Genomic DNA, 56,910 nt, shown 5'->3' on the forward strand with positions numbered 1-56,910 from the left:
CGAGACGGCGCACGCACAGCAGGGCCCGTCAGTGCACGGCGCCCATGAGGGCCGAGATGCGCCGCGACATGACGAACATGACGACGCCGAAGGAGATTGCCAGGACGCCGCAGAGCACGAAGGTCTGCGTGGGGTCGTCGGCGGTCAGCCGGGCGATCTGGCCGCCCATGGTGGTGCCGACCGACGTGGCGAGGAACCACAGGGCGAGCATCTGCCCGATGGTGCCGGTCGGCGCGAGCTTGGTGGTCGCGGACAATCCGTTGGGTGAGAGCAGCAGCTCGGCCCAGGTCTGTACCAGGTAGACGATCAGCAACCAGGACACGCCTGCCTTCTGACCGGTCTCCAGGTAGTGCTGCATCGGGATGGCGAGCATCGCGAAGGAGAGTCCGATCCCGACCAGCGCGATCGCGAACTTCACCGAGGTCCGCGGGGCGCGGTCGCCCAGGCGGAGCCAGATCGCGGAGAAGACCGGCGCGAAGATCACGATGAGCAGGGGGTTGACCGACTGCAGCCACGACGCCGGAAGGTCCCAGCCGTACAAGGACGACTCGGTGAGGACCGAGGGCTGGTTGACCAGGATGGGCCGATAGGCATCGCCACCGACGGTGAGCTGGGTGACGTCGTTGGCGAACAGGGTGAGCGTGGAGCCCGCCTGCTCGAAGAGCATCCAGAAGACGGCGGCGCCCAGGAACACCCACACGAACGCGCGGACGTGACCGCGCTCGGCCTCGCTCAGGTCCTTGCGCCGGAACAGCTGCCGGAAGTAGACGATCGGCACGAGCAGGATGAAGATCGAGATGGCGTTGGTGACCGAGGTGATGCTGAAGCCGTCGCCGAGCACCGAGAGCAGGACGATCAGGCCGGAGACGACCAGCAGGACCACCCCGCCGACCTGCAGGGCCTGGTTCCGCTCGGCCGGCGAGGCGGGCGACTCGGGCTGCTCACCGACGCCCTGGAGGCGCCGGCGGCCGCCCACCACGTACTGGACGACTCCGAGAGCCATCCCGACTCCAGCAGCAGCGAAGCCGAGGTGCCAGTTGTACTGCTCGCCGAGGGTCCCGCACACGATCGGGGCGAGGAACGACCCGATGTTGATGCCCATGTAGAACAACGAGAACCCGGCGTCGCGGCGGGTGTCCTCCTCGGAGTAGAGCTTGCCCACCAGGCCCGAGATGTTGGGCTTCAACAGGCCGGTCCCCAGCGCGATCGCGACCAGGCCCACCCAGAACATCGCCTCGACCGGAACGGCCATCAGGAAGTGCCCGGCGGCGATCACCAAGCCACCCCAGAGCACCGAGCGCCGGAGTCCGAACACGCGGTCGGCGAGCCAGCCACCTGCGACGGGCGTCAGGTACACCAGGCCCGTGTAGGTGCCGTAGATGGCCGCCGCGGTCCCGTCGTCCAGATTCAGTCCGGGGTTGCTCGCCGGGCCGCCGTCGGGGCCGAGCACGGGGGCGGTGAGGTAGAGGACCAGGATCGCGCGCATCCCGTAGTACGAGAACCGCTCCCACATCTCGGTGAAGAACAGCGTCGACAGCCCACCCGGGTGTCCGAAGAACGTCTTCCCGCTTCCGGCGACAACCACGTCTGCTTCCACATCAGGATGCTCGCAGAGGCGTATCGGACTGTCGAGCATCCTCGCGCTCGGGCAGCAGGACCTGCACCCGTTCGTCAGGCGCACATCCCAGGACCCGATGCTCGTGTCGGTGCACCAGACGCTTCCGTTGGCCGGGGCCCAGGGTGTGCGGCCAACGGAAGCGACCCCGGAATTGCCCTGTGGACAAGGCGAACTCCGACACCAAGACTGTCGGTGCCGGTCCGTAGATTCGTCCCATGACGACCGGCACCCTCGACGCAGCAACGGCACTGGCTGCTGCTCGTCGTGCCCGCTCGGAGGCGGACACCGCCGAGGTCGAGGTCCTGGTCCAAGCCGTCGCCTGGGCCGGGGCGCACACCGTCTCCGATCCGGACTTTGCCGCGACTTGGGGTGACAGCCCGGTCCCGCTGGCCGGTGAGGGTGCGCCGTTGGTGTCGAACTTCTGCGTCACCGAGTTCTCCGCCGCGCTCGGGATGTCGGATCACTCCGGGCGCGCGCTGATCGCCGAGGCGATGGAGCTCGCCCACCGGCTGCCCCGGGTCTGGCACCGCATCACCACCGGCACCCTGAAGGTGTGGCGAGCGCGACTGATCGCCTCCAAGACCCTGCACCTGTCGATGGAGGCCGCCGCGTACGTCGATGCGCAGGTCGCCCGGTTCGCCCACCGGATCGGGGCGGCGGAGACCGACCGGCTGGTCGACGCAGCGATCGCGACGTTCATGCCCCAGACCGCCCGCGAGATCGCCGAACGTCGCGCTGATCAGCGCCACGTGACCGTGGACCACCACCAGGTCTCCTTCGAAGGCACCTCCCTGATCCACGGCGAGCTCGACCTGGTCGATGCCCTCGACCTCGACGCCCGCCTCTCCGCCGACGCGGCCCAGCTCAAGGAATGGGGCTCCGAAGCCTCCCTGGACGCCCGCCGCGCCGAAGCACTGGGGAACCTGGCCCGCGGCGAGATGGTGTTGCCCGGGGGTTTCGAGACAGGCGCTGCGCGCCTTCCTCAACCACCGGTGGGCGCGGAGCGCCTTCCTCAACCACCGGTGGCCCGCCGGCCGGTCACGCTCTACCTCCACCTCGACCCCCGCGACCCCTTCGGCCGCCTGGAGAACCGCGGACCCCACCTGATCTCCCAGGAACAGATCCAGGGCTGGCTGAAAGCTCCCGGCGCCCAGATCACCATCCGCCCGGTGATCGACCTCAACGACGAACTCGCGACCACGGCCTACCAGCCCTCCGACCGGCTCCGCGAACACGTGATCCTCCGAGACCGGACCTGCGTGTTCCCCTACTGCACCCGCAACGCGAGAGCGTGCGACCTCGACCACATCGAGCCCTACGACCCCGACGGCGGCAACGACCAGACCCGGACCTCGAACCTCGCCGCCCTCTGCCGCCACCACCACCGCCTCAAAACCCACGCCGGCTGGCACTACGAAGCCCAGAGACCCGGGACCTACCGCTGGCGATCACCAGCCGGCTACACCTACCTCCGCGACCAGACCGGCACCCGCCAGCTCACCCCACGACCCGTCGACCCACCCGGCAGCTGAACCGACTGACCGCTGTGACCAGTGACCGTCACTCGCACCGGGTGGCCGTTCAGCTGCGTCGGCGCGAGCCTGCACGGACCTGACGGCGGCTCAGAACAGCTCGAACACCGGTGTCGTCACGCCGACGCAGGCGGTGGACATGACCTACGGCAGCAGGTCCTGCACCCCGTTCGTCAGCCGCACGTTCCAGAACCCCGTGCTCGTGTCGGTGTACCAGACGCTGCCGTTGGCCGGGTCCCAGGCGGGCTGGGAGTAGGCGGCGGAGCCGCTGGAGGTGGGCTTGTTGAAGTAGCCGACCTCCTTCGGGTGCTCGACGTCCCGGATGTCGAAGAGACGCAGTCCGGAGAGGATCATCGAGCAGCCGGCGATGTCGGGGTTGTCCCGCGTCGGCATCCCGCAGTAGTGGCCGGCGTAGCCGCCGAGCGGGCTGGCTGCTCCGGGGTCGTTGCGCTGCTCTCCCGCGTGCTCGGCGGGCTGGTGCACCTGGAGGCGGATGTCGGAGACCTGGAACGGGTGCCGCGGGTCGTCGACGTTGATGATCCGGGCCGCCCCGACCGGGGAGTGCACGAGGTCGGTGAGGCCGGAGAGGGAGAAGATGTCCTGGAACTCGTCGACCTCGAGCAGGTACTGGTGGCCGTCGCGGGTGAAGGGCTCGGCGACCTGCGGGATCGAGGAGCCGTGCCAGGTCATGGTGGCGAGCACGGGGACCTGCGGGTTGGGCTTGCGGTCCTGGATCTGGCTGACGTCGAGGATCCGCAGCCCGCCGCCGGAGATGAGGTTCGGGCCGGGCTGACCGATGTGGGCGGCGTACAGGGTGCGGCCGTCGTCGGAGAGCCGCATGCCGTGGTACTGGACGTTCGGGATGACGGTGATCGTCTCCGGGAACCGCGGGTCGGTGAGGTCGACGGCCACCAGCGTGAAGATGGTGCTGGAGACGTAGAGCGTCTTGCCGTCGGGCGCGAACCCCGTCTCGTGCCCGAGGATCCCGGCGAGGCTGGTGGAGAGCAGCCTGGGCTTGCGGCAGTCGGTCCTCACGTCGTACACGTCGAGCGCGCCGGGCGCGGTCAGCGCGGTGCCGAGGGTGCCGACGAGCAGGCCGCGCTGCTGGTTGACCAGCAGCGATTCGTGCGGCGCGAGCATCGCGGGCGTGGTCAGGTTGGCGGTCCGCTTCGGGTGGGCCGGGTCGTTCATGTCGAGCACGACGACGCCGACGCCGGCGCCGGAGAGCAGGTTCGTGATCAGCGAGGTGGGCGGGACCAGCGCGGTGGAGTCGTAGAAGGCACAGGTGTTGCCCTGGGCGTCGGTGTACCGCAGGGTCTTGAAGCCGCCGCTGACGCCCTGGTGGGCGACCTCGGCGGTGTTGCAGAGGTAACCCTGCGCGGCACGGCCGGAGTCGAAGTCCGACTTCGGCACCCGGCCCTGGGTCGAGGTCTCCGGCAGCGCACCCGGACCGCAGTCCGCCTGCGGCACGGCCTGCCGGTCCGGTACGTCGTCCGCCCCGGCGATCCCGGTCAGGGACCACGCGGCGCCCAGCCCGAGGCAGAGCGCGACGACGACCAGCAGACGACGGAGGGCGGCCCGGCCCGAGCGGGCGGTGCGAACGACCATGCACGTTCAACGACGGCGCGGCGATCCCGCTACGGTCCGTCTCGTCTCGCCGCCTGGCTCCCGGGAACCTTCCGACCCCGGTCGGATGCCGCCCGGCCCCGAGGTGCCTAGGCTCGGCCCCATGATCCGTTCGGGCATCACCTGGGGTCTCGCACACGGCACGACCCGCTACTTCCTGACGTCCGCGGCGCGGCGCGGCGACCTGATCGCCCGGCTCGCGATCAGCCCGGAGCTGCGCGCGGACCCGTTCGCGGCGTACGAGGAGCTGCGCACGCGCGGACGGCTGGTGCACGGCCGCCTGGCCGCCGCCACGGTGGACCACGCGCTCGCGAACCAGGTGCTGCGCAGCGACGCCTTCACGGTCGCCGGCGGCCACGAGGAGCTCCCTCCCCCGCTGCGCCGGCTGTGGAACTGGGCCGTCGACGAGCGCGCGCTGGGCCCGGTCGACCCGCCGTCGATGCTGGCCGTGGACCCGCCGCAGCACGCCCGCTACCGCCGCCCGGTCGCCCGCGCCTTCACCGCACGGGCGGTCGACGGCATGGAGGCGAAGGTCCGGTCCGTCGCGGAGCGCCTCGCCGACCGGCTGGCCGCCCGGAGCGAGCCGGTGGACGTCGTCGAGGACTTCGCGGCCCAGCTCCCCCTGGCGGTCATCGCCGAGCTCCTCGGCGTCCCGGCCAACGAGCGCGACCGGTTGCTGCACTGGGGCAACCAGGCCGCGGTCAGCCTCGACCCGGGCCTCGGCTGGCGGGAGTACCGCACCTCGGAGACCGCGATCCGGCAGCTCCACGACTGGTTCGACGTCCACCTGGGCCGGCTGCGGCGCGACCCCGGCGAGGACCTGCTCAGCCACCTGGTGCAGGTCCAGGAGGCGGAAGGGCTGAGCGATCTCGAGGTCCGCGCCACCGGCCTGCTCCTGCTCGGCGCCGGGTTCGAGACCACGGTGAACCTGATCGGCAACGCGGTGGTCCTCCTGGACCGTTACCCCGACCAGCGCGCGCTGGTCCTCGCCGACCCGGGCCGGTGGGGCCGTGCGGTCGAGGAGGTCCTCCGGTACGACGCTCCGGTGCAGCTGACCCTCCGCCAGGCCAAGGAGGACACCACGGTCGACGGCGTCGACGTGCGCGCAGGGACGGCGGTCCTCACCTACCTCGGTGGCGCCAACCGGGACCCGGACGTGTTCGCCGACCCGCAGACGTTCGACGTCACCCGCAGCGACGCCGACCGGCACCTGTCGTTCTCGGCCGGCGTGCACTTCTGCGTGGGCGCGAGCCTGGCCCGGATGGAGGCTCGGATCGGCCTGGAGGTCCTCTACGACCGGTTCCCCGGCCTGCGGGTGGTCGGCACCCCGGAGCGACGCGCGACCCGGGTGCTGCGCGGCTACGAGTCGGTGCCCGTCAGTGCAGCAGCTTCTGCACGCCGTTGGTGAGCCGGACGACGTAGAAACCGGAGTTCGTGTCGGTGTACCAGACCGAGTTCCGGCGCACGTCCCACGCGGGCTGGGACATCGCGTAGCCGCCGATCGCGGGGATGAGCGCGAGCTTGTCGAGGGCCGTCTTCGGCTTGTTGAAGTAGCCGACCTCCTTCGGGTGCCTGACGTCGCGGATGTCGAAGAGGCGCAGGCCGGAGAGGATCATCGAGCAGCCGGCGATCTTCGGGTTGTTCCGGGTCGGCATCCCGCAGTAGTGCGCCGCGTAGCCCTGCGCCGGGAACCAGGCCATCGGGTCCTGGAGCTGGGCTCCCCCGCGCTGGTCGGGCTGGTGCACCTTGAGCCGGATGTCGCTGACCACGCGCGGGTGCCGCGGGTCGTCCACGTCGATGATCCGGGCCGCGCCGACCGGCGAGTGCACCACGTTGAGCAGGCCCTTGAAGCCGAACAGGTCCACGAACTCGTCGACCTCGAGGACGTACTGGTGCCCGTTGCGGGTGAACGGCTCGGCCACCTGCGGGATCGAGACGCCGTGCCAGGTCATCGTCGAGAGGACCTTCACCTTCGGGCTCGCCCGCCGTTCCTGGATCTGGCTGACGTCGAGGATCCGCAGGCCGCCCCCGGTGATGCCTCCAGGCGAGGGCTGGCCGACGTTGGCGACGTACATGGTGCGGCCGTCGGAGGAGAGCCGCAGGCCGTGGTAGACGACGCCGGTCTGGGCGAAGATCCGCTTCGGCCGGCGCGGGTTCGTCAGGTCGACCGCGGTCAGGGTGCCGAGGATGCCGGCGACGTAGTAGGTCTTCCCGTCCGGCGAGAAGCCGCTCTCGTGGCCGAGGATCCCCTCCAGCGAGGTGGAGAGCAGCTTCGGGTGCCGGCAGTCGTTCTTCACGTCGTACACGTCGAGGATGCCGGGGGCGGTGACCGCGGTGCCCATCACGCCGACGAGCAGGCCGCGCCGGGCGTTGACCAGCAGCGACTCGTGCGGGCTGAGCATCCCGACCGAGACCAGGTTGGCGGTCTTGCGGGGCTTGGCCGGGTTCGTCATGTCGAGCACGACGACGCCGAGCCCGTCCCCGGAGAGGATGTTCGAGACGACGTCGCGCGGGACGGTGAGGGTCGAGTCGTAGAAGGCGCAGGTGTGCCCCTGGGCGTCGGTGTAGCGCAGCGTCTTGAAACCGCCGGAGCTCCCCTGGTGCCCGACCTGGGCGGTGTTGCAGCGGTAGCCGCGGGCCGCGCGCCCGGAGGCGTAGTCCCGCGCCGGGACCCGGCCCTGCGTGGAGGTCTCGGGCAGCGACCCGGGGCCGCAGTGCGCCTTCGGCACCGGCGGCGCCACCGACGGGACGCTGGCGCCGGAGGTGCCGGAGACGGTCCAGGCCCCGACGCCGACGAGGACGGCGAGGAGGACGACGAGCAACCGACGAGCGGCGGCCGGGCGGGAGGGAGCCGGGCTGTTCACGACCATGGGCCGACCCTAGGGGAGAACGAACGCACCCGCCCGGCGTCTCGCCGGGCGGGTGCGTCGGTTTCGAGACGGGCCCTGACGGCCCTCCTCGACCAGCGTTGACGTCAGCCGCGGATCTTCTCCAGGCGGGCGACGGTCTCCTCGTACTCGGCGATGAGCTCGGCCATCACCTGGGCGACCGGCTTCACCTCGTTGGTGCGGCCGATGATCTGGCCGGCCGGCATCGCGACGACGTCCGGGTCGTCGGCGGCGCTCATCCGGTTGTGCGCGTCGGAGACGAGCAGGTTCTGCAACGGCATCGGGAGCGGCGCTGGGGCACCCTCCTCCTCCCACGCGGCGGTCCACTTGTTCTTCAGCAGGCGGGCCGGCTTGCCGGTGTAGACGCGGCTGCGGACGGTGTCGGCCGAGCTCGCCTTGAGCAGCGCGCGCTGGATCGCGTCGCTCTGACCCAGGTCGTACTCGGCGACGGTCAGCCACAGCGACCCGGTCCACACGCCCTGCGCGCCGAGCGCGAGCGACGCGGCGACCTGGCGGCCGCAGCCGATGCCGCCGGCGGCGAGAACCGGAACGTCCGGGCCGACCGAGTCCACGATCTCCGGGGTGAGCACCATGCTGGCGATCTCGCCGGTGTGGCCGCCGGCCTCGTAGCCCTGCGACACGATGATGTCGACGCCGTTGGCGACGTGCGAGGCGGCGTGCTTGCCGGCGCCGGCCAGCGCGGCGACCAGGACGCCGTGCTCGTGGGCCAGCTCGATGACGTCCTGCGGCGGGGTGCCGAGGGCGTTGGCGATCAGCACCGGGCGGTGCTGCAGGGCGACGTCCACGTGCGAGCGCGCGGTCGAGTGCAGCCAGCCCAGGACCCCTTCGCGGCCCTCGCCCTCCGGGAGCGGCGGAACGCCGAGCTTGCGCAGCGTCTCCTCCACGAAGGTGACGTGCTCACCCGGGATGAGCTCCTTGAGGTCGACCGACTTGCCCTCGGTGGGGATCTTCATCGGCATCACGATGTCGACGCCGTACGGCTTGCCGTCGGTGTTCTCGTCCATCCAGGTCAGCGTCTCGTCGAGCTCGCTGGCGTCGTTGAACCGGACCGCCCCCAGCACGCCCAGCCCGCCGGCCCGGGAGACCGCCGCGGCGACCTTCTCGGACGGGGTGAAGGCGAAGATCGGGTACTCGATTCCGAGCCGCTCACACAGTTCGGTACGCATCAGGCGTTTGCTCCTTCGGCAGCCTTGGCCTCGAGCAGAAGCTCCTTGGCACGGGGGTACTGCGCCTTGCCGGTGGCATTGCGCGGGATCTCCGGGACGAGGGTCATCGCCCGGGGAAGCTTGTAGCCGGACAGGAACTCGCGCAGGAACTCGCGCAGGTCCTCCAGCTCGACGGTCTCGCCCTCGCGGGGCTGGACGACGGCGGCGACGGCCTGACCGAACTTCTCGTCCGGGATGCCGACGACGAGGACGTCGTAGACGGCCGGGTGGCGCTTGATCGCCATCTCGACCTCCTCGGGGTAGACCTTCTCGCCGCCGGTGTTGACGCAGTTCGAGCCGCGGCCGAGCAGGGTGACCCGGTTGCCCTCCTCGATCCGGGCGAAGTCGCCGGGCACCGAGTAGCGCTTGCCGTCGATGACGAGGAACGTCTGCGCGGACTTGGCCTCGTCCTTGTAGTAGCCGACCGGCACCGAGCCGCCGCGGCCGAGGCGACCGATGACGCCGACGTTCTTCTCCAGGTCGAGCACGTTGTTCTGCTCGTCGATGACGACGCTGTTCGGGCCGAGGCCGACGACCGGGCCGTCGCTGGAGATGTGCGCCTTGTCCTGCATGCCCATGCCCTGGAAGCCGGTCTCCGAGGCGCCGACCGAGTCGGTGTAGACGGGGTTCGGCAGCGCGTTGATCCAGCGCTCCTTGACCTCCGGGGAGAAGATCGCCGCGCTGCTGGAGACGGCGAACAGGCTCGCCCCCGTGTACGGCGCGTCGGTCGCGGCCTTGCGCTCGAACTCCTCGATCAGCGGACGGGCCATCGCGTCGCCGGTCATGAAGATCAGCATGACGCCGTTCTCGTCGATGATCTCCCAGGTGCGCTGGGGGTCGAACTTCGGCTCCAGGATCGTCAGGTGCCCGGCGAACAGGTGCATCAGCAGGCCGGCCTGGGCGCCGCCGTGCATGAGYGGGCTGAGCGGGAAGGTGACCATCCGGCCGTCCTGAGCGGCCTGCTTGGACTGGTCGTACTCGTCGAGGTGGTCACCGGTGTAGAAGTCGATGCCGCCGCCGAGGGTCCGCCAGAAGTCCTCGTGGCGCCACATGACGCCCTTCGGGAAGCCGGTGGTGCCGCCGGTGTAGATGATGTGCAGGTCGTCGGCGCTGCGCTCGGCGAAGTCGCGCTCGGCGGACTGGTCGGCGATCGCGTCGGCGTACAGGACGCCGCCGAACTCGGAGACGTCGGACTGGTCGTCCGGCTCGATCACGTCGGGGACGACGACGACGGTCTGGAGCTTCGGGTGGTTCGGCTTGGTCTTCGCGACCAGCGGCGCGTAGGTCCGCTCCACGATCAGCGCGACCACGTCGGCGTTCTCGAAGAGGTAGTTGAGCTCGCCCTCGACGTAGCGGTAGTTGACGTTGATGTTGACCGCGCGGATCTTGACGATCGCGAGCACGGCGACGACGTGCTCGATGCTGTTCTTGGCGTAGACCGCGACGTGGTCGCCGGGCTTGACGCCCTGCGCCTGGAGGTAATGCGCGAGCTTGTTGGACTCGGCCTCCAGCTCGGCGTAGGTGACGGTGCGCTCCCCCACCTTCACGGCGGGCTTGTCGGGGGCCGCGTCGACGGCGTGCTCGAAGAGGTCAGCGATGTTCAAGGCCATGTCCCGAATACTAGAACACGTTCTCATTTGGGGCTAGCATTCGTGCCATGACGGACACGGCCACCCCCACCCGCACCACTCCCGACTGCCTCGTCGAGCAGGACGGCCACAAGCTCATCGTCACGATGAACCGGCCCGAGCGCCGCAACGCGCTCTCCTCGGAGATGCTGCGGATCATGGAGGACGCCTGGGACCGGGTGAACTCCGACCCGGAGATCCGGGTCTGCATCCTCACCGGCGCCGGCGGCTACTTCTGCGCGGGCATGGACCTCAGCACCGCGAACGAGAAGCCCCCGGGCGACAGCTTCGAGTCCGGCGACTTCGACCCGACGATCCTCAAGGGCCTGCTCAAGGGCTTTCGGCTGACCAAGCCGCTGATCGCCGCCGTCGAGGGCCCCGCGATCGCCGGCGGCACCGAGATCCTCCAGGGCACCGACATCCGGATCGCCGGCGAGTCGGCCAAGTTCGGCGTCGCCGAGGCCCGCTGGAGCCTCTACCCGCTGGGCGGCTCCGCGGTCCGGCTCCCCCGGCAGATCCCCTACACCGTCGCCGCCGAGCTGCTGCTCACCGGCCRCACCCTGAAGGCCCCCGAGGCCAAGGAGCTCGGCCTGATCGGGCACGTCGTCCCGGACGGCGAGGCGCTCGCCAAGGCGCACGAGCTCGCCGACATGATCGCCGCCAACGGCCCGCTCGCGGTCCAGGCGATCCTGAAGACGATGCGCGACTCCGAGGGCAAGCACGAGGACGACTGCTGGGCCGACGACGCCAAGGTCGGAGCCGAGGTCTTCAAGTCGAACGACGCCAAGGAGGGCCCGCGCGCCTTCCTGGAGAAGCGCGCCCCGAACTTCACCGGAAGCTGATCGGGATCCTCGGAGCCGTATTCTCGGACGTCGCAGTCCATACCGCTTCGCGAGGTCGACCATTGAGCAGCCAGTCCCGCCCGTCCGTCCCCCAGCGCCTGCGCCGGCTCACGCGGAAGGTTCGCGGAAACCCCGAGAGCGAGAGTCGCGCGCCCGGAAAGGGCTCCGGACAGGGCTCCGTGCAGGAGTCAGGACAGGATCTTGGGCGCCGCGCCCGGGAGGACGAGCTGCGGCACCTGCGGCCCGACCTGGTCCGGAACCGCGGTCGCCTCTCCACCGTCCGGGACGACCTGCTGCCCGGCGGGGCCCGGGACGCCAACCTGGAAGCCGTCGCCGACGCGCTCGAGGCGGCCGGGGTGCGCTACGGCCTGGTCCCGGACTCCGAGCTGCGCCACCGGGTCGCCATCGCACCCGGTGACCGCGATGCCGCGCTGGAGGCCTGCGCCCGTGCCTTCGACGGGTTGCCCGTCTACGCCCGGATCCTCGGCCTCGGGGACGGCCGTCGGCGCGAGGTCCTCGCCGAGAGCCTCCCCGCAGCGGTCGAAGGCGAAGAGACCGGGCTCGCCGACGAGGACGGGGCGCGGGTCAGGGGCGTGCGGATCTTCCGTCCGGTCGTCACCACCGGCCGGTCGCTGGCCTACGGTCCCGAGAGCGGCTGCGACCTGGAGTTCTGGACCGCCGCGGACTCCGGCGCGTCCGCCGCCCTCCGCGCGACGCCGTACGGCTGGTGGGTGCCGGACCTCCAGGCGACCTCGACGATCCGCGTGGGCGCTCGCGACTACCCCCTCGTCGACGTGTTCGACGCCCGCTTCTCCGACGACGTCGACTTCCCCGTCGACGCCGTGATCACCTGGGTCGACGGCGGCGACCCCGCCTGGCGCCGCCGGCGCGACCTCGCTGCAGGGACGACGAACGGTCCGGTCGACCAGGACGTGAACCGGTACCGGGATCGCGGCGAGCTCCGCTACTGCCTGCGCTCCCTGGCGGCGTACGCGCCCTGGATCCGGCACATCTTCATCGTCACCGACGACCAGGTCCCGGCGTGGCTCGCCACCGACCATCCCCAGGTCACCGTCGTCGACCACCGCGAGATCTTCGCCGACCCCGCCGACCTCCCGGTGTTCAACTCGCACGCCATCGAGGCCAACCTCCACCGCATCCCCGGACTCGCGGAGCACTTCCTCTACCTCAACGACGACACCTTCCTCGGCCGCCCGCAGCGGCCGCAGGACTACTTCCTCGCGTCCGGGCTGCCCCAGGTCTTCCACGACCGACGCGCCGTGGAGCCGCGCCCGCCCAGGGCCGAGGACGACGTCTACACCGCGTCCCAGAAGACCACCCGGGACGCGCTGGAACGGGCGATCGGCCGCACCTACACGCACGTCCTGGCCCATACACCGCACCCGCTGAGGGTCTCGCTGTTCCGCCGTCTCGAGGAGCGCCTGCCCGACAGCCTGCGCGCGACCAGCCGCTCGACCTTCCGGAGCGCGCACGATCTCGCCCCTGTCACCCTGGCCCTCCACCTGGCCCTCGCCGAGGGTCGCGCCGTCGAGGGCGAGCTGGAACACGCCTACGCCGGCACCGGCCGCCGCGAACAGGTCGACCGGCTCCCGGACCTCGCCGCCCGGCGAGCCATCGACAGCTTCTGCCTCGGCGACGACGGGGGTACCGACCTGTCGGTCGAGGCGCAGGGTGAGGCGATCGTCACCTTCCTGGAGAAGTACTTCCCGGTGCCGTCCCCGTACGAGCGGCAGCAACCGGCCGGCTGAGGCGCACGAGGTTCGTCGTCGACGTCATCACACGGCGCCCCGGTCGACGGATCCCTGCTCGCCCGCCGGCTTCCCTCCCCAGACACGCTCGAACCGGCTCTGGTCTCCCACCGACCGGAACCGGACGACCTTTCCGTCCCGGAACTCGATGATGTCGGCGGCCTCGTCGACGTCACCGCCCGCGGTCGATTCGGTCAGCACGACCACCGTGTCACCGTCGCCGAAGAAGGCGATCGGGGTCACGGTGTAGCCGAGCCCGGCCATGGTGATCCAGAAGCCGACCACCTCGTCGATGCCGCGGTAGGTCCCGCTCACGACGCTGTCGCCGCCGACCACCCACTCGATGTCGGGAGAGACGTGCTCGACGGCACCGGGGAGATCGGCAGCCGCGAAGGCGGCGTACGCCTTCTTGGCGATCGCGATGTTCGACGCCGTGGACATGTGCGGCCGTTCCCTCCCCAGCACGCTCTGCCGGCCGGGGCGGCCGCTCATCGCGCATCGTTCACACCGTGCACCCCTGCGGGCGCACTGGCAAGTCCGGCCTCCCGGCCGGTTCGACGAAGAGCCGGCGGGCCGAGCGTCGTCAGGCTGCCCGCGGACCACCGCGCGATACGATCTCATGCTGGCGTAGGAACACCGCGCTGTGAGCCGGCCGTCCGGAGAGAGAAAGAGAGTTCATGAGCGAGCGCCAGAATGACGAGCGCGACCAGGTATGGGCCTCGCCCCTGCTCTCCACCCCTTGGTTGCGACGCGCCACGCTCGCCGCCGGCGACGTGATCAGCTGGACCTTCGGTCTGGGCGTGATCCTCGGCGTCAGGCTCGATTTCACGATCACCGAGGTCGAGACGCAGTCCGTGATTCGTTACTGGGTCACCGGCGCCGCTCTGCTCGTCGCGATCGGCTACGCGACCAAGTTCTACCGCGGGCGCTTCATCGTGGGCTCCTTCGACGAGGCGCTCGGCCTCGCCCTGCACATCGGCGGCGTCGCCCTGCTGGCACTTCTCCTGGCACCCGTGCTCTACCCGGACCTCCCCCGAAGCGTCCCGATCCTCGCGCCGCCGGTGGCGCTGCTGGTCTGCGCGGCGTACCGCTGGACCTACCGCTCGATCCGGGAGCGCTTCGAGGGCCAGAGTCCGTTGATGGTCACCCGACGTGCGCTCGTCTACGGCGCGGGCGACAGCGGCCGCCGGGTGGCGCGCCTGGTCCGCAACGACCCGGAGCGCCCGTTCCGGGTGATCGGATTCATCGACGACAACCCCGGCAAGCGCCACCTGCGCATCCAGGGGGTCCCCGTCCTCGGCGACGGCACGACCCTGGCCAAGGCGGCCGCCGAMTACGACGCCAGCGTGATCATCCTCGCGGTTCCCGGGGCGACCGGCGATCTGGTCGGGCGGGTCCAGCGCATCGCCCAGGATGCGGGGCTGCGCGTCTACGTGCTCCCGCGACTCGGCGAGCTGAACGACGGACGCGCCGAGACCGGCATCCGCCCCGTGGAGATCGGGGACGTGCTCGGCCGCCACCAGGTGTCGACCGACATCAGCTCGATCGCCACCTACCTCTCCGGCAAGCGGGTCCTGATCACCGGCGCCGGCGGATCCATCGGCGCCGAGCTGTGCCGCCAGGTGCACCACTTCGGGACCGCGGCCCTGACGATGCTCGACCGCGACGAGTCCGCCTTGCACGCGGTCCAGCTCTCGCTCTACGGCCACGGCCTGCTGGACAGCCCGGAGACCGTCCTGGCCGACATCCGGGACGCCGAGTCGCTGCGCAAGATCTTCGAGGACTACCGGCCGGAGATCGTCTTCCACGCCGCGGCCCTCAAGCACCTGCCGATGCTCGAGCGGTTCCCCGACGAGGGCTGGAAGACCAACGTCCTGGGCACTCTCAACCTGCTGCGCCTCTCCGCCGAGTTCGGGGTCGACAACTTCGTGAACATCTCCACCGACAAGGCCGCCGACGCGAGCAGCGTCCTCGGAGCGACCAAGAGGGCTGCCGAGCAGCTGACCGCGTGGTACGCGAAGGAGACCGGACACCCGTACATCAGCGTCCGGTTCGGCAACGTCCTGGGATCGCGCGGCTCGATGCTGCACACCTTCAACACCCAGATCGCCGGCGGTGGCCCGATCACGGTGACGCACCCGGACGTGACCCGCTACTTCATGACGATCCCGGAGGCGTGCGAGCTCGTCGTCCAGGCCGGGGCGCTCGGCGAGGCCGGCGAGGTGATGGTCCTGGAGATGGGCGAGCCGGTGAAGATCCTCGACGTCGCCCAGCAGATGATCGAGATCTCCGGCGCGTCCAACATCGAGATCGTCTTCACCGGCCTGCGGCCGGGCGAGAAGTTGCACGAGTGCCTCTTCGGGGACGACGAGGACGCGCAGACCACCGCGCACCCGATGATCAGCAGCGTCTCCGTCACCCCGCTCGACCCGGCGGACCTGGGCGACCTGGGTCGGTCAGCCCGCGCCTGATTCCGGCGCCGCGCGGGTGAACATCACCAGCGACAGCGCGGCCGTGGCGAGGCCGAGGATCCCGAAGCTGACGTTGGTCGCCAGCACCAGGCTGGACTCCAGCGCCCGATCGGCTGTCGCGAGTCGCAGGACGACGAAGGTGGCGAGCGCCAGCACGCAGATCCCGGCCACCAGCGGTCGTTCGCCGAGTCCGTCGACCGTCGACCTGAGGAACAGGAAGAGCGCGAGGCCCAGCGCCGCCGGGGCGAGGGCCGACAGCAGGTCCGCCTCGTCGGCGTAGTGGCTCGACAGCAGGACCGTCAGGAGCGGGGCCGCCAGCCACCTCAGCGCGACGAAGAGCGCTCCCCCGACGGYGACGGCGAGAACGAAGTTCGCCATCACGATCCGGCGGGCCGCTGCCCGACCGTGCGACGCGACCCGCGCGCCGATCAGCGGCAGCATCACGATGGCGATCGGGGACGCGGCCGCGGTGAGCAGGCCGAGCAGCACGAAGAAGTAGTTGAAGACGGCCTCGCGGGTGGGTGCGTGAGCCGCGGTGTACAGGCTGACCGGGAGCACGTAGAGGGCGGCGTAGGCGAGGTCGCCCGGTACCCGGCCGAGGGAGGAGCGGAGCAGGGACCCGAAGTCGGGGATGGGTCCGCGGGTCGGTCGCGGCAGCCTGGTGAGGACGACGACGGTGAGCAGCCCGCTCAGCACCGCCCAGACGAGCAACGTGAGCTGCACGCTGTGCACGACCGCGAAAGCCGCGATCGCCGGGAAGATCCCGTTGGCCAGGACCAGCACCCAGGCGCCGGCGCGGAACTGCATCAGGCCGCGGTACAGGCCGTAGAGCATCGCGGTGCAGTTGGACGCGTAGGACATCACCACGACCGCCGCGAGCCGCATCGTGTCAGCGTCCGGGACGATCGACCCCAGCGTGTCCTCCGGGACAGCGACCAGGACGACCAGCACGGTGAGCGCGACGGCGGCGGCGGCCACCAGCTGCAGGTAGAGGATCCGCACGCTCTCGTCCATCACCGGCCGGATCGCGATCCGCAGCGGGATCGCGACGCCGCCGCCGAGCGCGAGCAGCGGGACCAGGAAGGCGAGGTAGCGACGGGCCTCGGAGTAGTCGCTGAGCAGAACCGGGTTCCCGACGAACGCGACGATCTTGTACGCCGCCACGTTGCCGAGCGCGGCCGCTCCGATGGTGGCGAACGTCACCACCAGGGACGCCCGGGTGCTGGGACGCTCTTTCGGCCCGTCGACCACAGGTGTTCCCACGCCACTCCGCATCAGAAATCCGACTCGCACACCACTACCCGCGCTGGTCTGCCGACCAGCGCGGTTTAGGGTATCGCCTAGGCTTCTGCCAGGTTTTCCGGGACCACGTGGGGTCTCGTCCGCCTGCCCCCACCCCGCCCCAGAGGAAGGTCTACGCCCATGACTGCTCCGCGCCCGCGCGTGGTCACCGGAGCAGCGGGTCGCACCGAGACACCGAGGCGTGGATGAGCAGGCTTCTCGCGATCACCGGTCGCTCCCCCTTCTCCACGACCGAAGAGGCCTTCGTCCAGGACGAGCTGGAGACGATGGTTCGTCATCACGTCGACCTGGTCGTCGTCCCGACCCGGATGGCCACCCGTACGCCGAACTCGGGCTCGGTGACCAGCGGGCTGATCGACCACGTGGTCGCGGAGCCGCTGTTCAGCCCCCGGGTCCTGCTCGGCGCCGTGCGGACGGTGCTCCGCCACCCCGTCGCCAGTGTTCGTGCCGTCACCGAGGCCCTCGTCGATGCGGGGTCCCGGCGCAACCTGGCGGCCAACCTGATCTCCGTGCCGAAGGCGCTCTGGCTGGCCGGGTACGTCCGCACGGTCGGAGCGACCCACGTTCACGCCTACTGGTTCGCTCACCAGGCGACGATCGCCATGATCGTCGGTCGGATCGCCGGCGTGCCGTGGAGCGCGACCGGGTTCCGCTGGGACATCGACGCCGGCAACGCCCTGGACGCGAAGATCCGGCGAGCAGCGTTCCTCCGGGTCGCTGACGAGCTCGGTGAGCGGATCCTCCGCGAGCGGGTCGCCTCGTCGGACCGCCCGGACAGTCCGGTGCACCTGATCCGAACCGGCGTCGCGATGTCGCCCCCGGTTCCGTCGTTCGACGGCGCGGACCTCCCGGTCCTGGCGTTCCCCGGCGGCTTCGTGGAGAAGAAGGGGCACCGCTACCTCGCCGAAGCGCTTCGGACCTGGGCCGATGACGGGCGGGCGTTCGAGCTGCACCTCTTCGGCGACGGACCGCTGCGGGGCGATCTGGAGAACCGGTTCGAGTCGGCCGGCATCCGCGGTCGGACGACCTTTCACGGTGCCGTCGAGCTCGAGGTGCTGCGGACCTTCCTGAGGGAGCGGCAGCCCATCGTGGTGCTGCCCAGCATCCGCGCCGACGACGGCCAGGAGGAGGGGATCCCGGTCTCCCTGGTCGAGGGGATGGCCAACAGCTGCCCGGTCGTCTCGACGCGCACGGGATCGATCCCCGACCTGGTCCTCGACGGCTGTGGCTGGCTGGTCCCCGAGCGTGACCCCGACGCCTTGCGCGGTGCCCTGGAGGACGTCCTGTCGCGCCCGGCGCACACCGCGGAGGTCCTGCTGCGCGCCCGTGACCGGGTCGCCGGGGAGTTCGACCGGGAGGTCTCGACCATGCGTCTGGTCGAGCTGTGCGGGGCCGCCGGATGAGTCTCGCCGACGTTCTCCTCCTCGGCGTCGTGGGGGTGCTGGTCTGCTATGCGGCCCTGGTCGTGGTCGCGTTCCGGCGTACCCGGGACCCGGGCTCGACGCTGATCCTCGCCTTCGGCGCGTACTGGACGTTGGTGGGCGCCCTCTACTTCCTGGTGGCCAAGCGCCGAGCCGGTGGGTCCGTCTACACCTACCTCGAGGACCGGCTGTTCCCGGTCAACATCGACTCCGTCTACGCACTGACGCTGCTCGCGTACGCGGTCTTCCTGCTCGTCATGGTCTGCGGGTTCATCGCACTCTCCCGCCAGCACCGGCAGGGAGGCGCCGCGGCGCTGAGCGCGTGGGAGCGGCTCTCGCAGACGTTCGTGCACCCGCGGATGCTCGCGCTCGTCGCTCTCCTGACCGTCCCGAAGATCTACGTCGTGCGCGGGCTGATCGCGGGCAACGCCGATGCCGGGAGCCTCTACGAGGCGACCCGCACGGTGAAGGGAGCGATGGCCTCCCAGCTGCACCTGTACCAGTACCTCAACCTCGCCACCGCGTACCCGCTCACGATCGGCTTCGCCTTGTGGCTGGGATTCCAGAGCGGACGCAAGAGCTACCGGCCCACCCATCGCGCCCTGATCTGGGCGGTCTACGGGGTCCTCCTGGCCGAGGTGATCGGCGAGAACGCGCTGCTGGGCAATCGCGCCGTCCCCCTCGTCGTGATGGCAGGTCTTGCCGCCGGCTGGGCGCGCTGGCGCTACCTGCCGAGCCAGGGACGGGCGCGCAGCGGACTCACCCTGCTGCTCGTCGGCCTGGGCATCGCGGGTTTCCTCGGCCTCGGCGCCATCGGCGACGCCCGCGGCGGCAACCTGACGAGTCCCACCGCGATCGGCGCCAGTCTCGTCAGCAACCTCAAGGATCCCGCGAACATCGCCGTCCAGATCGGCAAGAGCGCCGAGAAGGTCGCCGCGCACATGTCCCTGGTCGGCGTCATCAAGGACGGGCCCGGCCTCCGCCAGCCCTTCGCGGCCAACAGCTACGAGGTCTACACGACTCTCGTGAACGCACCGGCCGACCAGGTCTTCACGATCCACCCGGTCGCGGCCTGGTGGTTGCGCGTCGGACCGGCGGGCATCGTGCTCGCCGGACTGCTGCTCGCCGTCGCCGTGGCGTTCTTCCAGAGACTCGCGTTCCGCCCTCGCGGAGCCGTGTTCTCCGCCTTCGCCCTCCCGGCCGCCGTCCTCCCGGCGGCCGGACTACCGATCATCATGCTGCGCAGCGGCCCCGAATCCCTGCGGGCCCTGGTGATGGAGCTGCTGATCATTCCCGCTCTCATCTGCTTGCCGGCCATCGTGTTCGGCCGGTCGCCGCAGCTCGCCACCCCCGATGCGTACCCAGCCCCGTTGTCCACACCCACAGGAGCCCGCTCTATGTCCACCCCCCTGACCAGCGACGCCACCCGTGCCTTCGACGCGGTCCGGCGATCGTGGTGGATCCCCGTCCTCGCCGCCCTGCTCGGTGCCGTCATCGGTTTCGCCACCTCCTCGTCCGACGGGACGTCGACCTACCAGGCGAAGATCACCACCCCCTCGGTGACCGCGAGCGGCGACGTGAACCCGGACAACCCGCAGGAGTCGCTCGTTCCCGCGGACCAGCTCGCCGTCGCGCTGAAGAGCCAGGAAGTGCGTGAGCGGCTCGGAGCCGTGGTCGACGGAGCGACCTTGGTGGCGACGGTGACCGAGAAGCCCTCCGCGGTCGATCTGCGGGTGACGGCGCCGACCGCGGCACGGGCCAAGGCCGCGACCGCGGCGTACGCCCAGGCCCTGGTCGACGAGTACGACGCCTACATCGCGCAGCAGGCGCAGGAGCGCCTGAACTCGGTCACGAAGGGCATCGAGGCGATCGGCCAGAACCCCGGCGACCAGTCGGTCGCCACGCTGGCCGGGCTGAAGACCGAGCAGGCGTACCTGCAGGAGCTGGTCAACCGCAAGTCGACCGCGCCTCCGGCGACCGAGCTCACCTCGGGCAGCAGCAGCGGTCTGTCCACGAGCATCCTGCTGATGATCGCGTTCGGTGGACTGGCCGCCGCCGTGGTCGGGTTCCTCGGCCTGGGCAGCCGCACCCTGCGCTACACCGACGACGTCACCGGGGTCACCGGCGCGGACAGCCTGGTCGCGTCGGTGTCCGGCAGCGGCAACTGGGCCGTGGGCAACCTGGTCACCCGACTCGCCGGTGAAACCGGCGAGGTCGTCACGCTGGTTCCCGTGGGCAAGAAGGGCATCGACGACCTGCGCGACACGCTCCTGGTGGGGGTGCACGACGCGTCCCGGGTTCGGATCAGCCCTCCGGTCGGCGAGACCGGAGCGGAGAGCCCGGCAGGACCCGTGCTCCTGATCGCCCGCCTCGGGACCGACAACCGGAGCCAGCTCGACTCCACCTACCGCGCGTTCTCGGCCGCCAACCCGCACTTCGTCGGGGTCGTCACCGTCGACCCCGGGGCCTGACCGGACGTCCGCCGTCAGCCGGCGGCGACCTCGTCCAGGGCCCGGCCGAGGATCGCGCCGTTCGCGGCACGGGAGTAGCGCCGGGCGACCAGAGCGCGGCCTGCCTCTCCCCACGCCCGGCGCTGGCTCTCGCTCGCTTCGGCGACGGTACGAATGGCTTCGGTGAGGCCGTCGAACCCGGTGAGGTGACCGCACTCGACGCCGTCCAGCGCGTCTGCCAGGCCCTCCCGGCAGTTGCTGGCCATCGGCAGACCGCACCCGAGGTAGTCGAACACCTTGTTGGGGCTCAACCCCTTGGTCAGCAGGTCCCACGGGGCCAGGACGTGGATCCCGAGGTCGCAGGCGTTCAGGATCGAGATGAGCTCGGTCTTGGGGACCGGGTCACGGAAGGTGACGTTACCCAGGTCCCGACGTGCGACGTCGGCCTGGAGGCCGGCCTTCTCCTGCCCGGCGCCGACGAGCAGGAACTCCACGTCGGGGAGTGCCGCTGCCGCATCGATCACCTGGTCGAGACCATTGGCCTTGCCGTGGGCGCCCGTGTAGACGGCGACGAGCCGGTCCGTCGGCAGGCCCAGCTCGGCACGCAGGCGCGCCTTCTCCCCCGCGTCGGGTAGCTCCGCGACCTCGACGCCGTTGGGGATGGTCAGGATCTTCTCGACCGGGACGCCGAATTCCGCGAGGTGGTCCTCCCAGCCGTTGGTGACGACGACGATCCGCGCCGCGGCCGAGTAGAGAACCCGCTCGACCCGCACCAGGATCCGATGGACCCGTGAGTCCCTCCGCAGCATGCCGGCGGCGACGATCGACTCCGGCCACAGGTCGCGGACCTCGAGGACGAAGGGCACCCGCCGGATCCGCGCCGCCAGGAGTCCGGCACAAGCGCCGAACAGGTGCGGGCTCGAGGCGAAGACGAGGTCGAGACGTCGGCGGGTCACGGTGAAGAAGAACGCCTTCAGGCTGAACAGCAGCCAACCACCGGCCCGCCGGACGGCCGACCCGCGGTACGCAGGAACCGACGCCAGCTTGAAGAGCGGGTCGGTCGTGGTGAACTCGCGCTGCCCGTAGTGATCCCGGCTGGCCGAGAAGATGACGACGTCCCAGTCGTCCACCCGCGAGAAGAGCTCGGCGTTCCGGGTCAGGCCCCACTCGGTGCGAGGCATGGCGAACTGGTTGATCACGACGGCGCGGCGGCTGGGGGCCATGCGTGCGGGCTCCTCGGGGTCGGTGGGTCAGAAGATGCGTTTGATCGTCTGGAGGATGATGCCGAAGTCTCCGCGCAGGCTCCGCGAAGCGACGTAGTCGACGTACATCCTGGCCTTCTGCGGCAGGATCTCCTCGGCGTAGTACGCGATCGGGTCGTCCGCGCGAGCGAGGAGCTCGCTCTCGTTGAACATCAGCAGGCTGGTCGGATCGGTGATGCCCGGACGTACCGAGAGGATCACCTGTCGCTCGTGGTCGGTCCACAGGTCCACGTACTCACGGACCTCGGGGCGCGGTCCCACCAGGCTCATGTCGCCGACGAACACGTTCCACAGCTGAGGCAGCTCGTCGAGCTTGTGGTCGCGGAGGAAGGCTCCCACCCGGGTGATCCTCGCATCGCCCTCCACCGTCACCGCCGGGCCGCCGGCCGAGACCTTCATCGATCGGAACTTCAGGATCTCGAAGGTCGTGCCGTCGAGACCTACCCGCTCCTGCCGGAACAGGACCGGGCCCGGGCTGCTGAACCGGACGGCGACCGCGAGGACGAGCCACAGCGGAGCGAGAAGAACGAGCGCCACGCCGGACGCGGCGACGTCGAACAGGCGCTTCATTCGCCTGACCGGAGCGATGCGGCGACGGTGTCGACCACCCGCTCGACCTGGAGGTCGGTCATGGAGGAGAAGATCGGCAGACTCACGACGCGGTCGAACTCGCGGGACGCGACCGGGAACTGCTCCGGTCGCAGCTTGCCCAGATCGCGCCACACCGGCTGCAGGTGCAACGGGATGAAGTGCACGCTCGTGCCGACACCGAGCTCGGCCATCCGCTGGATGAACCCGTCCCTGTCGGCGCCCTCCGGCAGGCGGATGACGAACAGGTGCCAGGCGTGCTCGTCGCCGGCGGGAGCACGCGGCGGAAGCTCGACCGGAAGGTCCGAGAACGCCTCCAGGTAGCGCTCGGCGATCTCGGTACGCCGCTCCCACATCGCCCGCGCACGGCGGAGCTGGACCAGGCCCATCGCCGCGGCCGGGTCGGTCAGGTTGTACTTGTACCCCGGGGCGACCACCTCGTAGTGCCACGACGGCTTGGTGCTCTGGTAGCGGTCGAACACGTCGCGGTTGATGCCGTGCAGGCGCATCGTCCTGGCCCGGTCGGCGATCTCCGCCGACTCGGTGAAGAGCATCCCGCCCTCACCGGTGGTCATCGTCTTGGTGGCGTAGAAGCTGAAGACCACCGCGTCGCTGTCCCCCGAGCCGATCCACCGGCCGGCCGACTTCACCGGGAACGCATGGGCCGCGTCCTCGACCACCCGGAGATCGTGGCGCTCCGCGAACGCGCGCAGCTCTTCGCGCGGCACTGGCAGCCCGGAGAAGTGCACCGGCATGATCGCCCGGGTGGCCGGCGTGATCGACGCTTCGGCCGCCGCCAGGTCGATGTTCAACGTGACCGGGTCGACGTCGACGAGGACCGGGGTCGCGCCGAGGTACCGGACCACCTCCGCCGTCGCGGTGAACGTCCACGTCGGGACCAGTACCTCGTCACCGGCCTGGATGCCCACCGCCTCCAACGCGAGATGCAGGCCGGCGGTGGCGGAGTTGACGGCGACGGCGTACCTCGCCCCGACGTACTCGGCGAAGTCCTGCTCGAACTGACGCGCGAGGCCGCCCGAGGTGAGCCAGCCGGACCGGACCGCAGCGGCGACCGCCTCCGCCTCCTCGTCCCCCACATCGGGCAGGGCGAACGGGAGAAAGTCCGCAGCCGGATTCATGCAGGCCTCGAGATCATCACGACGCGGTGGGTCCGCAGCAGCGGCACCGCCCGCAGGGCGCGGTACACGAACGGGTGCTGGGACACCCGGCGCGCGATCGGCGGCGCCAGCGTGGCACGGCGCGAAGTGAACCTGCCCTCGGGGAACAGCTCCTTGAGGCGATCGACGGTCACCTTGCGGACATCCGGGTTGGACGGGTTGTCGAACGCGAAGTCGTAGCTCAGCACAGCGCCGCCTGGACGCACCAGGCTCCACATCCGCTCAGCCAGGCGCTGCTGCGCGTCGGGATCCAGGACGGAGGAGAACACCGTCGACTGGTAGACGATGTCGAACGGCTCGCCGAACTCAAGCTCCGTGGCGTCACCTGCGTGGATCTTCAGCGCCTCCGGGAGGCGCTTGCGCGCGGCCGCGACCCGGTCGTCGAGGAGCTCGTTGCCGACCAGGTTCTCCGGCAGGCACCCGAACCGGAGGAACCGGAGCAGATTGTCCCCGGTGCCACAGCCGACCTCGAGCACGCGCAGGTCCCCGAAGGAGCCGAAGCCGGCGTCGAGCAGCATAGTCCGGGTGACCGCGTCGTTCTCCTGGACGGCCCAGAACACCTCGTTGTTCGTCAGGGCGTACCGATCGTCCGGGACCGAGTCCTTGCGCCGCTCGTACTGCGCGCGTACGTCGTCGGCGTTGCTCATACAGCCTGTCCCGTCGGGACCTGGCTCGCCTGTCCGAGGCGGACGAAGGCCACGCCGGGGAAGTTCGTCGGATCCAGCACACCCCGGCCGTCGACGACGCCGGTCGCCCCCGGGAAGTCCTGCTTCCCGGTTGCCGCGTACTCCGGGTGGTCGGTGTGCAGGATCACCGCGTCCGCCGGCTCACCCAGGTGGTGCGGTTCCAGCCCGAGCGCCGCCAGCTCCGCGTCGCCGTACCACGGGTCGTGGACGACGCCGGTCGCGCCACGGGCGGTCAGCTCCTCGATCAGCGGGAAGACGCCGCTGAAGGCGGTCTCCTTGACCCCGGGGCGGTAGCTGGCGCCGAGGACGACCACCTTCTTGCCCCGCACCGGGCCGGCGATGTCCTCCAGCAGGTCGACCGCGTACGCCGGCATGCTCTGGTTGGCGGCGCGCGCCGCGGAGACGACCGTGGCCTCCGGGTCGGTGCTGAGGTACAGCTTCGGGTAGATCGGGATGCAGTGCCCGCCCACCGAGATCCCCGGCCGGTGGATGTGGCTGAACGGCTGGGAGTTGCACGCCTCGATGACCTGGTGCACGTCGACCCCGACCGATGCCGAGAACCGGGCGAACTGGTTGGCCAGCCCGATGTTGACGTCGCGGTAGGTCGTCTCGGCGAGCTTCGCCATCTCGGAGGCCTCGGTGACTCCCAGGTCCCAGACCCCGTTGGGGCGCGGGAGGTCCGGTCGGTCGTCGAAGGTGAGGACCTGCTCGTAGAAGGCGCGGGCCGCCTTCGCGCCGTCGGCGCTGAGCGCACCGATGAGCTTGGGGTACTTGCGCAGGTCTTCGAACACCCGGCCGGTCAGCACCCGCTCCGGCGAGAAGGCGACGTGGAAGTCGGTGCCCTCGGTGAGCCCGGACCCGGCTTCCAGGGCGGGCTTCCAGCGGCCGCGGGTGGTCCCGACCGGGAGCGTGGTCTCGTAGCTCACCAGGGTTCCAGGAGTCAGGTTCGCGGCGATCGAGCTGGTAGCGCTGTCCATGATCCGGAAGTCGGGATTGCCGTCGGCGTCCACGAACAGGGGTACGACGACCACGACCGCGTCCGCGTCCGGGATGGCGTCCGCGTAGTCGGTCGTGGCGCGCAGCGCGCCGCTGCCGACGAGGCGGGCGACGTACTCAGCGAGGTGCGCCTCGCCGGGGAAGGGCTCGACGCCGCGGTTGATCGTGTCGACCGTCGTCTGGTTCACGTCGATTCCGACGACCGTGTGCCCCGCGTCCGCGAACTGTGCGGCCAGGGGCAGGCCGATCTTTCCCATGCCGACGACTGCGATCTGCATCGTCCCATCCTTTCGAGCAGTGTCTCCGGCGCCAGGGGCCGGAGGAGTCTTCATCATGCCAGTGACACTGTCAGGCACTGTCGGCGCTTCCGACCTCCGACGGCACCTGCGGGGTGTCTTTCTCGCGCTCGCGGGCAGTCCTCGACGAGGTCGCCAGCGACGCCGCCACGCCCGCCGCGATCACCATGGTGAACCAGCCGACCGGCGTCTGGAGCACGGGCTCGGTCAACCCGAAGATGAACTCGGCCCCGAGCACGAGCAGCACGAACCGGGCGGCGAGCCGCTGGTCGGGATCGACGTCGCGGCGCAACACCCGCCAGGCGGTGACACCGGCGACCACGAAGACAGCGACGGCGAGGAGAACGCCGATCAGGCCGATCTCGGGCAACGGGTCGAGGAACGAGTTGTGGCCGTGGACGTAGACCCCCCCGGCACCGTCGTAGATCCGCTGCGCGACCGGGTTCGCCGGCGCCGGATCCCACTGGTGGCGCCAGACGGCGCCCCAACCCCATCCCGTGAACGGGCGGTCCTCGCTGACCCGGATCAGCGACTCCCACAACGGGATCCGGCCGGACAGCCGGGTGGGATCGCGATCCAGGGACCGCACCAGCGACGGGAAGTCGACGACGACCGCCAGCCCGACCACCAGGCCTGCGCCCACGCCCAACGCGATCTTCCAGCGGTTGCCGGCGCGTTTCCGGGTTCGCACCGCCAGCAGCGCGAGGGCCAGCACGACGAGCAGGAGGATGCCCAGCTTGCCGGTCGCCGAAGCCGTCAGGTAGACGCCGCCGACCAGCGCGGCCAGGAGCAGTGCCCACGGCAGCCGCAGGTGCCACCGGCCCGGGAAGGTGCACAGCAGGACGCCGATCGCGAGCGCCAGCGTGTAGGACAGGATGTTGCGGTTGCCTTGGATGCCGTTCAGGTGCTCGCTGTAGGACACCGGGTAGTCGATCACCGGCAGCCGGGCCCGCACCTGGTACAGCGAGGCCAGCACCGCCGCCAGCCCGCCCCAGCCGATGCCGAGAACGATCACCGGGATGCGCGCGTTCGCGACCACCAGCGCCGCCAGCGTGGCGATCCACAGGTAGAGGAGCACGGACTTCCCGGTGCTCGCGGGGTCGAGGGACCACAGCAGGGAGACGGTCGCCCAGCCGAGCAGGACGAGGATCGTGACGGGGATCCGCGGAGGCCGGAGCCGGGGCAGGGTCGCCAACGCCAGGGCGAGGGTCAGCCCGCTGGCCACCAGCATCGAGTCCCTGAATTGCGGGATGACGGTCCGCGGGTGGGACAGCAGGACGAAGTCCACCGCGATGACGCACGCCCACGCGATGCCCCGGAGCGAGCCCGGCGACGCCGGAGTGCGCGCCGGAGTGCGCGCCGGAGTGCGCGCTGAGGCGGGCGGCCCGGCCTCGTCCTGCGGGCCGAGCGGACCCGCGAAGGTCACCTACCGGCTCCACGGGCGGTCAGGTCGACCGAACGACCCTCCCGCGCGGACACCAGGCAAGCATCTGCGACGGCCACGGTGGCCATCCCCTCGCGCATCGTGATGATGTCGCTGGCGGTGCCGTTGATCGCGTCCCGGAAGTTCTCGTGCTGGACGCGAAGCGGTTCGGGCTTGGGGATCGCGTAGCGGATGCTGTCGCCTTCGGTCACACCCCGGAACGAGGCGACCTGATCCCATTCCGTGGCCACCACGCCGTTGGCGTGGAAGTGCAGGTCTCCGAGCAACGTGTCCGCGACCAGCGTGCCCTTCTCCCCGGTCACCACCGTCACCCGCTCCTTGAGCGGCGAGAGCCAGTTGATCAGGTGGTTGATCACGATGCCGTTGGCGGACCGCGCCGTGATCGCGATCAGGTCCTCGTGCTCCCGCCCGCTCTTGTGCGCGGTCTGGGCCGACACCATCGCGTACGTCGAGGAGATCACCCACCCGGTGAGGTCGATGTCGTGCGTGGCGAGGTCCTTCACGACGCCGACGTCGGCGATGCGGTTCGGGAACGGGCCCTGGCGGCGGGTCGCGACCTGGTGGATCTCCCCGAGGTCGCCCGCTTCCAGACGGGCCCGCAGCGCACGCAGCGCCGGGTTGCTGCGCTCGATGTGCCCGACGGCGTTGACCAGCCCGGCGGCCTCGAACGCGTCGACCAGCTGCTGGCACTCGGCCTCGTCGGTGGCGAGCGGCTTCTCGATCAGGGTGTGCACCCCCGCGGCGGCGAGCTCGAGCCCCGCACCGAGGTGGAACGCCGTTGGCGTCGCGACGACAGCGGCGTCGATGCCGTGCTCGACCAGCTCGGCCACGGTGGAGAAGACCTGCGCCGAACCCGCCAGGTTGAACCGGTCACCGGCCGGGTCGGCGACACCGACCAGTTCGACGCCCTCGATGGACTGCAGCACCCGGGCGTGGTTACGCCCCATCATCCCGATGCCGACCAGGCCGAAACGCAGCGCGCTCATCTCAGGCACCTGCCTTCGCCAGCTTGTTGACCGCGGACACGATGCGTTCGAGGTCGCCCTGGCTGAGGCTGGGGTGCACCGGGAGGGAGAGGCACTCCGCGGCCGCGCTCTCGGTCCGGGGCAGGTCGACCTCGGCTCGGAACGGCGCCAACCGGTGGTTGGGGATCGGGTAGAACATGCCCGAGCCGACGGCGTACTCCTCGCGGAGCGCGGCGGCCAGGCCGTCGCGGTCGTCGCGGACGCGGATCGTGTACTGGTGGTAGACGTGCCGGGCGCCCTCGGCAACCGGCGGTGTGGTGACGCCCTCCAGGTTCGCATCCAGGAACGCGGCGTTGGCCCGACGCCGCTCGGTCCAGGCATCCACCTTGGTCAGCTGAACCCGGCCGATGGCGGCGTGGATGTCGGTCATCCGGTTGTTGAAGCCGACGACCTCGTTCTCGTACTGCCGCTCCATGCCCTGGTTGCGGTACAGGCGCATCAGCCGCTCGACCTCCGGGCCGTTGACCGAGACCATGCCGCCCTCACCGGAGGTCATGTTCTTCGTCGGGTAGAGCGAGAACATCGCGAAGGTCCCGAAGGAGCCGACCGGACGGCCGTCGAGCGAGGCGCCGTGCGCCTGGGCCGCGTCCTCGAAGACCTGGAGACCGTGGGCCTCCGCCACGGCCAGGTGCCCGGCCATGTCGGCCGGGTGACCGTAGAGGTGGACCGGCATGATGCCGGCGGTCCGCTCGGAGACGGCGGCCTCGACGCTCCGCGGGTCCAGGCAGAAGGACTCCGGGTCGATGTCGGCGAAGATCGGGGTGGCGCCGGTGAGGGCGACCGAGTTGGCGGTCGCCGCGAAGGTGAAGCTGGGCACGATGACCTCGTCTCCGGGGCCGATGCCGCTGCTGAGCAGGCCCAGGTGGAGGCCGGACGTGCCCGAGTTCACGGCGACGCAGGCGCGATCCAGTCCGAAGTGCTCGGCGAACTCGGTCTCGAACGCGGCGACCTCGGGTCCTTGGGCGATCATGCCGCTGCGCATGACCCGGTCGACGGCTTCGCGTTCCTCGTCGCCGATGATCGGCTTGGCCGGCGGGATGAACTCAGACACTTCGGTTCCTTTGATCGAGATCAGCTGGACGTGTGCGCAATCAGGGCTGAGATGGTCGCGTCGGCCGCGTGCCCGTCGCCGTACGGCGTGGCGCGCGTCGCGGTCGGACGGGTGCGACCGACACTCGCCGCGATCTCCGCCGGATCGTTGACGAGCTGGTTCCAGCCGTCGTCGAGAGTCTCGACCCATTCGGTCTCGGACCGGACCGTCGTGGTGAGAGCACCCAGCAGGAAGGCCTCCTTCTGGAGTCCTCCGGAGTCCGTGACCACGGCATCCGCGGCGGTCACCGCCTGGACCAGCCGGGGATAGGACAGCGGCGCCAGAGGCGTGATCGCTCCGATCTCGAGCTTGAGCCCGTGGGTGGCGGCACGGTCCACGAGCCGCGGGTGGGCGGCCAGGTAGACGCGCTTGTCGAGCCCGGCGAGCGCATTCAGGATGGCGGCGAGGCGGTCCGGGTCGTCGGTGTTGTCGGGGCGGTGGATCGTGGCCACGACGTACGGCGCGTCGGCCGACACGGGCGAGTCGACGGGGTTCGCCGCGACCCGGTCCGCGGTCCGGAGGAGGACGTCGGTCATCACGTCCCCGACCAGCACGCTGCGCTCGGCGAGACCCTCGTGCGCGAGGTGTGCCATCGCCACCTCGGTCGGCGCCAGGCACAGGTCGGCCGAGTGATCGGTGAGCACGCGGTTGTGCTCCTCCGGCATCCGGCGGTTGAAGGACCGCAGACCCGCCTCCAGGTGTGCCAGCGGGAGGTGGATCTTGGTCGCCGCGATCGCCGCCGCGAGGGTCGAGTTGGTGTCGCCGTAGACGAGCACCCAGTCCGGCTGCCGCTCCTGGAAGACCTTCTCCAGGGCGACCAGCATCTCGCCGGTCTGGGCGCCGTGGGAACCCGAGCCGATGGCCAGGTTGACGTCGGGGTTCGGGATGCCGAGCTCGTCGAAGAAGCTCGACGACATGTCCTCGTCGTAGTGCTGGCCGGTGTGGACGACGATGTGCTCGACGCCGGCCGCGGTCGCCGCGGCGGCGATCGGGGCGAGCTTGACGAATTGGGGGCGTGCCCCGACGACGCTGAGGACCTTCACTCGGCCGAAGCCTCGGCAGCGGGCTGCAACGACCCGTCGACCTCGACGTACCGCTCGTCACCGGAGTGGCTCACCCAGCGACCGTCGCCGTCGTCGGCCAGGCGCTGCCCGTCGCGGCCGACCCAGCCGATCTGGCGGGCCGGGACGCCGGCGACCAGCGCGTGCGCCGGCACCTCCTTGGTCACGACGCTGCCTGCGGCGACGAGCGCCCACGCACCGATCGCCACCGGTGCGACGCAGACGGACCGGGCCCCGATCGCGGCGCCGTCGCCGATGGTCACGCCGACGGCCTCCCAGTCGGCTGCCGACTTGGGCTCGCCGGTCGGGGTCACCGCGCGCGGGTAGGTGTCGTTGGTGAGCACGACCGCGGGGCCGATGAAGACACCGTCACCGAGCTCGGCCGGCTCGTAGACGAGCGCGTAGTTCTGGACCTTGCAGTTGTCGCCCAGGCGGACACCGGTACCGATGTACGCTCCTCGACCCACCACGCAGTTCTCACCCAGCCGGGCGTGCTCCCGGACCTGGGCCAGGTGCCAGATCGAACTGCCGTCACCGATCACGGCACGCTCGTCGACGTCGGCCGACGGCACCACCCTCGTTGCCACTTACGGTGCTCCAATGCTCGATCCGGGGTGTCAGCCCGCTGCGAAAACGTAGCCGCCAGAGTCGGCAGTCCGTGCCAGACGACGCCGCACATCTTAACGGAAGCGGCCTCGGCGCCGGGTACGCCGGCGCCCCGGGCACGAGTGGCCCGTTCGGGCCACTCCGGTCCTGCCGCGACCGGGTTACCGTCGAAGGCGAAAAGGAGACCACCATGCCTCTGTACATGGACATCCACCGCGTCGAGGGGGTCACCGCCGACGCGGTCGTCGACGCGCACGCCAAGGACCTGGAGATCCAGGACCAGCACGGCGTCGACTACAAGCAGTACTGGGTCGACGAGGAGAAGGGCCTGATCTTCTGCCTCGTCGAGGCACCGGACGCCGATGCGGCGAACAAGGTGCACGCCGACGCGCACGGCCTGGTCGCCGACGAGATCCACCTGGTGCGCGAAGGGACCTGAGCCCGACCTGGCCCCGGGGGGTCACTCCTCCCGGAGCCCGAAGACCCGTTCGAAGCGCGCCGCGTCCCCGAGCGACCGGAACCGGACGCACCGGCCGTCCCGGAACTCGAGGATGTCGGCCGCCTCGGACGTCTCCTCCCCGAACGACGTCCGGGTCAGCACCACGACCTGGTCGCCGTCGCCGAGGAACGCCATCGGCATCGTCACGACGTTCTGGTCGAGCAGCTTCATCCAGAACGCGATGACGTCCTGGGTGCCGCGGTAGGTGCCGCTCACCGTGCTGTTGCCCGCGACCACCCACTCGATGTCCGGGTCCATGTTCTCCAGGACACCCGGAAGGTCGCCGACGTTGAACGCGGCGTAGGCCTTCTTGGTGTTCGCGATGTTCGTCTCGACCGACATCCGATCCCTCTCCCGGTCCCACGGTGCACCCGGCGCACGTCGTCGGACAAGAGTCCTCCGGGCCGTGACCCGGGACCGGCACGCGTCCTACACTCGGCAGGTGGAGTTGCTCGAGCGCAGCCCCTTCCTCGAGGCGCTCGACGGGTACGCCCACGACGCGGTCTCGGGCGCCGGGCGGCTCGTCCTGGTCACCGGGGAGGCAGGGATCGGCAAGACGTCGCTGGTCGACGAGTTCCGCGCCACCAGGCCGGACCTCGACTGGCACTGGAGCGCGTGCGACGGCGGTTTCACCCCGCGACCGCTCGGTCCGCTGCACGAGATCGCCGGCAGCACCGGCGGCCGTCTCCGCGAGCTGTGCTCGGCCGACGCCGACCGCAACGAGCTGTTCGCCGCGGTGACGGACTTCCTCGCCACCTCCGCCCGGCCGACGGGCCTGGTGGTCGAGGACCTGCACTGGGCCGACCAGGCGACGCTCGACTGGCTCGCCCACCTGTCCCGGCGCCTCGACGGCCTGCCGGCGCTGGTCCTGGCCACCTACCGCGAGGACGAACCCGGCGACGACCTGCTCGCGGAGGTGATGGGCCGGATCGCCACCCACCGGGGCACCCGCCGGATCGCGCTCCCCCGGCTCTCGCCCGACGCCGTACGACGTCTCGCGCCGGCCGCCGACGCCGACGACCTGCACGCGCTGACCGGGGGCAACCCGTTCTACCTCGGCGAGGTCCTCGCCCTCGGCGCCGACGCGGTGCCGCCGTCGGTGGCCGACGTCGTCCGGGCCCGGGTACGCCGCCACAGCCCGCCCGCGCAGCGGATCCTGGCCGGGGCCGCCGTCCTCGGCCGCCCGGTCCAGGCCGCACGGCTGGCCCAGGTCACCGGTGTCCCGGTCGAGCACGTCGACGAGTGCGTGACCTCGGGAACCCTCGTGGCCGCGGAGCGCGCCCTCGGCTTCCGGCACGAGCTGACCCGCCGGGCTGTCGAGCGGGACGTGCCGCAGGGCCAGGCGACCGAGATTCACCGGATCGCCCTGCTCACCCTCGAGCAGGAGGGTGCCGACGCTGCGGAGCTCACCCATCACGCCGTCGGCGCGGGCGACACCGCGGCGATCCTGCGCTACGCCCCCGCGGCCGGCCGGGACGCGGCGGAGGCGAGCGCGCACCGCGAGGCGATCATCCAGTACCGGCGCGCGCTCGAGTACGCCGACCTGCTCGACCGCGCCGAGGTCGCCGACCTGGAGGAGGCGATCGCCGAGTCGCTCTCCGCCTGCGACCACTGGGCGGAGGCGGAACCGCACTGGAAGCGCGCGATCACGCTCAGGAGGGAGCTCGGCGGCGACGCCGACCTCAGCCGCTGCCTGCGCCGGTACGGCGTCTGCCTGTGGCGGCTCTGCCGCACCGAGGAGTGCCGCGAGGTCGAGGCGGAGTGCTTCGAGCTGATGCGGGACGCCGACGACTCGGTCGAGCGGGCGCTGGCGATGTACAGCCGCGGCAACAGCGAGGACGCCACCCGCGACGAGCGTCACCGCTGCTTCGAGGAGTGCGCCCGGATCGCCAAGGACCTCGACGACGACTCCCTGATCGGCCGCGCCATGCTCGGCAGCGCGTTCGTCGACGCCGCCGGCGGCACGATCGACTTCGCACTGCTCGAGGAGGGGCTCGAGCACGCACTCCGCGCGGACGACTCCTACCTCGCCGCCTGCATCCACACCAACCTCTACGAGGGGTCGATCGACGTTCTCCGGCTCGACGCCTACGCCGACCGCTACGAGGCCTGGCTCGCCTACGCGCTCGACCACGAGCAGCACACCTACAGCGTGTGCATGCGGGGCTCCCGGGTCACCGAGCTGATGCGGCGCGGAAGGAACCAGGAGGCGATCGGGCTCGCCCTGGCGGTCCTCGAGGAGACGATCTCGCCGATCAACCGGATGCACGTCAGCATCGGCCTCACCGAGGCCGGGTTCCGTACCGGCCGCCCGGAGGCGCGCGACTGGCTGGAACGCGCGTGGGAGCTCGGCGCGGGCAACGACGAGACCTTCTGGGTGCTCCAGATCGCGACGGCGGCCGCCCAGGGGGCATGGCTCACCGGGGACCCCGGGCTGGTCGACCAGCGCGTCCTGGACGCCTACCGCCGCGGGTCGACCAACGATCCGTGGATCCAGGGCGAGCTGAGCGGCTGGCTGCGGCGGCTCGGCCACCAGGTCGAGGTGGACGACCGCTTCCCCCCGCCCTTCTCGCTGGAGCAGGCCGGCGACCACGCCGGCGCCGCCGAGGTCTGGCGCGCCCTGGGATGCCCGTTCGAGGAGGCGGTCGCCCTGACCTGGTCGGGCGGGAGCGGCGCCCGGCTGCGTGCCCTCGAGATCTTCGCCGGGATCGGCGCCGCGCCCGCCGCGCAGCGGGTCCGCGGGCTGCTCGCCGCGGACGGCGTACGGGTTCCCGCCCAGCGCGGCCCGCGAGCCGCCACCGCCGCGCACCCGGCCGGACTCACCACGCGTGAGGCAGAGGTCCTCGACCTGATCGCGGAACACCTCACGAACGCCGAGATCGCCGAGCGCCTGGTCCTGTCGCCGCGCACCGTGGACCACCACGTCTCGGCCATCCTCGGCAAGCTCGGGGTGAGCTCACGCGCCGAGGCCGCCCAGCTGGCCGACCTCCCAACCTAGGCAGGCAGTCGCCCAACGTAGGCAGGTCACACCGATCCGCAGGCCCCGGTCGCGCTCCTAGCGTCGAAGCATCACTTCGACCCGAGGAGCCCCTCATGGAAACCCACACCACCCACCTCCGCCGGTTCGCCTGGACCGTCCTGCCGGCCGCCGCGGTCCTGGCCGTCGCCCCGCTCGGGACGGCCTCGGCGATGCGGGACAACCCGGACGTCAGCCTGCCGGCCGACCCGGCCGCCGCGTCCGCGCCGACGTTCGTCTTCTCCCTGTACGTCGAGCAGCTGCTCGACTCCGCCCACGCCCACAACGTGCACACGGCGCTCGCCGACCTGCACCGCTGAGAAGGAGACCGTCATGCCGCTCTACATGGACGTGCACCACATCGACGGCGGCGTCAGCGCCGAGGACGTCGCGAAGGCCCACCAGGCCGACCTGGCGATCCAGGGCGACCACGACGTGCAGTACCTGCGCTACTGGGTCGACGAGGCCGGCGGCCGGATCTTCTGCCTGGTCGACGCGCCGGACGCCGACGCCGCGAACACCGTCCACCGGGAGTCGCACGGCCTCGTCGCCGACGAGATCCACCCCGTCACCGAGGGCGTGTGAGCCCTCGCCCTGTCGGGCGGGTCAGCCGACCGAGCGGTCGCCCGTCCAGTACGTCGCCCGCAGGGCCTTCTTGTCGGGCTTGCCGAGGCCGGTGAGCGGGAGGGCGTCGACGGCGACGACCTGCTTGGGAGCCTGCACCGAGCCCTTCTTCTCCTTGACCATGTCCTGGATCTCCGCGATCACGGCGTCGGTGAGCTCGTGGCCCTCGCGCATGACGACGACGGCCATCACGGACTCGCCGAACTTCTCGTGCGGGACCCCGATGACGCCGACCTGGGCGACGGCCGGGTGCCCGGCGACGACGTCCTCGACCTCGCGCGGGAAGACGTTGAAGCCGCCGGTGACGATCATGTCCTTGGTCCGGTCGACGATGTACCAGAAGCCGTCCTCGTCCTCGCGGGCGACGTCACCGGTGTGCATCCAGCCGTCGCGCCAGGTCTCGGCGGTCTGCTCGGGGAGCTGCCAGTAGCCGCCGGAGAGCAGCGGTCCGGCCACGCAGATCTCGCCCGGCTCGCCGGGGGCGACCGGCTGGCCGTCCTCGCCGAGCAGCGCCGTGCGGGTCAGGGCGGTCGGGCGGCCGCAGGAGGTCAGCCGGTGCTCGGCCGGGGTGCCGTCGGCGTTCACGTGGTCGCCCTTGGCGAAGTAGGTGAGCACCATCGGGGCCTCGGACTGGCCGTAGTACTGGGCGAAGATCGGGCCGAACCGCTCGATCGCCTCCTTGAGGCGGACCGGGTTGATCGCCGAGGCGCCGTAGTAGACGGTCTCCAGCGACGACAGGTCGCGGGTGCGGCTGTCCGGGTGGTCGAGCAGCGCGTAGAGCATGGTCGGGACCAGCATCAGGGAGTTGATCTTCTTCTCCTCGATGGTGGCCAGCACCTCGGCCGGGTTGAACGTCGAGGTCACGAAGAGGGTGCCGCCCTTGATCACGACGGGCACGAAGAACGCCGCGCCGGCGTGCGAGAGCGGGGTGCACATCAGGAACCGCGGCTCGGCCGGCCACTCCCACTCGGCCAGCTGGATGCTGGTCATGGTGTTCATGGTCTGGCTCATCCCGATGACGCCCTTGGGCTTGCCGGTGGTGCCGCCGGTGTAGGTGATCGAGACGACGTGGTCCGGCGGGAGCAGCCGCGCCTCGAGCTTCTGCGAGTCGAACCCGGCGGCGACCTCGATGAGGTCCGCGGTGGTGCGGCCGCTGTCGGCGGCGGCCTTGGCGATGACGTCCGGGACCGGGCCGATGGTGAGCACCTGGGTCAGGCCCGGGCACTTCTCCAGCAGCTCCAGGGCGCGCTCGCTGAAGTACGGGTCGACGATCAGCGTGGTGATGCCGGCGTCGTTGATGACGTAGGCGTGGTCGTCGGCCGAGCCGAGCGGGTGCAGCGAGGTCCGCTGGAAGCCCTGGGTCTGGCCGGCGCCGAGGATGAAGAGCACCTCCGGTCGGTTCAGCGCGAGCAGCGCGCCCGCGGTGCCGAAGCCCGCGCCGAGCGACTCGAACGCCTGGATGTACGTGCTGATCCGGTCGGCGACCTGCTGGCCGGTCAGGGTCACGTCACCCAGGTGGATGATCGGACGGTTGTGGTGCCGGCGCAGGGCGGCCACCATCAGGTGCCCGTTGTGGGTGCCGGTGCGCAGGTCCCCGGCGTTGGCGATCTCGCTCACGGTGCTCATGCGGGCAAGACTAGAACGTGTTCTAACGCTTCGGCAACGAACTCTCGTACTCCGACACGGTTTCGTCGCCCTCGGCGCCCTCGGCGCCCCCGGCGCCCCCGGCGCGCTCGGCACCCCGCGCGAGCGCGGGCAGCGTGATCGTGATGACGAGACCGTGCGGCTGGTTCGCCCGCGCGGTCACCTCGCCGCCGAGCGCCTCGACCAGCTCCTGGGTCAGGGCGAGTCCCAGCCCGGTGCCCGGGATCCGTGCCTCCCGGGCGTTGGTGCCGCGGAACATCCGGTCGAACAGCCGCGGGAGCTCCTCGGGCGCCACCCCGATGCCGTCGTCGCGGACCTCCAGCACCGCGTCCTCGCCGTGGCGGGAGAGCGCGACGTGCACGTGTCCCCCGGCCGGCGTGTACTTGATCCCGTTGGAGAGCAGATTGTCGAGCACCTGGCGCAGCCGGCCGCGGTCCGCGAAGACGTCGGAGCCCGCGATCGCGTGGGTGAGCTCGATCCCGGCGGCCCGCGCCACCGGCTCGTAGTCGGTGACCGTCGAGGCCACGAAGTCGCCCAGGTGGGTCGGCTCCAGCTCCAGGTGCATCGCGCCCGCGTCGAGCCGGGCGAGGTCGAAGACGCCCTCGACGAGCACCTGCAGGTGGGCGGCGCGACGGCCGATCGCCTCGATGGCCTGGTCCCGGACCACCGGCGCCAGCTCGGGGTCGGCCAGGATCTCGCAGTACCCGACGATCACCGCGACCGGCGTACGGAGCTCGTGGCCGGCCACGGTGGTGAACTCCTGCCGGGCCCGGGCGAGCTCGGAGAGCCGCTGGACCTGGAGGCGCTCCTGCTCCAGCAGCAGCTCGCGCTGGTCGGCGAGGACGCGGCGCACGGTGGTGTCGGTGGCGACCCCGTCGAAGTAGGTCCGGAGCCCGTCCGAGCGCGGGGCGCCGCGGAGCCAGATCCAGCGGACCCGGCCGTCCAGCCCACGCACCCGGACCTCGACGTCGGCGGGAACGCCGATCCCGACATCGGTCTCGAAGTCGGCGAACAGCGCCCGGTCGACCGGGTCGACCAGGTCGCGCAGCGCGACCGGAAAGGCGACGTCCGCGGACAGCGGTCCCCCGACGATCGGCCGCGTGTTCGGGCTCAGGTACGCCGGCACCACGGCACCGCCGGTCGTCTCCACCGTCCAGACCAGGTCCTCGGTGTTCTCGACCGCGCGCTCGAACCTCGACCGCTCCCGCTCCAGCTCCGCGGCCAGGTCCTCGGCTCGGGCCCAGGCCGCGTCGCGGCCCTCGACCAGCGACGCGTTCAGCTCCCGCAGGGACCGTTCGGCCCGGACCCGGGCCCGGTCGGACGCGTCGAACCGGCGGGCCGTGCGCGCGGTCGCGGTGACGGCGATCAGGCTCCCCGCGACCACCAGCACGGCGGTGCCGAACCGGTCCCCGATCACGCCGCCCTCGACCAGGACGTCGCGCAGCAGGCCCGTCGCGGCCAGCCCCGCGGTCACCACCGGCACGGTCCCGCGGACCATCGCGGACCCCGGGCCGGTGCCCGCCGCCACCCAGGTCAGCAGCCCGCCGGGCACCAGCGCGGCGATCGCGACGGCCAGGAGTCCCCAGCTGATCGCGGAGTGCAGCGCCACGCTGGACAGGGTCGAGATCCGGTAGAGCTGCTCGACCCCGAACAGGTACCCGAACACCGCCATGACGGCGGTCAGCAACGGGAGCGCGAGGAGCGTCTGGGCCGGCCGCGCCCGGCCGGCGTCCAGGAGCAGCCGGCTGACGGCGAGGGCGAGCAGGGAGACCGTCGTGGCCGGCGCCATCTGCCCGGGCGCGATCCCGGCCGGGGCGGTGTGGTCGGCGAAGACGAGCTCGTCGATGCCCAGGGTCGTGCCGCTGACGATCTCGTACAGGACCAGCAGCGTCACGAGGACGACCAGCAGCGAGGCGAGCCGGACGACCCGGCGCGACCGGACCAGCACCGTGACCGCCAGTACGCCCAGGCAGAGCGCGGTGTTCACCTTCATCGTGGTGAGGCCCGGGAGCACGCTGGTCAGCAGCTCGAGCCCGAGCGCCCAGCCGACCAGCACGGTGATCGAGACGGCCGCGACGACGAGCCCGCAGACCCGGGCGACCCGCGGCAGCGTGGCGCGCTCGGTCAGGGTGGAGTCCTGCCCCTGGTCCCGCATGCGGCCAGCCTAGGAAACCGGCCTCCGTCCCGGACGGGCCGGAGGTCATCCCGGCGCGGGCCGATCGGCCCTGCCGGACAGCTCAGGCCGGGTTGCTCAGGCCAGGACCTCGGCGACCTTCCGGATCTCCTCGGGGCTGCGTGCGCTGAGGAGCAGGGTGGTCACCCCGGTCGCCTCCCACTCGGCGACGCGCTCCTTGACGTAGCCCTCGGTGCCGATGATGTGCATGTCGTTGACGAGCTCGTCGGGGATCAGCGCGGTCGCCTCCGCCTTCTGGCCGGAGAGGAACAGGCGCTGGACCTCGTCGGCGATGTCGCCGTACCCCATCCGGGTGAAGACCTGGTGGTGGAAGTTCATCTCCTTGGCGCCCATGCCGCCCATGTAGAGCGCGACGATCGGCTTCATGCCGTCCACCACCGCCTGCTTGGCCGGGCCGTCGTCGGCGGTGAACTCGAGGTGGCAGGTGGCCGCGATCTCGAACGTCTCCCGGGTACGACGCGCGCCCGGCCGGGCGAAGCCCTCGTCGAGCCACGGCTGGTACATGCCGGCCGACTTCGGGGTGTAGAAGATCGGGATCCAGCCGTCGGCGATCTCGGCGGTCTGGGCGACGTTCTTCGGGCCCTCGGCGCCGAGCCAGATCGGGATGTCCGCGCGCAGCGGGTGGGTGATCGGCTTCAGCGGCTTGCCGAGGCCCATCGCGCCGGGCCCGTTGTAGGGCAGCGGGTAGTGCGGGCCGTCGTTGGTGACCGCGCCCTCGCGGGCGAGCACCTGGCGGATGATGTCGACGACCTCGCGGGTGCGGGCCAGCGGCTTGGAGAACGGCTGGCCGTACCAGCCCTCGACGACCTGCGGGCCGGAGACGCCCATGCCGAGGATCACCCGGCCGTTCGAGAGGTGGTCGAGGGTGAGCGCGTGCATCGCGATGCTGGTCGGGGCTCGGCCGGACATCTGCACGATCGAGGTGCCGAGCCTGACCCGGCTGGTCTCCCGGCCCCACCAGGCGAGCGGGGTGAACGCGTCGGAGCCCCAGGCCTCCGCGGTGAAGATCGCGTCGTAGCCGGACTCCTCGGCGGCCGCCACGAGCTCGGCGTGGTTGGTCGGCGGGCCTGCCTGCCAGTAGCCGAGCTGCAGTCCGAGCTTCATGTCACTCCTCGCGTGGTCGCGGATGTGCCGGATGTTGTTGCTCCGAATACTAGAACGTGTTTCACTTCTGTGCCATGGCCCCCTCCGAATCCGCCACCGCCGAGTCGCGCGTGCTGCACGCCCCGATGAAGGTCGAGTTCGACTACACCCGATCGCTCGGACCGGTGCTCTCCCAGTTCATGTCCGCGCTCAAGCAGCACTCCGTGCTCGGCGGCGTCCTGGCCGACGGCCGGGTCGTCGTACCGCCGCCGGAGTACGACCCGGCGACCCACGCCGCGATCACCGAGCTGGTGCCGGTCTCCGACCACGGCACCGTGCAGAGCTGGAGCTGGGTGCCCGAGCCGGTCGCGCAGCAGCCGCTGGAGAAGCCGTTCGCCTTCGCGCACGTCCTCCTCGACGGCGCCGACGCGCCGATCCTGCACGCGGTCGACGTCGCCTCCCCCGCCGACATCTCCACCGGCATGCGGGTCAAGGTCCGCTGGGCCGAGGACCCGATCGGCAGCATCCGCGACATCGCCTGCTTCGAGCCGGCCGGCGCGGAGGAGTCCGCGGGCTCGGCGTCGATGGAGTTCGGCGCCCCGGAGGTCACCGGGATGATCAGCCCGGTCAAGCTCGCCTACGACTACGCCGCCTCGCCGGAGGAGACCAAGTTCTTCCGCGGCCTGGCCGAGGGCAAGATCTACGGTCAGCGCTGCCCGGCCTGCGAGAAGGTCTACGTCCCGCCGCGCGGCGCCTGCCCGGTGGACGGCGTGCCGACCACCGACGAAGTCGAGCTCCCGGACCGCGGCATCGTGACCACCTACTGCGTCGTCAACGTCCCGTTCCAGGGCCAGACGATCCCGATCCCCTACGTCTCGGCGTACGTGCTCCTCGACGGTGCGGACATCGCGTTCCTGCACCTGATCCTGGACATCGACGCCGCCGACGTCCGGATGGGCATGCGCGTCGAGGCGGTGTGGAAGCCCCGCGARGAGTGGACCACCGACCTCAACAACATCAAGTTCTTCCGTCCGACCGGCGAGCCGGACGCGGACTACGAGACCTACAAGCACCACCTCTGAGAGAGGCGAGACACATGCGTGACGTTGCCGTCGTGGGCTTCGCCCAGCGACAGATGAAGGAGCTCGACGGGTCGCCGACCTGCCTGGAGCTCCTGGTCCCGATCCTCGGTGACCTGTACCAGCAGACCGGCTGGACGAAGTCCGACATCGACTTCTGGTGCTCCGGCTCCAGCGACTACCTGGCCGGCCGCTCGTTCTCGTTCGTCTCCGCGGTCGACGCCATCGGCACCCTCCCGCCGGTGATGGAGTCGCACGTCGAGATGGACGCCGCCTGGGCGCTCTACGAGGCCTGGGTGAAGATCCAGACCGGCGAGGTCGACACCGCGGTCGTCTACGGCTTCGGCAAGTCCTCGGCCGGCGTGCTGCGCCGCACCCTGGCGCTGCAGCTCGACCCGTACACCGCCCAGCCGCTCTGGCCGGACACCGTCTCCCTGGCCGGCATCCAGGCCCGCGAGGGCCTCGAGAAGGGCCTGTGGGACGAGAAGGCGATGGCCGAGGTCGTGGCCCGCTCGATGACCGACGCCGCCGGCAACGAATGGGCGATCCGCAAGGGCGCGACCTCGATCGACGACGTCCTGGCCCAGGCGATGTACGCCGACCCGCTGCGCCGCTGGGACTGCGCGCCGGTCTCCGACGGCGCCGCCGCGATGGTGCTGGCCGCCGGCGACAAGGCCCTCGAGGCCTGCGACCGGCCGGCCTGGATCAGCGGGTTCCAGCACCGGATCGAGCCGATCGCGCTGAACGCCCGCGACCTCACCACCTCGACCAGCACCGCGGCCGCCGGCAAGGCGGCGGGTGTCGACGGTGTCGATCTCGCCGAGCTGCACGCGCCCTTCAGCCACCAGGAGCTGATCCTGCGCGAGTCGCTCGGGCTTCCGGGCGACGTCACGATCAACCCGTCGGGCGGCGCGCTCACCGCCAACCCGATGTTCTCCGCGGGCCTGAACCGGATCGGCGAGGCCGCGAAGCGGATCTGGGCCGGCGGCTCGGACAAAGCTCTCGCCCACGCCACCTCCGGTCCTGCGCTGCAGCAGAACCTCGTGGTCACCCTGGGCTCGACCAAGAAGGGCAGCTGAACATGGCGAAGATCCCTGCCGCCGTCATCGGCGTCGGCCAGACCAAGTACCAGGCCCAGCGCGCGGACGTCTCGATGGCGGGCCTGCTGCGCGAGGCCGTCGACCGGGCCCTGCTCGACGCCGGCCTCACCTTCGCCGACATCGACGCGGTCGTCGTCGGCAAGGCGCCGGACCTGTTCGAGGGCGTGATGATGCCCGAGCTGTACCTGGCCGACGCCCTCGGCGCGGCCGGCAAGCCGCTGCTCCGGGTGCACACCGCCGGTTCGGTCGGCGGCTCGACCGCGATCGTGGCGGCCTCCCTGGTGCAGTCGGGCGTCCACGAGCGCGTCCTGACCGTGGCCTTCGAGAAGCAGTCGGAGTCCAACGCGATGTGGGCGCTCTCGATCCCGGTGCCGTTCATCATGCCGGTGCACGCCGGCGCGGGCGGCTACTTCGCCCCGCACGTGCGCTCCTACATCCGGCGTTCCGGCGCCCCGGGCCACATCGGCGCGATGGTGGCGGCCAAGGACCGCAACAACGCGCTGAAGAACCCCTACGCGCACCTGCAGAACGAGGGCACCACCGTGGAGTCGGTGCTGGCCTCGACGATGCTGTGGGACCCGATCCGGTTCGACGAGACCTGCCCGTCCTCCGACGGCGCCTGCGCGATGGTGATCGCCTCGGAGTCCGCGGTGGCGAAGTCCGGCGTGGCGAACCCGGCGTGGATCCACGGCACCCAGATGCGCTCGGAGCCGACCACCGCCGCCGAGCGCGACCAGGTCAACCCGCAGGCCGGCCGGGACGCCTCGGCCGCGCTGTGGAAGCAGGCCGGGATCACCAACCCGATCGAGGAGATCGACTGCGCCGAGGTCTACGTGCCCTTCTCCTGGTTCGAGCCGATGTGGCTGGAGAACCTCGGGTTCGCCGCGCAGGGTGACGGCTGGAAGCTCACCGAGGCCGGCGAGACGGCGATCGGCGGCAAGATCCCGTTCAACATGAGCGGCGGCGTGCTCTCCTCGAACCCGATCGGCGCCAGCGGCATGATCCGCTTCGCCGAGGCCTCGCTGCAGGTCATGGGCGAGGCCGGCGAGCACCAGGTCGACGGCGCCCGCAAGGCACTGGGCCACGCGTACGGCGGCGGCTCGCAGTTCTTCGCGATGTGGGTCGTCGGCGCGGAGAAGCCGACCAACTGAACCAACCGCGACGCCCCGGACCGATTCGGTCCGGGGCGTCGTGCTGTCTAGGCTCAGGGTGTGATCGAGCTCTTCAACCGCACCGAGATCGACCAGATGCGCCCGGCCGGCCGGTTCGTCGCCGACGTGCTGACCGCGCTGCGCGAGGCCGCGCACGTCGGCGTCAACCTGCTGGAGCTGGACGCGCTGGCGGCCCGGATGATCGCCGAGCGCGGCGCGACGTCCTGCTACGTCGACTACCACCCGTCGTTCGGGGCGATGCCGTTCGGCAAGGTGCTCTGCACCTCGGTCAACGACGCCGTCCTCCACGGACTCCCCCACGACTACGTCCTCGCCGACGGTGACCTGCTCTCGGTCGACTTCGCCTGCGAGGTGGACGGCTGGGTCGCCGACTCGGCGACCAGCGTCGTGGTCGGCAACGCCCGCCCCGAGGACCTCGAGCTGATCGCCACCACCGAGCGCGCGCTGGTCGCCGGGATCGCCGCGGCGACCGTCGGCAACAAGCTCGGCGACATCGGGCACGCCATCGGCGAGGTCGCCCGCGCGGCCGGGCTGAAGATCAACCTCCAGTTCGGCGGCCACGGGGTCGGCCGGACGATGCACGGCGACCCGCACGTCCCGAACGACGGCCGCCCGGGCCGGGGCCTGCCGCTGAAGCCGGGCCTGGTGATCGCGATCGAGCCGTGGTTCCTGCACAGCACCGACGAGATCTACACCGACCCGGACGGCTGGACGCTGCGCAGCGCTGACGGCTCCCGCGGCGCGCACAGCGAGCACACCATCGCGATCACCGAGGACGGGCCGCTGGTGCTGACCGCGCGCTGAGCGTGGTGCCCCGACATCGGTGAACGGGTGCGCCCTGCCCGACCTGATTCCTGGTTCACCATGCACCCCGAATCTCCGAGCGTTGTACTGAGAGGAACGACCATGTCTTGTAGCGCGCGCTCCCGACTTCTGGGAAGCATCTTGCTCGGGGTCGCCGCCCTCGGAGTTCTCGGTGGCTGCGGATCCGAGAGGGTGGGCGATTCCGAGAACAGTTGTGCTCACCGGCTTCAGTTCCGCTCCGATGCCTACGAGGACCATCCCGGAGTTGACGTCGTCGCGGGGCCGAAGGTGGGTTCTGCATCGCCTCTGGGTTGCGCTGACGGCGGCGAACGCAGTTCGTCCGAGACGTTCGACGCGTTTGAGGCACAGGGTCTGGACCCGAGCCTGGGCATCCTGGTCGACGTCTTCGGTTCCGGGCTGGCGTTGTTCACGCTGGACGAGCCGACGCCGGCTCAGCAGGAGGCGATCGACTCCTTCGCCGAGTCGGACGGATGAGCGGCTCTGCTCGCTAGTCCGTCCTTGAACGATGTGATTACATGATTACATCGTTACAAGGAGGTGCACGATGGGTGCGACGGAGCAGGAGCAGATCAGCGGGTGGGTCCGGGGACGGCTGCCGGACGACTGGTTCACCGAGGCGGCGGAGGTCCGGGTGGACCGCGAGGAGATCGTCGTGGTCGGTCGGCTGGCCGCCCCCGACGCCGAAGACGGCGTGGACGCGCGTGAGGCGGCGATCGGCCGGATCACCCGCTTCCGCGAGTCCACGCGCGACGAGCGGATCGAGATCGCCCGGGAGGCCGAACGCCGGTTCGAGCGGAAGGTCGGCTGGGGGGCAGCGTGCGGCGAGGTCGAGGCGGTGTTCACCAACATCGCGGCGCCGGTGATGACCCGGCTGCGCCAGCCCGAGCGCCAGGTGCTCGACACGCTGGTGGAGGCCGGTGTCGCGCGCAGCCGGGCCGACGCGCTCGGCTGGTGCGTCCGGCTGGTCGGTGAGCACACCGAGACCTGGCTCGCCGAGCTGCGCGAGGCGATGACCAGCGTGCAGCGGCTGCGCGAGGAGGGCCCGCAAGCCTGAGACCCGCACGGGAAGCAGCGAGCCGCCGCCACCCCGAAGGGTGACGGCGGCGCGCGACGCGTCCGGGAACTCAGGCCTTGTAGGCCACCGGAAGCTCCTTGATGCCGTTGATCCAGGAGTGGCGCAGCCGACGCGGCTCGCCCTTCTGCGCGATGTTCGGGATCCGGTCGGCGAGGACGTCGAACATGACCTCGACCTCGACGCGCGCCAGGTTGGCGCCGATGCAGTAGTGCGCACCGTGACCGCCGAAGGCGAGCTGCGGGTTGTGCTCCCGCTTGATGTCGAACTGACGGGGGTTCTCGAAGACGGCCTCGTCGTTGTTGCCGCTGGCGTAGTAGAGGCCGACGCGCTCGCCCTTCTTGATCGCCTGGCCGCCGATCTCGACGTCGTTCAGCGCGGTGCGCTGGAAGACGGTCACCGGGGTGGCCCAGCGGATGACCTCGTCGACCATCGTGGTCGGCCGCTCGGCCTTCCAGATGTCCCACTGCTCGGGGTTCTGGAAGAACGCGTGCATGCCGTGGCTGATCGCGTTGCGGGTGGTCTCGTTGCCGGCGACGGCCAGCAGGATGACGAAGAAGCCGAACTCGTCGTCGTTGAGGCCCTCGCCGTCCTCCCCCGCGGTGACGAGCTTGGTGATGATGTCGTCGCGCGGGTTCTCCTTGCGGTCCGCGGCGAGCATCATCGAGTAGCCGAGGATCTCGGCGGCGGCGACCGCCGGGTCGCCCTCGATCTCCGGGTCGTCGTACGACAGCATCTGGTTGGACCACTCGAAGAGCTTCTTGCGGTCCTCCTGCGGGACACCGAGGAGCTCGGCGATCGCCTGCAGCGGCAGCTCGGCGGCGACCTCCTCGACGAAGTCGCCCTCGCCACGGGCCAGGGCGTCGTCGACGATCTTGTTCGCCCGGACGACCAGGATCTCCTTGAGCGCGGCCACCGCGCGCGGCGTGAAGCCGCGGCTGATGATCTGGCGCAGGCGGGTGTGGTGCGGCGGGTCGTGGTGGATCAGCATCGCGCGCTGCAGCTCGACCTGCTCGCGGGTCATGTCCGCGGCGAAGCGGATGATGACGCCGTTCTCGTTGGTCGAGAAGTCCTTGCTGTTCTTGGAGACAGCGAGGATGTCCTCGTGGCGGGTGAGCGCCCAGTGGCCGGTGTCGAGGAAGCCGGCGCGGGCCTCGGGGGCCTGCTCGACCCAGAAGACCGGCGCGGTCCTGCGGAGCTCGGCGTACTCGGTGAGCGGAACGGAGACCTCGTTCAGACCGGGGTCGGTCGGGTCGAAGGCATCGGGCAGTGCGGGCGCTGCAGTCACAGGTAGTCCTCCACGTTTCTGAAACACGTTCTACATATGATGGTGACACAGTTTGAACACGTGAGCAAAGGATTCGCCCGATCTTTTTCGGGCCGTCCGCGGACTGGCCAGAAATAAGAACGTGTTCTATTTTAGAGCGTAAGCACCCCACCCGTACCAGGAGGAAACATGGGCAACCCGGTCATCGTCGAGGCCGTCCGTACGCCGCTCGGAAAGCGCCGCGGCTGGCTGGCAGGCCTGCACCCGGCGGTGCTTCTCGGCGCGTCGCAGGTGGAGGTGCTCAAGCGCGCCGGCCTCGACCCCGAGCTGGTCGACCAGGTCATCGGCGGCTGCGTCACCCAGGCCGGCGAGCAGTCCAACAACATGGTCCGCCGCGCGTGGATGCACGCGGGCCTCCCGAACCACACCGCGTCCACCGTCATCGACGCGCAGTGCTCCTCGGCCCAGCAGGCGGCGCACCTCATCAACGCGATGATCGCCGGCGGCGCGATCAAGGCCGGCATCGCCTGCGGCGTCGAGTCGATGTCCCGGATCCCGCTCGGCGGCAACGTGCCCAAGGGCCTCGGCGACCCGCGTCCGGACAACTGGGACATCGACCTCCCGAACCAGTTCGAGGGCGCCGACCGGATCGTGAAGGACCGCGGCTTCAGCCGCGCCGACGTCGACCGCTTCGGCTTCGAGTCCCAGCGCAAGGCGCGCCGGGCCGTCGACGAGGGCCGCTTCGAGCGCGAGATCTTCTCCGTCGAGGCCCCGGTCCTCGACGACGAGGGCAACCCGACCGGCGAGACCCGGATCGTCAGCACCGACCAGGGCCTGCGCGAGACCACGCTCGAGGGCCTCGCCACGCTGAACCCGGTCCTCGAGGGCGGCACCCACACCGCCGGAACGTCCTCGCAGATCTCCGACGGCTCCTCGGCGCTGCTCATCATGGACTCCGACCTGGCGGTCTCGCTCGGCCTCAAGCCGCGCGCCCGGATCGTCACCTCGTGCCTCGTCGGCGCCGACCCGTACTACCACCTCGACGGCCCGGTCCAGGCGACCGAGAAGGTCCTCAAGGACTCCGGCATGAGCATGTCCGACATCGACCTCTGCGAGGTCAACGAGGCCTTCGCCGGCGTCGTGATGTCCTGGGCGAAGGTGCACGACGTGCCCGAGGACAAGTACAACGTCAACGGCGGCGCGATCGCGCTCGGCCACCCGGTCGGCTCCACCGGCACCCGCCTGCTCACCACCGCGCTGCACGAGCTCGAGCGGCAGGACAAGAGCACCGCGCTGATCTCGATGTGCGCCGGTGGCGCGCAGGCCTCGGGCACCATCATCGAGCGCATCGGCTGACCCGACCGTGATCAGGTGGAGCGACGAAGAGCTCGCGATCCGGGACGCCGTGCGCAGCTTCGTCGACAAGGAGGTCCGGCCGCTCGTCGACGACCTCGAGCACGGCGGCCTGCCGCCGTACGACCTGATCCGGAAGATGTACGCCGCCTTCGGACTCGACCAGATGTCCGGCGAGGCGTTCGACCAGCAGATCGCCGCGGCCGAGGCGGGGGAAAGCTCCTCCGCCTCGGCGCGCGACATGGCGATGGGCAGCGTCCTCAACATCGAGCTCGCCAAGGTTTCGATGGGCATCTCCAGCGCCCTCGGCGTCTCGGTCGGGCTCGCCGCCGGGACGATCAACTCCCGGGGCACCGTCGAGCAGCGCAAGCGCTGGGCCCGCGACCTGGTCACCTTCGAGAAGGTCGGCGCCTGGGCGATCACCGAACCGGACTCGGGCTCGGACGCGTTCGGGGGGATGCGCACCACGGTGCGCCCCGACGGTGACGAGTGGGTCCTGACCGGACAGAAGACCTTCATCACCAACGGCCCGTACGCCGACACGATGGTCGTCTACGCGAAGCTCGACGACGGCTCGGGGATCGACCGGCGCGACCAGCCGGTCCTCACCTTCGTGCTCGACGCCGGCATGGAGGGCCTGGTCCAGGGCAAGCCGTTCAAGAAGATGGGCATCGCCTCCTCCCCCACCGGCGAGCTGTTCTTCGACGAGGTCCGGCTCGACCGCAGCCGCCTCCTCGACGGCGGCGGTCACAACGACGCCGGCGACGGGCGCGACTCGGCGCGGGCGAACTTCACCGTCGAGCGGGTCGGCATCGCCACCCTCGCCCTCGGCGTCATCGAGGAGTGCCTCCGGCTCTCGATCGACTACGCCCGCGAGCGCGAGCTCTGGGGCAGGCCGATCGGCGACTTCCAGCTGATCCAGCTCAAGCTCGCCGAGATGGAGGTCGCCCGGATCAACGTGCAGAACATGGTGTTCCGCGCGATCGAGACCCAGCGGGCGGGGGCGTCGCTGACCATGGCCGAAGCCTCCGCGATGAAGCTCTACTCCTCGAAGGCCGCCTGCGACGTCGCGATGGAGGCGGTCCAGCTCTTCGGCGGCAACGGGTACATGGCCGAGTACCGCGTCGAGCAGCTCGCCCGGGACGCGAAGTCGCTGATGATCTACGCCGGCTCGAACGAGGTTCAGGTGACCCATGTCGCCAAGGGCCTGCTGCGAGGCTGAGGGTGCCGCGGCCCCCGATCACGCCTGCTCCCCCGCTGGCCGAGGGAGTCGGGCTGCCCTGGGACGTGCCGGTCGCGGACGCGGTCGCGGAGATCGCTCGGGCCCGGGCGGCGTACGGGGACACCTTCGAGGTGCGCTCCGGACGTGACCGCTACCTGTTCGTCTTCTCCCCCGTCGGGGTCGAGTCGTTCTACGCGCTGCCCGAGGAGGCCGCCAGCAAGGGCGTGGCCGACTACCTGATGCTGCGGCGCAAGCTGCCCGACGAGCTCTTCGACGGCCGTCGCACCCTCCCCGGGACCCTCTTCAGGCGCGACGACGTGGCGCACTACCTGGCCAACCTGGACCGCGCCCTGGTCGCCGCCGCCGATGAGCTCGGCGACAGCGGGACCGTCGACGTCTTCGCGCTCACCCGCCGCCTGGCCCACCGGATGGGGCTGGCGTCGTGGGCCGGCCCGGGATCGGCCGACGGTGCGACTTTCGACCGGCTGGTCCGGGCGCTGGACGCGCTCGACGGCGCCGAGGCGTTCGTGCACCCGGATGCGATGGCCGCGGTCGCGGCGTCCGGCAAGGCGGCCGAGCTGGCCGCGCTCGCCGAGGTCGAGGACGTCCTCGGGGCAGCGCTGGCCCGGTACGACGCCGGCGAGCGCGAGGCGACCGGGCTCTTCGCCCGGATCGCCGACGCCTGGGACGGCGAGCCCTCGGTGGTACGCCGCCAGGGAGTCGCCCGCGACGTCGCGCTGATCCACGTCGCCTCGATGTCGAACCTCGCCGCGGCGCTCGGCTGGGTGCTCGTCGACCTGCTCGCCCACCCCGCCGTGCTGGACGGGGTCCTCGCCGGCGACCGCGACCTCGCGGAGCGGTCCGCGCTGGAGTCGACCCGGCTGGCGCAGCGCTCGATCATGTCCCGCGCCGCGCTGACCGAGGTGGAGCTCGACGACGGGCGGGCGTCGTACCGGGTGCCGGCGGGGACGACGATCGCGACCCTGCTGCCGCTGCTCAACACGACGGCCGGCCCGGGCCTGGACTCCTGGGACCCGGACCGGTGGAACCGCTGGAAGCTCGCCGACACCGGGACGCTGGCCAGCCCGCAGCTGGTCACCGCCTTCGGCCACGGGCGGCACTCCTGCCCGGCCCAGCCGTTCAGCCTGGCCGCCATGACCGCCGCTGCCACCGGCCTGCTCGGCCGGTTCGAGCTCACCCCGACCTGGACGGAGCACCCGCAGCCCGTGCCCGCCCAGATCGGCGGGGTGGCGCGGTCGGCGGCCCCGTGCGAGGCCTCCTACCGCCGCCGCTGACGCCCTGCCTCGCTCACGCCGTGAGAGGCGCAGGGCGTGGAACCCGGACTCAGGTGCCGTAGACCGGCTCGGGGGTCGCGCCCTCGGCGATCAGGGCGTCGACGACGTCGCCGAGCTCGGTGGCGTCCCAGCGCTTGCCGTGGTCGCGGGAGGCACCGTGGCGCCAGGCGTCCTCGAGGGTGAGCTTGCCGCCGTCGCTCTCGAAGATCCGGCCGGTGACGTGGCCGGCTGCCTCGGAGGCGAGCCAGGCGACGATCGGGCTGTTGTCCTCGGGCAGTGCCATCTCGGAGGTGTCGAAGGCCCCCTCGGTCATCCGGGTCTTGGCGACCGGGGCGAGCGCGTTGACGGTGACGCCGACGCGGGAGAGCTCCGCCGCCGCGACCAGCGTCATCGTGGCGATGCCGCCCTTGGCGGTCGAGTACACGACCTGGCCGATCGAGCCCTGGAGGCCCGCGCCCGAGGTGGTGTTGATGACCCGGGCGGCGCGCTGACGGCCCTCCTTGGACTCCGCGCGCCAGTACGCCGCGGCGTGCCGCAACGTGGCGAAGTGGCCCTTGACGTGCACCCGCATGACGGCGTCGAACTCGTCCTCGGTGGCGTTGACGAGCATCCGGTCGCGGACGAAGCCGGCGTTGTTGACCAGGATGTCGAGCCCGCCGAAGGTGTCGACCGCCTGCTGGACCAGCGCCGCGGCCTGCTCGAAGTCGGCGACGTCGGCGCCGTTCACGACCGCCTGGCCGCCCATCGCCTCGATCTCGGCGACGACCTCGTGCGCGGGCGAGTCGGTCTTCTCGCCGTTGTTGGACACGCCGAAGTCGTTCACGACCACCTTGGCGCCGTGGCGGGCGAGCTCCAGCGCGTGGGCGCGGCCGATGCCGCGGCCGGCGCCGGTGACGATGGCGATGCGGCCTTCGAGAAGACGGGTCATGAGGGTGTGCTCCTGGGGTTTGCGCCGTCTCGACAGGCTCGACGACCGGGTGGATTGGTGCGGAGTTGCGACTACTGGATGACCAGGAAGGCGGGCGGCTCGCCGCCGCCGTCGCAGCCGACCTGGGCACCGCTCACGTACGACGCCAGGTCGCTGGCGAGGAAGACGGCCACGTTGCCGACCTCCTGGGGCCGGGCCATCCGGCCGAGCGGGATGGTGGCCTCGATCTTGGCGACCCGGTCGTCCCCGCCGTAGTGGTCGTCGGTCTGCTCGGTGCGGCAGAGGCCGACGTCGATGGCGTTGACCCGGACTTTCGGACCCCACTCCATGGCGAGGCTCCGGGTCAGCGAGTCGACCCCGGCCTTGGCGGCGGCGTACGCGGCGATCGTCGGAGCGGCGCGGTGCGCGCTGATCGAGGAGATGTTCACGATCGACCCGCCGGTCTCCTGGGCCTGCATCACCGCATTGGCGGCCTGCGCGACCAGCAGCGGGGCGCTCAGGTTGAGGCCGATGATCTTGTCGTGGAAGCGCGGCGACGCGGTCGCGGCGTCGGCCGCGGGGGCGCCGCCGGCGTTGTTGACCAGGACGTCCAGGCGGCCGTGCGCGGCGACGATCCCGTCGACCATCGCCTGCACCGAATCCGGGTGGCGGACGTCGCAGCGGACGTGGGTGGTCCCGGCGACCGGGTCCTCGGCCTCCGACCGCGCGCAGGTCACGACGGTGGCGCCGGCGAGCACCAGCGCCTCGGTGATGCCGCGGCCGATGCCGCGGGAGCCGCCCGTGACGAGGGCGACCCGGCCGTTCAGGTCGATCGAGAGAGCCATGCTGGTACTCTACCAAGCAAGTGCTTGTTTTGGTCGAATCGCCCAACCCGGAGAGGCCTCATGTCTGCAGTCACCAGCGAGCTCCGCGACGACGGCGTCCGCGTCGTCACGATGAACGCCCCGCCCGTCAACGCCCTCACCGTCCAGGGCTGGTTCGACGTGGCCGCCGCGCTCGACGAGGCCAGCGCCGACATGGCCACGAAGGTCGTGGTCCTGCGCGCCGAGGGCAAGGGCTTCAACGCCGGCGTCGACATCAAGGAGATGCAGAACACCACCGGCTTCGACGCCCTCATCGGCGCCAACAAGGGCTGCTTCGCCGCCTTCAAGGCCGTCTACGAGTGCAGCGTCCCGGTGATCGCCGCGGTCAACGGCTTCTGCGTCGGCGGCGGCGTCGGCCTGGCCGGCAACGCCGACATCGTGGTCGCCAGCGAGGACGCCTACTTCGGCGTCCCCGAGGTCAAGCAGGGCGCCCTCGGCGCGGCCACCCACATGGCCCGCCTGGTCCCCCAGCAGATGATGCGCGCGCTGTACTTCACCGCCGCGACCATTCCGGCGACCGAGCTGCACCGCTTCGGCTCCGTCTACCGGCTGGCACCGCGCGAGAAGCTCCTCGACGTCGCCCTCGAGGTCGCGGCGAGCATCGCCGAGAAGGACACCCGGGTGATCCGCGCCGCCAAGGAGGCGCTCAACGGGATCGAGCCCGTGGACGTGAACAAGAGCTACCGGTTCGAGCAGGGGTTCACCTTCGAGCTCAACCTCGCCGGTGTCAGTGACGAGCTCCGCGACGACTTCGCCGGAACGAACAAGGCAGGAAACAAGTGAGCAAGCCCCGCAGCAAGCAGATGACCATCGACGAGGTGGTCGCCCAGCTCTCCGACGGGATGACCATCGGGATCGGCGGCTGGGGCCCGCGGCGCAAGCCGATGGCGCTGGTCCGCGCCATCCTGCGCTCGGACCTGAAGGACCTCACTATCGTCAGCTGGGGCGGCGCCGACGTCGGCCTGCTCGCCCGGGCCGGCAAGATCCGCAAGCTCGTCTACGCGTTCGTCTCGCTGGACTCGATCCCGCTGGAGCCGAACTTCCAGAAGGCCCGCCAGGAGAAGGCGATCCCCGAGGTCGTCGAGCTCGACGAGGGCATGTTCCAGACGGGCCTGTACGCCGCGGCGCAGCGGCTGCCGTTCCTGCCGATGCGCGCCGGCCTGGGTTCCGACGTGCTGGTCAACAACCCGTGGATCAAGACCGTGACCTCGCCGTACGCCGACGAGAACGGCGACCTCGAGGAGCTCACCGCCGTCCCGGCGCTCAAGCTCGATGTCGCGCTGGTGCACCTGAACCGTGCCGACGCGCACGGCAACGCGACGTACCTGGGTCCGGACCCGTACTTCGACGACCTGTTCGTGCAGGCCGCCGACAAGGCGTTCGTCACCTGCGAGCAGATCGTGGACACCGCCGGCCTGACCGTGGACACCCCGGTCCAGCGGCTGCTGATCAGCCGGATGAGCGTCACCGGCGTGGTCGAGACCCCGAACGGCGCGCACTTCACCACCTGCACGCCGGACTACGAGCGCGACGAGAAGTTCCAGAAGGCCTACGCGGCCGCCGCCGGCGGGTCCGACGAGGACTGGGCCGCGTTCGAGGAGCGTTTCCTGAGCGGCGACGAGGCCGCGTACCAGGCAGCCGTCGCTGCCTTCGCCGCCGAGGAGGCCAGCAAGTGACCGAGTTCAGCCGCGCAGAGGTCTGCGCCACCGCCATCGCCGACGCCTTCGCCGAGGACGGCGAGATCTTCGCCAGCCCGATGGGGATGCTGCCGATGCTGGGGGTCCGGCTCGCCAAGCTCACCTCCAACCCCGACCTGGTCATCTCCGACGGCGAGTCGCTCTTCCTCGGCGGCGTGCCGCCGCTGTTCGCGAAGGCCGACGTCGTCGAGGGCTGGATCCCGTTCCGCCGCGTCTTCGACGTGGTCGCCTACGGCAAGCGCCACGTGATGATGGGCGCGACCCAGGTGGACCGGCAGGGCAACCAGAACATCTCCGCGATCGGCGACTTCGCGCAGCCGAAGCGCCAGCTGCTCGGGTCGCGCGGCGCCCCGGGAAACACGGTCAACAACCGGACGTCGTACTGGGTGCCGAAGCACACCACCCGCGTCTTCGTCGAGCAGGTCGACATCGTCTCCGGCGTCGGCCCGGCGCGAGCCAAGGCTGCCGGCGCGGGCGCGTCGAAGTACAACGACATCCACCGGATCGTCACCAACCTGGGCGTCTTCGACGTGAAGGGTGCGGACGACACCGTGCGGCTGCTGTCGCTGCATCCGGGCGTCACGCTGGACGAGGTCGTCGAGAACACCGGCTTCGAGCTGGCCGTCCCGGCCGAGGTCCCGACCACCCGCGAGCCCACCGAGTCCGAGCTGATGATCATCCGCAACGTGCTCGACCCGAAGACCCTGCGCGACCGCGAGGTCCCGCCTGTCACCACCGAGGCGGCGAAGTGATCGACCAGCTGCTCAGGACCCCGCTCACCGAGCTCGCCGGGATCAAGCACCCGGTGGTGCAGACCGGGATGGGCTGGGTCGCCGGCCCGCGCCTGGTCTCCGGCACCGCGGAGGCCGGCGGCCTCGGCATCCTGGCCTCGGCCACGATGACCATCGAGGAGCTCGAGAAGGCGATCGTCGAGGTCAAGGGCCGCACCGACAAGCCGTTCGGCGTGAACCTGCGCGCCGACGCCGCCGACGCGCCGGCCCGCTGCGACCTGCTCATCGATTACGGCGTGAAGGTCGCGTCCTTCGCGCTGGCCCCGAAGCCGGAGCTGATCGCCAAGCTCAAGGAGCACGACATCGTCGTGATCCCGAGCATCGGCGCCCCGAAGCACGCCAAGAAGGTGGCGTCGTGGGGCGCGGACGCCGTGATGATCCAGGGCGGCGAGGGCGGCGGCCACACCGGGAACGTGCCGACGACGCTGCTGCTCCCGACCGTGCTCGACGCGGTCGACATCCCGGTGATCGCGGCGGGCGGCTTCTTCGACGGCCGTGGCCTGGCCGCCGCGCTCTCCTACGGCGCCGCCGGCGTCGGGATGGGCACCCGGTTCCTGCTCACCCAGGACAGCCGGGTCCCGGACGCGGTCAAGCAGCGCTACCTGGAGGCGGACCTCAACGGCACCGTGGTCAGCTCCAAGGTCGACGGCATGCCGCACCGGATGCTCCGCACCGACCTCGTCGAGTCCGTCGAGGAGTCCAGCTTCGTCAAGCGCCTCGGCCCGACCACGAAGCGCACGCTCGCCTTCAAGAAGATGAGCGGGATGTCGTGGCGCGCGCTGGTCAAGGACGGGCAGGCGATGAAGCACGGCCAGGACCGCACCTGGACGCAGATGATCCTCGCGGCGAACACCCCGATGATGCTGAAGGCCGGCCTCGTCGACGGCGACCCGGCGGCGGGCGTGCTCGCCAGCGGCCAGGTCGTCGGCGTCATCGACGACCTGCCGACCTGCGAGCAGCTGATCGACCGGGTCGTCACCCAGGCCGCCGCCGAGCTGAAGCGGACCCAGACCTACCTCGCCTGACGGCGCAGAACCGCAGGTTCACCCCGTTTCGAGGAGTGAGTGAGTCAGGCGGTCACTGCGTGCTCAGGCCCGTCGAGACGCACTTGACCATCTTCGAGGAGACCGAGGTCGCGGCCGAGGCGTCCTGCTTCGAGGCCTTGTAGTTCTTCTTGCCGTCGACGAGCGCCTGGAGCCCCTTGTCGGAGATCTTCGAGTCGACCAGGACCTTGGCGATGCAATCGGCCTGCTTGTCGCTCAGCTTGGAACCCGCGGACCCGAGGATCGAGCCCTCGCCGCCCTTCTGGAGTGCCTTCGAGACCTCGTCCTGGCTCGGCCGGTCGCTGCTGCTCCCGCAGCCCGGGACCAGCAGAAGCACACTCACCGCAAGGGCCGCACCGAACGCACGCATGGTTCCTCATTCCTCGTTGCCGGGTCGTCCCGGGATCCAGGGAAACGTACCGGTTCACAGCCGACGCTGGAAGAGCAGCTGCCGGCCGACCGGTCGTTGCCCGAGCCGCTCGTTGATGTCGATCATCACCGCGTTCGACGCGGCGTTCTCGGTGAGGATCCGGCGCAGGTGCGGCTCGTCGTCGGAGAGCCACAGCAGCATCGTGCTCTTCAGCAGCAGGCCGAGCCGGTGGCCGCGGTGCGCGGGCAGGACGGCGGTGTCGTGCTGCTCGGCCCAGGCCGGCTGCTCGGCGTCGACCGAGACCACCGTGTGGCCGGCGATCTCGCCGCTGGCCCGGTGCCGGGCGAGCAGCCGGTAGAGCCGGTAGCCGGACTCCTCCTGGGCCTGCTCGTAGCGCCGGATCCGGTCGGCGTCGTACTGCTCGTCCTCGTACTCCAGGTCGTCCAGCGGGGCGTCGTTGATAGCCGAGGTGACCGCCGCCAGCCCGTCCAGGAGCTCCTCGGGCGTGCGGCCGCGGACCCGGACCAGCTCGTACTCCCCCGCGTACGACGCCGCCTCGGCCGCCAGCCCTTCCAGCAGCGCGCGCTGCCCGGCCGACCCGTCGAGGTCCTGGGCGCGGCGCACCTCGACCGACTTCGCGGCGAAGCCGTGCGCGGCGGCGAAACCGCGGGCCGCCTCGCTCTCCCAGCCGTAGAGCAGCACCAGGTCGCGTCCCATCGCCCGGATGACGTCCAGCGCCAGCCTCAGCGCCGCGGTGCCGTACCCGCG

50 protein-coding genes (1 of these 50 cut by a window edge) are annotated in these 56,910 nt (G+C 70.9%); 24 read left to right on the forward strand and 26 right to left on the reverse strand.

Going from position 1 to position 56,910, the window contains the following annotated elements:
- Positions 1 to 28: 28 nt before the first annotated feature.
- Entirely contained in the window at positions 29 to 1,585 is a 1,557-nt protein-coding gene (locus AB4Y76_RS14680) for a peptide MFS transporter (RefSeq protein ID WP_441926522.1), read from the reverse strand.
- A 248-nt stretch (positions 1,586 to 1,833) separates the two neighbouring features.
- On the opposite strand from AB4Y76_RS14680, the gene AB4Y76_RS14685 reads away from it, so the two are divergent.
- A complete protein-coding gene (locus AB4Y76_RS14685; RefSeq protein WP_441926524.1) occupies positions 1,834 to 3,150 on the forward strand; it encodes a DUF222 domain-containing protein in 1,317 nt (438 codons plus the stop codon).
- A 144-nt stretch (positions 3,151 to 3,294) separates the two neighbouring features.
- Here AB4Y76_RS14685 and AB4Y76_RS14690 read toward each other — a convergent pair whose 3' ends face one another.
- Positions 3,295 to 4,758, reverse strand: coding sequence for an LVIVD repeat-containing protein (locus tag AB4Y76_RS14690; RefSeq protein ID WP_441926526.1), 1,464 nt, complete (start codon positions 4,756 to 4,758; stop codon positions 3,295 to 3,297).
- Between the two features lie 121 nt (positions 4,759 to 4,879).
- On the opposite strand from AB4Y76_RS14690, the gene AB4Y76_RS14695 reads away from it, so the two are divergent.
- Positions 4,880 to 6,184 carry a cytochrome P450 gene (locus AB4Y76_RS14695; RefSeq protein WP_441926528.1) on the forward strand — a complete coding sequence of 435 codons (1,305 nt, stop codon included), beginning with the start codon at positions 4,880 to 4,882 and terminating at the stop codon, positions 6,182 to 6,184.
- Here AB4Y76_RS14695 and AB4Y76_RS14700 read toward each other — a convergent pair.
- The 3 genes from AB4Y76_RS14700 to AB4Y76_RS14710 form a co-directional block, all read right to left on the reverse strand.
- A complete protein-coding gene (locus tag AB4Y76_RS14700; protein WP_441926530.1) occupies positions 6,153 to 7,646 on the reverse strand; it encodes a hypothetical protein in 1,494 nt (497 codons plus the stop codon). The two genes, AB4Y76_RS14695 and AB4Y76_RS14700, sit on opposite strands and share 32 nt — an antisense overlap.
- Positions 7,647 to 7,750: 104 nt before the next feature.
- Positions 7,751 to 8,851: an NAD(P)H-dependent flavin oxidoreductase gene (locus AB4Y76_RS14705; RefSeq protein WP_441926532.1), complete on the reverse strand. Its 1,101-nt coding sequence runs from the start codon at positions 8,849 to 8,851 to the stop codon at positions 7,751 to 7,753.
- Positions 8,851 to 10,500, reverse strand: a complete 1,650-nt coding sequence (locus tag AB4Y76_RS14710) for an acyl-CoA synthetase (RefSeq protein ID WP_441926534.1) — start codon at positions 10,498 to 10,500, stop codon at positions 8,851 to 8,853. The genes AB4Y76_RS14705 and AB4Y76_RS14710 overlap by 1 nt, the downstream gene beginning before the upstream one ends.
- A 47-nt stretch (positions 10,501 to 10,547) precedes the next feature.
- On the opposite strand from AB4Y76_RS14710, the gene AB4Y76_RS14715 reads away from it, so the two are divergent.
- Together AB4Y76_RS14715 and AB4Y76_RS14720 are read left to right on the forward strand one after the other, a co-directional pair.
- Positions 10,548 to 11,360: a crotonase/enoyl-CoA hydratase family protein gene (locus tag AB4Y76_RS14715; RefSeq protein WP_441926536.1), complete on the forward strand. Its 813-nt coding sequence runs from the start codon at positions 10,548 to 10,550 to the stop codon at positions 11,358 to 11,360.
- A 179-nt stretch (positions 11,361 to 11,539) separates the two neighbouring features.
- Positions 11,540 to 13,129 (forward strand): stealth conserved region 3 domain-containing protein, encoded by a 1,590-nt coding sequence (locus AB4Y76_RS14720; protein ID WP_441926538.1) that lies wholly within the window; start codon positions 11,540 to 11,542, stop codon positions 13,127 to 13,129.
- Positions 13,130 to 13,156: 27 nt separating this feature from the next.
- Here the strand turns inward: AB4Y76_RS14720 and AB4Y76_RS14725 are convergent, their stop codons facing one another.
- On the reverse strand, positions 13,157 to 13,621 hold the full coding sequence (locus AB4Y76_RS14725) for a nuclear transport factor 2 family protein (protein WP_441926540.1): 465 nt from the start codon (positions 13,619 to 13,621) through the stop codon (positions 13,157 to 13,159).
- Positions 13,622 to 13,806: 185 nt separating this feature from the next.
- Between AB4Y76_RS14725 and AB4Y76_RS14730 the strand changes: the two genes are divergently transcribed.
- On the forward strand, positions 13,807 to 15,600 hold the full coding sequence (locus tag AB4Y76_RS14730) for a polysaccharide biosynthesis protein (protein WP_441926542.1): 1,794 nt from the start codon (positions 13,807 to 13,809) through the stop codon (positions 15,598 to 15,600).
- On the opposite strand, the gene AB4Y76_RS14735 is transcribed toward AB4Y76_RS14730, so the two are convergent.
- On the reverse strand, positions 15,586 to 16,863 hold the full coding sequence (locus AB4Y76_RS14735; protein WP_441926544.1) for a hypothetical protein: 1,278 nt from the start codon (positions 16,861 to 16,863) through the stop codon (positions 15,586 to 15,588). The two genes, AB4Y76_RS14730 and AB4Y76_RS14735, sit on opposite strands and share 15 nt — an antisense overlap.
- 224 nt (positions 16,864 to 17,087) lie before the next feature.
- On the opposite strand from AB4Y76_RS14735, the gene AB4Y76_RS14740 reads away from it, so the two are divergent.
- Together AB4Y76_RS14740 and AB4Y76_RS14745 are read left to right on the forward strand one after the other, a co-directional pair.
- A complete protein-coding gene (locus AB4Y76_RS14740; RefSeq protein ID WP_441926546.1) occupies positions 17,088 to 18,305 on the forward strand; it encodes a glycosyltransferase in 1,218 nt (405 codons plus the stop codon).
- Positions 18,302 to 20,794, forward strand: a complete 2,493-nt coding sequence (locus AB4Y76_RS14745; protein WP_441926548.1) for a hypothetical protein — start codon at positions 18,302 to 18,304, stop codon at positions 20,792 to 20,794. Before AB4Y76_RS14740 ends, AB4Y76_RS14745 begins: the two co-directional genes overlap by 4 nt.
- A gap of 14 nt (positions 20,795 to 20,808) precedes the next feature.
- Here AB4Y76_RS14745 and AB4Y76_RS14750 read toward each other — a convergent pair whose 3' ends face one another.
- The 10 genes from AB4Y76_RS14750 to AB4Y76_RS14795 form a co-directional block, all read right to left on the reverse strand.
- The gene (locus tag AB4Y76_RS14750) at positions 20,809 to 21,996 is read right to left on the reverse strand and encodes a glycosyltransferase family 4 protein (RefSeq protein WP_441926550.1); all 1,188 of its coding nucleotides are present in this window, start codon (positions 21,994 to 21,996) and stop codon (positions 20,809 to 20,811) included.
- Positions 21,997 to 22,023: 27 nt separating this feature from the next.
- Entirely contained in the window at positions 22,024 to 22,605 is a 582-nt protein-coding gene (locus AB4Y76_RS14755) for a sugar transferase (RefSeq protein ID WP_441926552.1), read from the reverse strand.
- The gene (locus AB4Y76_RS14760) at positions 22,602 to 23,762 is read right to left on the reverse strand and encodes a DegT/DnrJ/EryC1/StrS family aminotransferase (protein WP_441926554.1); all 1,161 of its coding nucleotides are present in this window, start codon (positions 23,760 to 23,762) and stop codon (positions 22,602 to 22,604) included. The genes AB4Y76_RS14755 and AB4Y76_RS14760 overlap by 4 nt, the downstream gene beginning before the upstream one ends.
- The gene (locus AB4Y76_RS14765) at positions 23,759 to 24,448 is read right to left on the reverse strand and encodes a class I SAM-dependent methyltransferase (RefSeq protein WP_441926556.1); all 690 of its coding nucleotides are present in this window, start codon (positions 24,446 to 24,448) and stop codon (positions 23,759 to 23,761) included. The genes AB4Y76_RS14760 and AB4Y76_RS14765 overlap by 4 nt, the downstream gene beginning before the upstream one ends.
- Positions 24,445 to 25,761, reverse strand: a complete 1,317-nt coding sequence (locus tag AB4Y76_RS14770) for a nucleotide sugar dehydrogenase (protein WP_441926558.1) — start codon at positions 25,759 to 25,761, stop codon at positions 24,445 to 24,447. Before AB4Y76_RS14770 ends, AB4Y76_RS14765 begins: the two co-directional genes overlap by 4 nt.
- A 70-nt stretch (positions 25,762 to 25,831) precedes the next feature.
- The gene (locus tag AB4Y76_RS14775; protein ID WP_441926560.1) at positions 25,832 to 27,205 is read right to left on the reverse strand and encodes an O-antigen ligase family protein; all 1,374 of its coding nucleotides are present in this window, start codon (positions 27,203 to 27,205) and stop codon (positions 25,832 to 25,834) included.
- Positions 27,202 to 28,209, reverse strand: a complete 1,008-nt coding sequence (locus AB4Y76_RS14780) for a Gfo/Idh/MocA family protein (protein WP_441926562.1) — start codon at positions 28,207 to 28,209, stop codon at positions 27,202 to 27,204. The genes AB4Y76_RS14775 and AB4Y76_RS14780 overlap by 4 nt, the downstream gene beginning before the upstream one ends.
- Before the next feature lies 1 nt (position 28,210).
- Entirely contained in the window at positions 28,211 to 29,314 is a 1,104-nt protein-coding gene (locus AB4Y76_RS14785) for a DegT/DnrJ/EryC1/StrS family aminotransferase (protein ID WP_441926668.1), read from the reverse strand.
- A 5-nt stretch (positions 29,315 to 29,319) separates the two neighbouring features.
- Entirely contained in the window at positions 29,320 to 30,381 is a 1,062-nt protein-coding gene (gene wecB / locus AB4Y76_RS14790; RefSeq protein WP_441926564.1) for a non-hydrolyzing UDP-N-acetylglucosamine 2-epimerase, read from the reverse strand.
- The gene (locus AB4Y76_RS14795; protein WP_441926566.1) at positions 30,378 to 30,986 is read right to left on the reverse strand and encodes an acyltransferase; all 609 of its coding nucleotides are present in this window, start codon (positions 30,984 to 30,986) and stop codon (positions 30,378 to 30,380) included. The genes wecB and AB4Y76_RS14795 overlap by 4 nt, the downstream gene beginning before the upstream one ends.
- Before the next feature lie 209 nt (positions 30,987 to 31,195).
- Between AB4Y76_RS14795 and AB4Y76_RS14800 the strand changes: the two genes are divergently transcribed.
- Positions 31,196 to 31,444 (forward strand): DUF4242 domain-containing protein, encoded by a 249-nt coding sequence (locus tag AB4Y76_RS14800; RefSeq protein WP_441926568.1) that lies wholly within the window; start codon positions 31,196 to 31,198, stop codon positions 31,442 to 31,444.
- 21 nt (positions 31,445 to 31,465) lie between these two features.
- Here the strand turns inward: AB4Y76_RS14800 and AB4Y76_RS14805 are convergent, their stop codons facing one another.
- A complete protein-coding gene (locus tag AB4Y76_RS14805; protein WP_441926569.1) occupies positions 31,466 to 31,846 on the reverse strand; it encodes a nuclear transport factor 2 family protein in 381 nt (126 codons plus the stop codon).
- A gap of 100 nt (positions 31,847 to 31,946) precedes the next feature.
- Between AB4Y76_RS14805 and AB4Y76_RS14810 the strand changes: the two genes are divergently transcribed.
- The 3 genes from AB4Y76_RS14810 to AB4Y76_RS14820 all read left to right on the forward strand — a co-directional run bounded on the left by AB4Y76_RS14810 (position 31,947) and on the right by AB4Y76_RS14820 (position 35,105).
- Positions 31,947 to 34,502, forward strand: a complete 2,556-nt coding sequence (locus AB4Y76_RS14810) for an ATP-binding protein (RefSeq protein ID WP_441926571.1) — start codon at positions 31,947 to 31,949, stop codon at positions 34,500 to 34,502.
- Positions 34,503 to 34,597: 95 nt separating this feature from the next.
- Positions 34,598 to 34,840 carry a hypothetical protein gene (locus tag AB4Y76_RS14815; protein WP_441926573.1) on the forward strand — a complete coding sequence of 81 codons (243 nt, stop codon included), beginning with the start codon at positions 34,598 to 34,600 and terminating at the stop codon, positions 34,838 to 34,840.
- A 13-nt stretch (positions 34,841 to 34,853) separates the two neighbouring features.
- Entirely contained in the window at positions 34,854 to 35,105 is a 252-nt protein-coding gene (locus tag AB4Y76_RS14820; RefSeq protein WP_441926575.1) for a DUF4242 domain-containing protein, read from the forward strand.
- A 21-nt stretch (positions 35,106 to 35,126) separates the two neighbouring features.
- On the opposite strand, the gene fadD8 is transcribed toward AB4Y76_RS14820, so the two are convergent.
- From fadD8 to AB4Y76_RS14835, 3 genes are all read right to left on the reverse strand, one after another.
- Positions 35,127 to 36,770, reverse strand: a complete 1,644-nt coding sequence (gene fadD8 / locus AB4Y76_RS14825) for a fatty-acid--CoA ligase FadD8 (protein WP_441926577.1) — start codon at positions 36,768 to 36,770, stop codon at positions 35,127 to 35,129.
- Between the two features lie 22 nt (positions 36,771 to 36,792).
- Entirely contained in the window at positions 36,793 to 38,943 is a 2,151-nt protein-coding gene (locus AB4Y76_RS14830) for an ATP-binding protein (protein ID WP_441926579.1), read from the reverse strand.
- A 96-nt stretch (positions 38,944 to 39,039) separates the two neighbouring features.
- Positions 39,040 to 40,086, reverse strand: coding sequence for an LLM class F420-dependent oxidoreductase (locus AB4Y76_RS14835; RefSeq protein ID WP_441926581.1), 1,047 nt, complete (start codon positions 40,084 to 40,086; stop codon positions 39,040 to 39,042).
- 74 nt (positions 40,087 to 40,160) lie between these two features.
- Here AB4Y76_RS14835 and AB4Y76_RS14840 point away from each other — a divergent pair, with 74 nt between their 5' ends.
- From AB4Y76_RS14840 to AB4Y76_RS14865, 6 genes are all read left to right on the forward strand, one after another.
- Positions 40,161 to 41,147 (forward strand): Zn-ribbon domain-containing OB-fold protein, encoded by a 987-nt coding sequence (locus tag AB4Y76_RS14840; protein ID WP_441926583.1) that lies wholly within the window; start codon positions 40,161 to 40,163, stop codon positions 41,145 to 41,147.
- A gap of 14 nt (positions 41,148 to 41,161) precedes the next feature.
- The gene (locus tag AB4Y76_RS14845; RefSeq protein WP_441926585.1) at positions 41,162 to 42,223 is read left to right on the forward strand and encodes a thiolase domain-containing protein; all 1,062 of its coding nucleotides are present in this window, start codon (positions 41,162 to 41,164) and stop codon (positions 42,221 to 42,223) included.
- A 2-nt stretch (positions 42,224 to 42,225) separates the two neighbouring features.
- On the forward strand, positions 42,226 to 43,395 hold the full coding sequence (locus AB4Y76_RS14850) for a thiolase domain-containing protein (protein ID WP_441926587.1): 1,170 nt from the start codon (positions 42,226 to 42,228) through the stop codon (positions 43,393 to 43,395).
- A 60-nt stretch (positions 43,396 to 43,455) separates the two neighbouring features.
- The gene (gene map, locus AB4Y76_RS14855; RefSeq protein WP_441926589.1) at positions 43,456 to 44,220 is read left to right on the forward strand and encodes a type I methionyl aminopeptidase; all 765 of its coding nucleotides are present in this window, start codon (positions 43,456 to 43,458) and stop codon (positions 44,218 to 44,220) included.
- Positions 44,221 to 44,412: 192 nt separating this feature from the next.
- Positions 44,413 to 44,715: a DUF6281 family protein gene (locus AB4Y76_RS14860; RefSeq protein WP_441926591.1), complete on the forward strand. Its 303-nt coding sequence runs from the start codon at positions 44,413 to 44,415 to the stop codon at positions 44,713 to 44,715.
- A gap of 70 nt (positions 44,716 to 44,785) precedes the next feature.
- The gene (locus AB4Y76_RS14865; RefSeq protein ID WP_441926593.1) at positions 44,786 to 45,295 is read left to right on the forward strand and encodes a hypothetical protein; all 510 of its coding nucleotides are present in this window, start codon (positions 44,786 to 44,788) and stop codon (positions 45,293 to 45,295) included.
- A 70-nt stretch (positions 45,296 to 45,365) separates the two neighbouring features.
- On the opposite strand, the gene AB4Y76_RS14870 is transcribed toward AB4Y76_RS14865, so the two are convergent.
- Entirely contained in the window at positions 45,366 to 46,601 is a 1,236-nt protein-coding gene (locus tag AB4Y76_RS14870) for a cytochrome P450 (protein ID WP_441926595.1), read from the reverse strand.
- 168 nt (positions 46,602 to 46,769) lie between these two features.
- Here AB4Y76_RS14870 and AB4Y76_RS14875 point away from each other — a divergent pair, with 168 nt between their 5' ends.
- Genes AB4Y76_RS14875 through AB4Y76_RS14885 form a run of 3 tightly spaced genes read left to right on the forward strand, consistent with a single transcriptional unit; the run spans position 46,770 to position 50,450 of the window.
- Complete coding sequence (locus tag AB4Y76_RS14875) at positions 46,770 to 47,936, forward strand: steroid 3-ketoacyl-CoA thiolase (protein ID WP_441926597.1); 1,167 nt, start codon at positions 46,770 to 46,772, stop codon at positions 47,934 to 47,936.
- Between the two features lie 7 nt (positions 47,937 to 47,943).
- Complete coding sequence (locus AB4Y76_RS14880) at positions 47,944 to 49,155, forward strand: acyl-CoA dehydrogenase family protein (RefSeq protein WP_441926599.1); 1,212 nt, start codon at positions 47,944 to 47,946, stop codon at positions 49,153 to 49,155.
- A gap of 2 nt (positions 49,156 to 49,157) precedes the next feature.
- The gene (locus AB4Y76_RS14885) at positions 49,158 to 50,450 is read left to right on the forward strand and encodes a cytochrome P450 (RefSeq protein WP_441926601.1); all 1,293 of its coding nucleotides are present in this window, start codon (positions 49,158 to 49,160) and stop codon (positions 50,448 to 50,450) included.
- Positions 50,451 to 50,499: 49 nt separating this feature from the next.
- Here the strand turns inward: AB4Y76_RS14885 and AB4Y76_RS14890 are convergent, their stop codons facing one another.
- The gene (locus AB4Y76_RS14890) at positions 50,500 to 51,378 is read right to left on the reverse strand and encodes an SDR family oxidoreductase (protein WP_441926603.1); all 879 of its coding nucleotides are present in this window, start codon (positions 51,376 to 51,378) and stop codon (positions 50,500 to 50,502) included.
- 71 nt (positions 51,379 to 51,449) lie between these two features.
- Positions 51,450 to 52,202 carry an SDR family oxidoreductase gene (locus AB4Y76_RS14895; protein WP_441926605.1) on the reverse strand — a complete coding sequence of 251 codons (753 nt, stop codon included), beginning with the start codon at positions 52,200 to 52,202 and terminating at the stop codon, positions 51,450 to 51,452.
- A 60-nt stretch (positions 52,203 to 52,262) separates the two neighbouring features.
- On the opposite strand from AB4Y76_RS14895, the gene AB4Y76_RS14900 reads away from it, so the two are divergent.
- Genes AB4Y76_RS14900 through AB4Y76_RS14915 form a run of 4 tightly spaced genes read left to right on the forward strand, consistent with a single transcriptional unit; the run spans position 52,263 to position 55,754 of the window.
- On the forward strand, positions 52,263 to 53,024 hold the full coding sequence (locus AB4Y76_RS14900; protein WP_441926607.1) for an enoyl-CoA hydratase family protein: 762 nt from the start codon (positions 52,263 to 52,265) through the stop codon (positions 53,022 to 53,024).
- Positions 53,021 to 53,917, forward strand: coding sequence for a CoA transferase subunit A (locus AB4Y76_RS14905; protein ID WP_441926609.1), 897 nt, complete (start codon positions 53,021 to 53,023; stop codon positions 53,915 to 53,917). The genes AB4Y76_RS14900 and AB4Y76_RS14905 overlap by 4 nt, the downstream gene beginning before the upstream one ends.
- Positions 53,914 to 54,690 (forward strand): CoA-transferase subunit beta, encoded by a 777-nt coding sequence (locus AB4Y76_RS14910; protein ID WP_441926611.1) that lies wholly within the window; start codon positions 53,914 to 53,916, stop codon positions 54,688 to 54,690. The genes AB4Y76_RS14905 and AB4Y76_RS14910 overlap by 4 nt, the downstream gene beginning before the upstream one ends.
- Complete coding sequence (locus AB4Y76_RS14915) at positions 54,687 to 55,754, forward strand: NAD(P)H-dependent flavin oxidoreductase (protein WP_441926613.1); 1,068 nt, start codon at positions 54,687 to 54,689, stop codon at positions 55,752 to 55,754. Before AB4Y76_RS14910 ends, AB4Y76_RS14915 begins: the two co-directional genes overlap by 4 nt.
- Before the next feature lie 52 nt (positions 55,755 to 55,806).
- Here AB4Y76_RS14915 and AB4Y76_RS14920 read toward each other — a convergent pair whose 3' ends face one another.
- Both AB4Y76_RS14920 and AB4Y76_RS14925 read right to left on the reverse strand, forming a co-directional pair.
- On the reverse strand, positions 55,807 to 56,115 hold the full coding sequence (locus AB4Y76_RS14920) for a hypothetical protein (protein ID WP_441926615.1): 309 nt from the start codon (positions 56,113 to 56,115) through the stop codon (positions 55,807 to 55,809).
- A gap of 81 nt (positions 56,116 to 56,196) precedes the next feature.
- A protein-coding gene (locus AB4Y76_RS14925; protein WP_441926617.1) for a GNAT family N-acetyltransferase crosses the window boundary here: on the reverse strand, positions 56,197 to 56,910 show its 3' portion. It continues 279 nt past the right edge of the window; the window shows 714 of its 993 coding nt (coding positions 280-993); its start codon lies off the right edge, out of view — the gene reads right to left on this strand; the stop codon is at positions 56,197 to 56,199.

It is taken from the genome of Marmoricola sp. RAF53, assembly GCF_052114005.1.
Classification (GTDB): domain Bacteria; phylum Actinomycetota; class Actinomycetes; order Propionibacteriales; family Nocardioidaceae; genus Marmoricola.

Coding starts and splice junctions, on each gene's coding strand:
- AB4Y76_RS14685 (WP_441926524.1), top strand. CDS start 1,834: ATGACGACCGGCACCCTCGACGCAGCAACGGCACTGGCTGCTGCTCGT.
- AB4Y76_RS14690 (WP_441926526.1), bottom strand. CDS start 4,758: ATGGTCGTTCGCACCGCCCGCTCGGGCCGGGCCGCCCTCCGTCGTCTG.
- AB4Y76_RS14695 (WP_441926528.1), top strand. CDS start 4,880: ATGATCCGTTCGGGCATCACCTGGGGTCTCGCACACGGCACGACCCGC.
- AB4Y76_RS14700 (WP_441926530.1), bottom strand. CDS start 7,646: ATGGTCGTGAACAGCCCGGCTCCCTCCCGCCCGGCCGCCGCTCGTCGG.
- AB4Y76_RS14705 (WP_441926532.1), bottom strand. CDS start 8,851: ATGCGTACCGAACTGTGTGAGCGGCTCGGAATCGAGTACCCGATCTTC.
- AB4Y76_RS14725 (WP_441926540.1), bottom strand. CDS start 13,621: ATGAGCGGCCGCCCCGGCCGGCAGAGCGTGCTGGGGAGGGAACGGCCG.
- AB4Y76_RS14740 (WP_441926546.1), top strand. CDS start 17,088: ATGAGCAGGCTTCTCGCGATCACCGGTCGCTCCCCCTTCTCCACGACC.
- AB4Y76_RS14745 (WP_441926548.1), top strand. CDS start 18,302: ATGAGTCTCGCCGACGTTCTCCTCCTCGGCGTCGTGGGGGTGCTGGTC.
- AB4Y76_RS14750 (WP_441926550.1), bottom strand. CDS start 21,996: ATGGCCCCCAGCCGCCGCGCCGTCGTGATCAACCAGTTCGCCATGCCT.
- AB4Y76_RS14755 (WP_441926552.1), bottom strand. CDS start 22,605: ATGAAGCGCCTGTTCGACGTCGCCGCGTCCGGCGTGGCGCTCGTTCTT.
- AB4Y76_RS14760 (WP_441926554.1), bottom strand. CDS start 23,762: ATGAATCCGGCTGCGGACTTTCTCCCGTTCGCCCTGCCCGATGTGGGG.
- AB4Y76_RS14765 (WP_441926556.1), bottom strand. CDS start 24,448: ATGAGCAACGCCGACGACGTACGCGCGCAGTACGAGCGGCGCAAGGAC.
- AB4Y76_RS14770 (WP_441926558.1), bottom strand. CDS start 25,761: ATGCAGATCGCAGTCGTCGGCATGGGAAAGATCGGCCTGCCCCTGGCC.
- AB4Y76_RS14780 (WP_441926562.1), bottom strand. CDS start 28,209: ATGAGCGCGCTGCGTTTCGGCCTGGTCGGCATCGGGATGATGGGGCGT.
- AB4Y76_RS14800 (WP_441926568.1), top strand. CDS start 31,196: ATGCCTCTGTACATGGACATCCACCGCGTCGAGGGGGTCACCGCCGAC.
- AB4Y76_RS14805 (WP_441926569.1), bottom strand. CDS start 31,846: ATGTCGGTCGAGACGAACATCGCGAACACCAAGAAGGCCTACGCCGCG.
- AB4Y76_RS14815 (WP_441926573.1), top strand. CDS start 34,598: ATGGAAACCCACACCACCCACCTCCGCCGGTTCGCCTGGACCGTCCTG.
- AB4Y76_RS14820 (WP_441926575.1), top strand. CDS start 34,854: ATGCCGCTCTACATGGACGTGCACCACATCGACGGCGGCGTCAGCGCC.
- fadD8 (WP_441926577.1), bottom strand. CDS start 36,770: ATGAGCACCGTGAGCGAGATCGCCAACGCCGGGGACCTGCGCACCGGC.
- AB4Y76_RS14830 (WP_441926579.1), bottom strand. CDS start 38,943: ATGCGGGACCAGGGGCAGGACTCCACCCTGACCGAGCGCGCCACGCTG.
- AB4Y76_RS14835 (WP_441926581.1), bottom strand. CDS start 40,086: ATGAAGCTCGGACTGCAGCTCGGCTACTGGCAGGCAGGCCCGCCGACC.
- AB4Y76_RS14845 (WP_441926585.1), top strand. CDS start 41,162: ATGCGTGACGTTGCCGTCGTGGGCTTCGCCCAGCGACAGATGAAGGAG.
- AB4Y76_RS14850 (WP_441926587.1), top strand. CDS start 42,226: ATGGCGAAGATCCCTGCCGCCGTCATCGGCGTCGGCCAGACCAAGTAC.
- AB4Y76_RS14865 (WP_441926593.1), top strand. CDS start 44,786: ATGGGTGCGACGGAGCAGGAGCAGATCAGCGGGTGGGTCCGGGGACGG.
- AB4Y76_RS14875 (WP_441926597.1), top strand. CDS start 46,770: ATGGGCAACCCGGTCATCGTCGAGGCCGTCCGTACGCCGCTCGGAAAG.
- AB4Y76_RS14890 (WP_441926603.1), bottom strand. CDS start 51,378: ATGACCCGTCTTCTCGAAGGCCGCATCGCCATCGTCACCGGCGCCGGC.
- AB4Y76_RS14895 (WP_441926605.1), bottom strand. CDS start 52,202: ATGGCTCTCTCGATCGACCTGAACGGCCGGGTCGCCCTCGTCACGGGC.
- AB4Y76_RS14900 (WP_441926607.1), top strand. CDS start 52,263: ATGTCTGCAGTCACCAGCGAGCTCCGCGACGACGGCGTCCGCGTCGTC.